Consider the following 56,594-nt stretch of genomic DNA (forward strand, 5'->3'; position numbering starts at 1 on the left):
GACTCCGGCGCCGATCGGCCCGGCCCGGTGGTCGGCTCGGCCTTCTCGGTGTTGCCGAGAGCGGTCTGCGCGGCCTGCGCCTCGCTCGCCGGTTCCTTGTCCGGCGAACCGGACTGGTTGGGGTCGCTCATGCCTCGTCCTCGCTCGCGGGGCGCGCGGCGCTCGCCGGGCCCCCGTCGGTCACCGTGCCGCCGGTAGCCGCGCCGTCGGTCGGCGCGGCATCCGCACCGCGCTCGGGAAGCGCGTCCGGGCTGATGCCGGCCATCAGCAGGCCGATCTCCTCACGCGGGGTGTCCGGGCCGACGATGCCGATGATCCGGCCCCGGTACATCACCGCGATCCGGTCGGCCAGCCCGATGACCTCGTCGAGTTCGCTGGAGACCACCATGACGGCGGTGCCGATGTCCCGCTCGTGGATGATCCGGCTGTGGATGAACTCGATCGACCCGACGTCGACGCCGCGGGTCGGTTGGGCGGCGATGAAGAGCTTCAGCGGCCGGGACAGCTCCCGGGCCACGATCACCTTCTGCTGGTTACCGCCGGAGAGGGTGCCCACCGGCGCGTCGGCCGATGAGGTGCGTACGTCGAACTGCTCGATCCGCTCCTTCGCCGACGACGCGATCGCGTCCGGCTTGAGCGCGAGCCCGGCGCCGAACGGCGGCCGGTCGTAGATGTCCAGCACGAGGTTCTCGGCGACGCTGAACTCCTTGACCAGGCCGTCCACGCTGCGGTCCTCGGGCACGTACCCGACGCCGGCGCGGAGCACCTTCTTGGTCCTCCAGCCGTCGATCCGGTCACCGGCCAGGCTGACCGTGCCGGCGAGTACCGGGCGCAGGCCCATGATCGCCTCGATCAGCTCGGTCTGGCCGTTGCCCTGCACGCCCGCCACGCCGAGCACCTCGCCCGCGCGCACGGTCAGGTCCACGCCGTCGACCGCCCGGATCTGCCGGTCGTCGTCCACGACCAGCCCGGACACCTCCAGCACCGGCTCACCCGGCGTGGCCGGGGACTTCTCGACGGTGAGGCGGACGTTGCGCCCGACCATCAGCGCGGCCAACTCGTCCCGGCTGGCCTCCGGCGAGGCGGTGCCGACGGTCCTGCCGCGCCGGATCACGGTGATCCGGTCGGCGATCGCCTTGACCTCGCCGAGCTTGTGGGTGATGAAGACGATCGACTTGCCGGCCGCCTTGAGCGACCGCATGACCGTCAGCAGCTCCTCGGTCTCCTGCGGGGTGAGCACCGCGGTCGGCTCGTCGAGGATGAGCAGGTCGACGTCACGGGTGAGCGCCTTGACGATCTCGACGCGCTGCTGGATGCCGACCGGCAGGTCCTCGATCACCGCATCCGGGTCGACCCGCAGGTTGTAGCGCTCGGACACCTCGGCGACCTCACGCCGCGCACGCCGCCGGTCCAGGAAGCCGGCGATGCCGCCCCGGACCTGCTCGGCGCCGAGCATGATGTTCTCCGCCACGGTGAAGACCGGCACCAGCATGAAGTGCTGGTGCACCATGCCGATCCCGGCGGCGATCGCGTCGGACGGGCCCTTCAGCTTCAGCGGCTTGCCGTCGACCAGGATCTCGCCCTCGTCGGGCTGGTAGAGCCCGTAGAGGACGTTCATCAGGGTCGACTTGCCCGCGCCGTTCTCGCCGAGCAGGGCGTGAATCTCTCCAGGCTCCACCGTCAGGTCGATGTGGTCGTTGGCGACCAGATCACCGAATCTCTTGGTGATGCCGCGCAGTTCGAGTCTCAGCGCAACCTCCTGGAGTGCGAGCGATGGTGCAGCGTAGCTGCCGTCGACCGGGCCGGCCGGCCCGGTCACCGTGGCGCGCGATCGGCCGCTCCGGCCCCCGCGGGTGGTTAACCCGCGGCGCCGGAGCGGCCGGATCGGTCGTACCTGTCCCCCGCCGACCCTTCCGATGATCTCACCGGAGGGATCGGCCGGTCGTCACTTGGTCGGCTGGGCCTTCGAGGTGACGGTGATCGTGCCAGCGGCGATGTCCGCCTTGATCTTGTCGACCTCGGCCTTCAGCTCGGCCGGAACCTTGCTCTCGAAGTCGTGGTACGGGGCGATCGAGACACCGTTGTTGGCCAGGGTGCCGACGAAGCCCGGGCTCGCCTGCAGCTTCTCGCCACCGGCGGCCTTCAGCACGGCCTCCTTGACGGCCTCCGGGATGTTCTTGACGACCGTGGTCACGATCGCGGAGCAGTCCGGGGTGCTCTCGCAGCCGTCGACGTCCACCCAGATGGTGCTGTACTTGCCGCCCGAGGCCTTGGCCGCGGACGTGGTGCCGAGGCCGGAGCCACCGGCGACCGGCATGATGATGTCGGCGCCCTGGGCGACCAGCGCGTCGGAGACCTTCTTGCCCTCGTCCTGCTTGGCGAAGTCGTTGGTGAAGGAACCCTTCTGGGTCTCCTTGTTCCACCCCAGCGCCTGGACGTTCTTGCCCTTGGTCTTGTTGTAGTGCGCCACGCCGTCGACGAAGCCGTCCATGAAGATGGTCACCGGCGGGATCGGCAGGCCGCCGTAGGTGCCGACCTTGCCGGACTTGCTCATCCCGGCGGCCAGGTAGCCGGCCTGGAACGCGGCCTGCGCGGTGTCGAACTGCATCGGGTAGACGTTGGCGTCACCCGGGTTGGCGTCGACGATGCCGAACGCCTGGTTCGGGTTGGCCTTGGCGATCTTCGAGGTGGCGTTGGCCATCAGGCCACCGACCGCGAGGATGAAGTCGCACTTCTGGTTGACGTACTGCGTCAGGTTCGGCTCGTAGTCGGCCTCCGCCTTCGACGCCACGAACTTGGTGTCGATGTTGCTGTTGGCGGCCTTGGCGTCCTGCAGACCCTTCCAGGCCGAGGTGTTGAACGACTTGTCGTCGATGCCGCCGACGTCGGTCACCATGCAGGCGCTGAACTTCTTGGCGCCACTGCCGGCGTTGTTGTCTTCATCGGGGGCCTCGCCACACGCGGCGGCGCTGAGCACGAGCCCACCCACCGCGAAGATCGAGGCGATCCGCATCCCACGCACCGAGCGCAAGACGTCTCCTTCCCATTGCTCACCGCGCCTAGTGCGGTGGCAGCCCATCAGCCGACCTGCGGTGTGCCGCCGGCTGTCCCACGTTACGGACGGGAGCGTACGCCCGCGCCCACCCACCGGCCGACAATCGTGCACGACTGTTGAGCGCCTGTTACCCGGGTGTAACCCTTGCGTGGGGCAAGTCACTCTTCGTGGTGGTAGGCGAGCGACGAGGCGTCGCGAAAGTCCGTTTTCCGGGGGGCGGCCCCCTCCCCGGACGTTACCGCCAAAAGACCGCGACCGCCGCGTTGACCAGGGTCAGGCCGACGATCGCGAGGAAGTGGCCGCGGTTGACCACGTCCCGCTTCCGGGAGAAGAAGACCATGACGAAGATCAGTAGCGCGAGCACCAACTTCGTCACAAGTTTCGCCGGCGCCGGCTCGTCACCGTCGCGCAGCGGCGCGGCGAGCCCGAGCCCGGTCAGCAGACCGATCACGGACCCCCACAGCATGGCCTGGTTGATCCGCAGCCGGCCGCTGACGTACTGGGCGATGGAGCCGCCGAGCAGCAGGGCGAACCCGATGAGATGGACATAGAGGAGAGTCAGTCGCAGTGCTTCCACGCCGCCCATCCTCCCCCATCAACGACAGTTTGTAGTAGGGGGCCGGGCGCTCGGCGCGTCCGGGCTCCCGGTGGCGGCGTTCAGCACAGCCGCCAGACCTGGAAGGTCGGCCCGTCACCGGGGAGGGTCAGCGCGCCGTCCGGGCCGGGCCGCAGCGCGGGGGCACCGCCGTACACGTTCTCCGCGGCCGGCAGTCCGGCGAGCCGCACCGGCGCCCCGGCCGCCCGCCGGGCCAGCACCAGGACCGCCGCGGTCGGCGCCTCGCGCAGGAAGACGAGCGTGTCGGGGTCGTGGTGCAACCGGCGCAGCCCGCCGTGGCGCAGCGCCGGCTCTCCCCGCCGTAGCGCGATCAACGCCCGGTACGCGGCGAGCGTGCCGGCGTCCCAGCTCCGCGGGCGGTGCCACGGCATCGGGGTGCGCGAGGACTCGCCGTTCGTGCCGGTCAGGCCGAGTTCGTCGCCTGCGAAGATCATCGGGATGCCGGGCATGGTGGCGAGCAGGCCGGCGGCCACCTCCTGCCGGGCCGCGTCGCCGACCACCGTCCGGATCCGGGCCGAGTCGTGCGAGCCGAGCAGTTGCCAGGAGTGCGTGTACGCGCGCCAGGAGATCAGTGACCGGTAGGCGTCCATGGTGGCGAGCACCGCGTCCGCGTCCCGCCGTGGCACCCCGCCGGGGGTGCCGAGGAAGTTCGGCAACGGCTGGTCGCCGTGCCGCAGCCAGGACCACACCGGGTCGGTGAAGCCGACGTAGTTCATGGTGCCGTGCCAGCCGTCGCGATCCAGGTCGCCGGTGTGGTCGTGGCCGTGCTCGGCCATCAGCAGGCCGTCCGGCCGATCCCCGGCGACCACCGAGCGCAGCAGGGCCGCCACCTCGTGGGTGTACGCGTCGGCGCCCCGCCGGCCGGTCATGTTCGCCACGTCCACCCGCCACCCGTCCAGCCCGTACGGCGGTCGCAGCCAGCGGCGCAGCACCGCGTCGTCGGCGGTGGCGAAGCGGCGGCGCAGCTCGGCGCTGCCCCAGTTCAGCTTCGGCAGCGACTTGACCCCGTTCCAGGACTCGTAGTCCCCGGTGATCCCGTCGAAGTAGTACAGCTCCCGTTCCGGCGCGCGCACGTTCGAGGATGCGGCGGTGAACCAGTCGTGCGCGTCGCCGGTGTGGTTGCTGGTGATGTCGCCGAGCAGCCGCCAGCCCCGGGCCCGTACCGCGTCGGCGAGCCGGGCCAGCGCGGCGTCCCCGCCGAGCAGCGGATCGACCCGGTCGAAGCTGGCGGCGTCGTAGCGGTGGTTGGAGCGGGCCGGGAAGATCGGGGTCAGGTAGACGGTGTTCACCCCGAGCCGGTCCAGGTGGTCCAGCCGCTCGGTGATCCCGTCCAGGTCGCCGCCGTAGAACTGGTGCGGCGTCTCCGGGCCGCGCCCGACGACCGGGGTGTCCCAGTCGCAGGGAATCGCCCAGTCCGGCAGTGGCCGGGTGTCGGCCGCCGCGGAGCGGGCGAACCGGTCCGGGAAGATCTGGTAGATCACCGCGTCCCGCGCCCAGGACGGCGGCGCGGCGTGGGTGACGAGCTTGAAGTCACCGTGGTCGGGCACGTCGTGGTCGACCAGCCCGGCGGCCGTCAGCCACCGGGGACCACGCCGCCCGGAGAGCAGGAAACGGTAGTTGCTCACCGGGTTACGGGCCGGCACCTCGGCCCGCCACCAGACGTCCCCGCCCTCGGTGCGGTCCACGGCGGCCTCGCGGAAGCGAGGCTCCCCGTCGCCGGTGGTACGCACGTGCACCTGGCCCACGTCGCCGCCGGCCGGCACCCGGACGAAGACGTCGACGACCTCCCCCAGCGTGGGCTCCTGCTGGGGGACGTGGAGCGGGGATCCGTCGTGGTGCGGCTGCACGGCAGTTCTTCCTCTCGGACGTACTCGTGAGGGTTCGGCCCGTGCCCGGACAGCCGGCCTCCCTCCCCTGTCGCCTTTGCTCTGCTTACGCCCACGCAACGGGCACTGTCCGGATAGCGGACACCGCCTGTTGCGCGGGTTGAAGCAGAGCAAAGGCGTTGAGCAGGGTGTCGCGGGTGCCGCCGAGCCGTGGCCGGACCCGACTGGCTATCCCTTGACCGCGCCGGCGGTCAGCCCGGAGACGATGTAGCGCTGGAGCAGTTGGAAGACCAGCACGGTGGGGATCGCGGTGAGCAGGGTCCCGGCGGCGAAGATCCCGAAGTTGTTGTTGCGCTCGTTGCCCTGCAACAGGCCGTACATGCCCACCGCGAGGGTCTTCGAGTCGCTGCTGGTGAGGAACACGTTGGCCATCAGGAACTCGTTGATGGTGCCGATGAACGCCAGCAACCCGGTCACCGCCAGGATTGGCGCCACCAGCGGCAGCATGATGCGGAAGAAGACCTGGGCGTGCGAGGCGCCGTCCATGGTCGCCGACTCGTCGAGTTCCCGGGGCAGGGTGTCGAAGAAGCCCTTCATCAGCCAGGTGTTCACCCCGAGCGCGCCGCCCATGTAGAGCAGCAGCAGCCCCCAGGGAGTGTTGAAGCCGATCGACGGCCACAGGTCGGTGATCGTGCCGAAGATCAGGTAGATCGCCACGATCGCCAGGAACTGCGGGAACATCTGGATCAACAGCAGCGAGAGCAGCCCCACCCGCCGGCCGCGGAACCGCATCCGGGAGAACGCGTACGCGGCCAGCGCGGACAGGAACACCGACGCGAACGAGGCCACCCCGGCGATCAGCAGCGAGTTGAGGAACCACCGCTCGAACGCGGTCCGTTCGAACAACCCGCTGAAGTTGCCCAGCGACACCCCGCCGGTCGGCACCAACTCGGTGGTGGAGAGCGTGCCGAGCGGGTTGAGCGCGGCGGAGAGCACGAACACGATCGGGAAGAGGCTGAACAGGACGCCGAGCACGGCGACCAGGTGCCGCCAACCGACCTGGGCGAACCAGCGGTTGCGCCGCCGTCCGGTGACGTTGCGGTTGGCCACGGGCGGGCGGCCCGCCGCGTCTCCGGTACGCGCGGCTCCGGTGAGCGTGGTCACGAGTACACCTCCTCCTGCTTACGGGTCCGCCGGAAGCTGACCGTGGAGACCACCGCGACGATGGCGAAGATGAACAGCGAGATGGCGGCGGCGAAGCCGAACTCCGCGCCCTGCCCACCGAAGGCCAGCCGGTAGGTGTACGTGATCAGCAGGTCGGTGGCGCCGTTGGTCGGGTTGTCGGCCGGGAAGGGCGCACCCTCGGTCGTCAGGTAGATCGCGTTGAAGTTGTTGAAGTTGTACGCGAACGACGAGATCAGCAGCGGGGAGAGCGCGACCAGCAGCAGTGGCAGGGTGACCGCGCGGAGGGACTGCCAGGGCGAGGCCCCGTCGACCGAGGTCGCCTCGGTCAGCTCCCGCGGGATGGCCTGCAACGCGCCGGTGGCCACCAGGAACATGTACGGGTAGCCGAGCCAGAGCTGCACCAGGATGACCGCCATGCGTGCCGTCCACGGCTGGCCGAACCAGTCCACGTCCAGCCCGAACATGTTGTTGATCAGGCCGAAGTCGGCGTTGAACATGTCCCGCCAGGCCAGCAGCATCGCGAACGACGGCATGGCGTACGGCAGGACCAGCAGCACCCGGTAGAGGTTGGTGCCGCGCATCCGGGGCGAGTGCAGCACGAGCGCGATCAGCATGCCCAGCAGGAACGTCCCGCCGGTGGACGCGATGGCGAAGGCGAAGTTCCAGATCAGGGTGCCGAGGAACGGGCCGGAGATGTTCTCGTCGGTGAGCACCCGGGTGAAGTTGCTCAGCCCGACGTTGACCTTCCAACCCTGGGCCAGGCGCTCGCCGTCGGCGGCGACGAAGGCGCCCACCTCGTTGTCGGCGGTCCAGGTCTGCCCGGTCCCGGTGTCGCGGACACAGTCGCAGCCGGCGTCGTACGCCCGCACGGCCTTGCCCTCGTAGGCGCGGGACAGGCCGCTGGAGCGCAGCGCGCCGCCGGCGGTCGGCACCACCAGATCGGTGATCTCCTTGCTGCGGGCGCTGGCCTGGCCGAAGTTGAGCACGGTGTAGCCGTCTGCGGCGGTGACCTTGCCACCCGGGGCGACCGTGACGTCGGCGGCGTCGAGCTGGCGCAGCCCGCCGGTGTCCCCTGCGGAGACCGTGCCGGTGGCGGGGTCGGTGACCAGGAAGACCAGGGATCCGGTGGCCGGGTCGCCCTTGGTGGCGATCGACAGCGCGTACTCGGCGGAGCCGGGCACCTGGGTCACCGAGGAGGTCTGGATCGCGACGACCGCCTCGTCCTTGCTGCCCCGGTGCCCGTCACCGAAGTTGGTGAAGGCGGTGCTGGCCGTGTACAGCACCGGGAAGACCTGGAAGGCGATCAGGAAGAGGGTGCCCGGGACCAGGTACTTGGCCGGGATGTGCCGGCGGGTGAGGTAGAGGTAGAACAGCCCGGCGGTGGTCGCCGCCAACAGGGCCAGGCCGGCCCAGTTCCGGCCGTCGATGAGCGGGAAGGCCGCCCAGACCGCGATACCGGCGGTCAGGCCGAGCAGGAGCACCTTGCCGGCGAGGCCGGTCAGGGTGATCGGCGCGTGGTCACGCGCGGCACGGGAGCGTGGGGGCCGGGAGCCGACGGGCCCCCGGCCCGGGGCCTGCGTGGCAGACCCCGGGCCGGACAGCGGCGTACTCATTACTTGATCTGGCCGGAAATCGTCTTGCCGGCGGCGGTGATGGTGCTGCTCGGGTCGGCCCCACCGATGACGGCGGCCTCGGCCTTGCCGAACGGGTCCCAGATGGCGGCCATCGCCGGAATGGCCGGGAGCACCTGGCCGTTCCTGCCGGCCTCCTGGAACTTGGCCAGGTCCGGGTCACTGCCCTTGACCTGGTCGAGGGCGGCGGTCAGCGCCGGCGGCCGGGGCTCGGCGTTGTACAGCGCGACGGCCAGCTCGGGCGTGGTGGTGTAGTTGGCCACGAACTCCTGGGCCAGCGCCTTGTTCTTGCCCTTGGCGGCGACATAGAACGCCTGCACACCCACGAACGGCTGCGCCTCCTTGCCGCCGGCGAAGCCGGGGATGGCGGAGATGTCGTACGCGATGTTGGCCTTCTTGACGTCGGCGACCGCCCACGGGCCGGAGACCAGGTAGGCGCACTTCTTGCCGGTGAAGGTGGCGATCGAGTTGGTGTCCGAGATGGAGCGCTTGAGCACGCCCTCGCCCTTCTCGCCCAACGCGCCGATCTTCTTGAACGCCTCGACCGACGCCGGCTTGCCCACGCCCAGGTCCTTCGGGTCGTAGTCGCCGTTGGCGGCGGTGCCGAAGAGGTAGCCGCCGGCGGAGCTGTACAGCGGGTAGATGTGGTACGCGTCGCCGTTCTGGCCGACCTGGAGGCAGAGCGTCTCGGTGGTCTTCTTCGCCGCCTTGAGCTGCTTGCCCTGGGCGACCAGGTCCTCGATGGTCTTCGGCGCCTCGGGGGCCAGCTCGGTGTTGCGGATCAGCGCCAGGTTCTCCTGCGCGTACGGCACGCCGTAGAGCTGGCCGTTGAAGGTGACGGCCTTGATGGCGGTCTCGTTGAAGGCGCTCTTCTGCTCGGCCGACAGCTGGACCGGGTCGATGGCGCCGTTCTGCACCATGTTGCCGATCCAGTCGTGCGCGCCGACCACCACGTCGGGGCCGCTGCCCTGCTGCGAGGCGGTGACGAAGTTGGTCTGCAGGTCCTTGCTGACGGCCTGGACCTCGACGGTGACGCCGTTCTCCTTGCCGAACTTCTCGGCGAACGGCTTGAGGGCGGCGGTGCGCTTGTCGTCGGCCCAGATGACGAGCTTGCCGCCGGCGGCCTTGGGGGACTGGTTCGCGGTCGGCTCGTCGCTGTCGCCACCACACCCGGAGGCGGCGAGCGCCAGGGCGAAGAGGGCGACCACACCCGCGGTACGGATGCGCATCGGTACTCCTGTCGTCATGGCGGGTCCGCCGGGGGAAGGGCGGCCCGCCAGTGGGAACCTCTGGAAGTTCTTGCCATCCGGCGCAGGGATGCTGCGCCGCTGCTCTCGCATGTTGCCGGGACGTTAGCAAGAGGTTGCAGATAATGGAAGCACTTGCAGAGAGCCCCGCAAGAACTTGCCGGTGGGCTAAAGTGCCGCCATGCGCGCTCGACTGTCCGACATCGCCCAGCAGGCCGAAGTCAGCGAGGCCACGGTGTCGCGGGTGCTCAACGACCGCCCCGGCGTGGCCCCGGAGACCCGGCAGGCCGTCCTCACCGCCCTCGACGTGCTCGGCTACGAGCGACCGGCCCGGCTGCGCAAGCGCAGCGCCGGTCTGGTCGGCCTGGTGGTGCCGGAGCTGGACAACCCGATCTTCCCCGCCTTCGCCCAGGTCATCGAGTCGACCCTGGCGCAGAGCGGGTTCACCCCGGTGCTCTGCACGCAGACCGCCGGTGGCGTCACCGAGGACGAGTACGTGGAGATGCTGCTCGACCGGCAGGTCTCCGGGATCGTCTTCGTCTCCGGCCTGCACGCCGACACCGCCGCCAACCACGACCGTTACCGGGCCCTGATCGCCCGGCCGCTGCCCGTCGTGATGATCAACGGGTACGTCCCCGGCATCGGCGCCCCCTTCGTCTCCTGCGACGACCGGGAGGCCGCCGAGCTGGCCGTGGCCCACCTGGTCGCGCTCGGGCACCGGCGGATCGGCCTGATCACCGGCCCGGACCGCTTCGTGCCGGTGCAGCGCAAGGTGGCCGGCTGGCGCTCTGCCATGACCCGGTTGGCCGGCGTCGCCGAGGCCGACCTGGGCCCGCTGGCCGAGCTGTCACTGTTCGGTGTGGAGGGTGGCGAGGCCGCGGCCGGCCGCCTGCTGGACCGAGGCGTCACCGGCGTGGTGTGCGGGTCCGACCTGATGGCGCTCGGCGCGGTACGGGCGGCCCGCCAGCGCGGCCTGTCCGTCCCCGGTGATCTCTCCGTGGTCGGGTACGACGACTCGCCGCTGATGGCGTTCACCGACCCGCCGCTGACCACCATGCGGCAGCCGGTCATCGCGATGGCGGTGGCCGCGGTCCGGGCGCTGGTGGACGAGATCAACGGCCATGGTGCCCCGCACTCGGAGTACCTGTTCCGCCCGGAGCTGGTGGTGCGTGGCTCCACCGCGGTCGCCCCGGCCGGCGCGCGCCCGGGCGCGGGCGGGTCCAACCGGCACCGGCCGGGCTCGTCGGCGCTGGCCGTTTCCGCCTGAGCGGCGCACGCCGCCGCCTGAGGAGCCAACCACCGCCGCAACGACGGCCCTTCCTTGCGCAAGAACTGCTTGACTCTTGCAGCGCTCGGCCGGCATATTGCTCAGACACCCCGCGCGGGGCCCTCGCCGCCGCGCCGGGTGCCGCCGCCGCACCGTGCCCGAGACAGACGGGGAACGCCACCCATGACCGCCAGCACCACCACCACGCCCCGCACCGCCGACGACGACTGGTGGCGCTCCGCGGTCGTCTACCAGGTCTACGTGCGCAGCTTCGCCGACAGCGACGGCGACGGCACCGGCGACCTCCAGGGCATCCGGCAGCGCCTCCCGTACCTGCGCGATCTCGGGGTGGACGCGCTCTGGCTGACCCCCTTCTACACCTCCCCCATGGTCGACGGCGGGTACGACGTCGCCGACTACCGGGACGTCGACCCGATGTTCGGCACCCTCGGCGACTTCGACGCGATGATCGCCGACGCGCACGCCCTCAACCTGCGGATCATCGTCGACCTGGTCCCCAACCACACCTCCAGCGACCACCGGTGGTTCACCGCCGCCCTCGCCGCCGGCCCCGGCTCCCCGGAGCGTGCCCGCTACCTCTTCGCCGACGGCCGCGGCGCGCACGGCGAGCTGCCGCCGAACGACTGGGAGAGCATCTTCGGCGGCCCCGCCTGGACGCGGGTCGCCGACGGCGAGTGGTACCTGCACCTGTTCGACCCCGCCCAGCCGGACCTGAACTGGCGTCACCCCGAGGTACGCGCCGAGTTCGAGGACGTACTGCGGTTCTGGCTCGACCGGGGCGTGGACGGCTTCCGGATCGACGTGGCCCACGGCATGATCAAGGCCGAGGGGCTGCCGGACGTCGGGTTCAACACGATGACCACCGGCCAGCGCCAGGTCGAGCTGCTCGGCAAGGGCCGGCTGCCCTACTTCGACCAGGACGAGGTGCACGAGATCTACCGCGCCTGGCGGCCCATCCTGGACAGCTACCCCGGCGGCCGGATGGCCGTCGCCGAGGCGTGGGCCGAGACCCCGCAGCGGCTGGCCCGCTACATCGGCCCCGACGAGCTGCACCAGGCGTTCAGCTTCGACTTCCTCGACGCCACCTGGTCGGCCGACTCGTTCCGCAAGGTGATCGACACCGCGCTGGCCGAGTCGACCGTGGTCGGCGCGCCCACCACCTGGGTGCTGTCCAACCACGACAAGCAGCGGCACGTCACCCGCTACGGCGACGGCGCCGAAGGGCTGCGCCGAGCTCGCGCCGCCAGCCTGCTGATGCTCGCCCTGCCCGGGTGCGCCTACCTGTACCAGGGCGAGGAACTGGGCCTGCCCGAGGTGCTCGACCTCCCCGACGAGCTGCGCCAGGACCCGGCGTTCCTGCGCACCGGCGAGAGTCGGGACGGGTGCCGGGTGCCCATCCCGTGGAGCGGCGAGCTGGCCCCGTACGGCTTCGGGCCGGCGGGAAGCGAGCTGAGCTGGCTACCCGCCCCGGCGACCTGGCGTGCCCTGTCGGTCGCCGCGCAGAGCGGCGTACCCGGCTCCACGCTGGAGCTGTACCGGGCCGCGCTGCGGGTCCGGCACGAGCACCCGGCGCTGGCGGCCGACGCCGGCGGGGTGACCTGGCTGGAGAGCGGACCGGGCGTGCTGGCCTTCTCCCGCACCGCTGGCGCGACCGTGCTGACCTGCGTGGTCAACCTCAGCGGCGCGCCGGTCATGATCGACGGGTACGGCGAACCGATCGTCGCCAGCGAGGCGCTCACCGGGCAGGGCTCCGGCCACGTACTGCCCGTCGACGCGGCAGCCTGGTTGGAACGGCGTTGAGCGGGTAACCCGACACCAACCTGGTCGTCCGTCGTGCCCCGCGCCGACGGGCGACTGGGCTACCGGCCCCTTGTGGTGGGGGGTGAGGTGGCACCGGCGCCGCGTGGAGTCCGCTCCGCGTGGCGCCGGTGTCCGTCTGCGCGAGGTGTGCACCGTCGCCGCCGTGGGTACGGCACGGGCAACCGTCGCGTGGAGGTGACGCCATGGTGGTACGGATGGCACAGTGCACGATCGACGTCGAGGACGTGGACCTGATGGTCGCGTTCTGGGCGGCGGCGCTCGGCTACGAGGTCGAGCAGGGCGACGACGGCAGCGCCAAGCTCTGGCCGCCGGGCCAGCCCTCCGCCGCCGCGCCGACCTTCTGGTTGCAGGGCTCCGGCACGGAGAAGCGGGGCAAGAACCGGTTGCACCTCGACCTGGTCGCCGACGGTGACCCGCAGGCCGAGGTGCGGCGGCTGATCGGGCTGGGCGCGCGGCACGTCGACGTCGGTCAGAGCGGGACCGAGCAGTTCACCGTGCTCGCCGACCCGGAGGGCAACGAGTTCTGCGTACTGGACTCGGCGCCGACCCGCTGATCCCGTCACCCGGCAGGCCCCGCACGGAGAGTCACTTCGCGGTGAGCAGCGCCGCGATGCGGGTGAAGCCGGCGCGTACCTCGGCCTCGTCCGGCGGCTCCGCCGGCTCACCGTGCCCCGCCTCGTCGGCGGCGGCGTCCAGCTCCTCGTCGATCACGTCCTCGAAGTCGCCGTACAGGTCGGCCCCCTCGACCTGACGCTCCTCGTCCTCGGCGGCGACCTGCGCGGCGGCGATCTCGCTGCGGATCTCGTCGGCCGACAGCGCCGGCAGCAGCGGCTCCACGACGGCGATCAACTGCTCGTCGGCCACCACCGCCTCGGCCAGCGCCAACGCGTGCGGCCGCTCGTACGGCCCGCAGACCACCGGCTCCCACTCTTCGAGGTCACCGAGCGGGCCGAAGGTGATGATCCACGGCAGGCCGAGCATCGGCGAGTCGGCCGGCAGGTCCAGTGTCATGAGTGCGCCCACGGGCTCATCATGGTCCGCGAACGCGAGCGCCGACGCCGTTCGGCTCAGTTTCCGCCCGTCCGGCACCCGATCAGCTACGGTCAGCCGGGCCGGGCGGCGTCCAGGGCGGCCCGGACCAGGGCGAGCGCGGTCGCGGGCGGCACGCCGAGCCGGGCTGCCTCCGCCGCGTAGGTGGCCGCCGCCCGGTGCAGCCGGTCCACGGCGTCGTCCCGGCCGGGGGCCACGAAGGTGCCGTTGCGCCCCCGGGTCTCCAGCAGCCCGGCCGCCTCCAACTCCCGGTACGCCCGGGCCACCGTGTTCGCCGCCAGCCGCAGGTCGGCCGCGAGCTGCCGGACGGTGGGCAGGCGGCTGCCCACCGGCAACCGGCCGTCACCGATCAGCTCGGCGAGCTGCCCGCGTACCTGCTCGAACGGGGGCACCGACGAGTCCGGGTCGACCGAGATGGTCATCTGCGCACCTTCCGCCATCAGCCCGCACCGCCCGGCGTACCGGGATCGGTGCCCTCGTCGGGCGCCGCCGGCGGGGCGCCCTCCGCCAGATCCAACACCCGCCCACGCGAGCTGGTCGCGAGCAGCGCCGCCCCGAACAGCACCAGCTGGTTGAGCAGGTAGAGGTAGAGCAGCAGGCCGACCGCGCCGGCCACCACGGTGTACGCCGGGTTCCGCTCGGTGCGCACCACGTAGTACCGCCCGACCGTGTTGAGCAGCGTGATGCCGACCGCGACCAGCACCACCACCGGGCGCAGCCGGGACCGGCTCACCCGCAGCCGGGGCACCGCGACCAGCAGCGCGGTCGCGAGCACCGCGTTGATCAGCACGCTGAGCACCGCGCTGATCGTGGTCAGGCCGACCGAGCCGGTGCTGCGCAGCAGGAAACGCAGCAGCGACTCCAGCGCGTCCACCGCTGCCACCGAGACACCCAGCAGGACGAAGACGCCGATCATCACGCCGAGGTCGACCAGCCGCCGGATCACCAGGTTTCCGGGCTGCTGGTTGAGCCGGTACATCAACCGCTGGGAGGAGCGGATCGCCTCCACCCAGCCGATCCCGGTGAAGACCAGGATGACCAGGCCGACCACGCCGACCGTGCCGCTGGAGTTGGCGATCTGCTCCGCGTCCAGGAACGGCAGGTTCTCCTTCAGGAACCCCGCCGCCGCCGCGCTGACCTCGTCGTTGTCCTCCAGGATCGCGCCGAAGATCGAGTACGCGACCAGCGCGAGGGCGAACACCGCGAAGAAGCCGTAGTAGGCGATCGCGGCGGCCAGTCGCCCGGCCAGCACCTCGGCGTAGAGCGCGCCGGCCCGCCACACGTGGTCGAAGAGCCGCGACCGGGAGCGCGCGGCGCCCACCCAGCGGTCGAGGCCCGCCTCGATCGACCCGATCACGTTCACGCCGTCATCCTCGCCGATCTTCCGCCGCTGCTGGGGCAACCCGCTCCCGGTGCTCGCCGCCCGGCGCGTCGCCGACCGGTCAGCCGCCGAGGCGGAAGTCCCGACGCGGCTGCCACCGGGCCTGCCCGCTGTGCGAGAACAGGGTGAACGCGTCGACCTCGAACATCGCGGAGAAGTCGGCCAGGTCCTCGTACACCTTGTCCAGCGCCTCCGGTGCGACGTCCTGCGCCACGGTGACGTGCGGATGGTACGGGAAACGGGCCTCTCGGTGCAGGGCCGGCGCCGCGGCGATGGCGGCGGCCAGCAACTCACACTCGCTGATCCCGGCGGCCACCGCCACGAACACCACCTGGGTCACCGGACGGAACGTGCCGGTGCCCCGCAGGTGCAGCGCGAACGGCAGGTGCGCGGCTGCGACGGACGCCAGGTGCCGCTCGACAGCCGGCAGAGCAGCCGTCGGGATCTCGGTCGGCCCGAGCAGCGTCACGTGCGCGGGCACGGCCAGCGGGTCGCCGGCCTCGACCCGCCGCCGGGTGAGCTGGGCTCCCCACGGCTCCGGGATGTCCACCGCGATGCCGATCTGGATCGTGTCGCCGGCAGGCGGCACTCCGCCACTGCGATCCACGCTCCGCGCCGCCCCTTCGGCCACCGACCCGACCACCTGTCCCGGCGCGCTATTCGCCGCGGACCGGCGGGAAGAAGCCGACCCGCTCGTACGCGGACCGCAGGGTCTCCGCGGCCACCGCCCGGGCCTTCTCCGCGCCGGCGGCGAGCAGCTTGTCCAGCTGCGCCGGATCGTCGAGGTAGGTGCGCGTGCGTTCCTGGATGGGGCGGACGAACTCGCCCACCACCTCGGCCAGCTCCTTCTTCAGGTCGCCGTAGCCGCGGCCGGCGAACGCCGCCACCAGCTCGTCGATGCCGCGCCCGCTGAGCGCCGAGTGGATGGTCAGCAGGTTGGACACCCCCGGCTTGGTCTCGCTGTCGAAGACGATGTCCCGGCCGGTGTCGGTCACCGCCGAACGGATCTTCTTGGCCGACCGGGCCGGGTCCTCGAGAAGGTCGATGATGCCGGCCGGCGAGGACGACGACTTCGACATCTTCGCGGTCGGGTCCTGCAGGTCGGTGATCTTCGCGGTGTCCTTGACGATGTGCGGCGCGGGCACCGTGAACGTCGGGCCGAACAGCGAGTTGAACCGCTGTGCCAGGTCCCGGGAGAGCTCCAGGTGCTGGCGCTGGTCCTCGCCCACCGGCACCGCGTTGGCCTGGTACAGCAGGATGTCGGCGGCCTGCAGGACCGGGTAGGTGAAGAGGCCGACGCTGGCCCGCTCGTTGCCCTGCTTCTGCGACTTGTCCTTGAACTGGGTCATCCGGCTGGCCTCGCCGAAGCCGGTGATGCAGCCGAGCACCCAGGCCAGTTGGGGATGCTCGGGCACCTGCGACTGCACGAACAGGGTGCTGCGCTCCGGGTCCAGACCGACCGCGAAGAGCTGGGCGGCGGCCACCCGGGTCCGCTGGCGCAGCAGCACCGGGTCGTGCCCCGCGGTGATGGCGTGCAGGTCCACCACGCAGTAGAACGCGTCGTGGGTGTCCTGCAGGGCCACCCAGTGCCGCACCGCGCCAAGGTAGTTGCCGAGGTGGAAGGAGTCGGCCGTCGGCTGGATGCCGGAGAAGACGCGGGGGCGGGCGGGAACGTCGGACATGGCGATAATTCTGTCAGCAAGCAACCGGGTCCGTCATGACGGGCCGGCGGGTCGGGCACGGCCCGCCGGTGTCGGGGCGTTGACCTCGCGCGGCTCCCCCGCGCCGACCCGGCGTGTCGGCCCGACCGTGGCACCGCGCGGCTGGCCGGTGCCCGTGTCGCGGCGTTGCTCGGGCATCCGGACGGCGGACACCGCGAGCCGGGCCACACGTCGGCCGTCCAGCGCCAGCACGCGCAACAGCCAGCCGCCCGGCGGGTCGGCCGGGTCGGGTTCGCCGGCGTCGGACGGCTCGGCGGGCACCGGCACCTCGTCGCCGCTCACCGGGAGCCGACCCAGCGCGGCCATCACGAAACCACCGACCGTCTCGTACGGCCCCGGGGGCAGCGCCAGCCCGGTCCGCTCGGCGAAGTCGGCCAGGTTGAGCCGGCCGTCCACCACGGCGGGCAGGCCGTGCACCGGGTCGGGTTCGGTGTCGTACTCGTCGTGGATCTCGCCGATCAGCTCCTCGATCAGGTCCTCCAGGGTGACGATCCCGGCGGTGCCGCCGTACTCGTCGACCACCACCGCCAGGTGCTGGCCCTCCCGGCGCATCTCGGTCAACGCGGGCAGCACCCGCTTGCTGCCGGGCAGCCGCTTCACCTCCCGGGTCAGCTCGCCGACGGTGACGCAGGGGTCGGCGTCCGGGCGCAGCAGCACGTCGCGCAGGTGCACGAAGCCGACCACGTCGTCGTGGGTGCCATCGGTGACCGGGTAGCGGGTGTGCGTCTCGGCGCGGACCAACCGGGCGGCCTCGGCGATGGTCAGGCGCGCGGGCAGGAAGACCACCTCGGTGCGGGGCATCATCACCTCGCGGATCAGCTTGGCACCGGCGACCAGGACCTCGTCGATGATCCGCCGTTCGTCCGGGTCCAGCACCGTGTTGGCCGCCACGAGGTCCCGCAGCTCCGCCTCGGAGATGCGCTCCCGGCCGGCCGCCGGGCCGGCCCCGAGCAGGTCGGTGACGAGGCGGGTGGCACCGTCGGTGGCACGGACGACCACCCGGGCGACGGCTCGGGCGAGCGGGCCGGGGTCGCGGCGGGGCCGCCCCCGCGCGCGTCGCCGGAGCCCGGTACGGGCCGCTTCCCGCATGACAGAGATGGTAGACACCGGCGGCCCACCGCACCGGGTATCTCGTGCAGCCGATCGCTCATGTTCGGCTCTGTTTAATCGTGAGAGATTATGATGGAATGAGGATGGCGGCGGTCGGTCGGGGTACCGCTCACCGCCGTAGGGTGATCACCGAAGGGCCACGTCCGGGGCGGGCCAGGCAGGGAGGCAACGACGTGAAACTGCTCGTCACGGGGGGTGCCGGCTTCATCGGCAGCGTGGTGACCCGGATGCTGCTCGACGCGGGCCACCAGGTGGTCGTCCTGGACGACCTGCGCACCGGTCACCGCGAAGCGCTCGCTCCCGACGCCACCCACGTCGAGGCGTCCATCCACGACGCCGCCCGGATCGTCACCCCCGACGCCGGCTTCGACGGGGTGCTGCACTTCGCCGCGCTGATCGCCGCCGGCGAGTCGATGGTCAAGCCGGAGCTGTACTGGCAGACCAACACCGTCGGCACCCTCGCCCTGATCGACGCCGTACGGGCCGCCGGGGTGCCCCGGATGGTGTTCTCCTCCACCGCCGCCGTCTACGGCAACCCCACCGAGCTGCCCATCCCGGAGACCGCGGTCAAGGCGCCCACCAACACGTACGGCGCCACCAAGCTCGCCGTCGACATGGCGCTCACCTCCGAGGCGATCGCGCACGGGCTGGCCGCCGTGTCGCTGCGCTACTTCAACGTGGCCGGCGCGCACCTCGACGGCGACGTCGCGCTCGGCGAGCGGCACGACCCGGAGACGCACCTGATCCCCATCGCGCTGGAGGTCGCCGCCGGCCGGCGCGAGAAGCTCCAGCTCTTCGGCGACGACTACCCCACCGTGGACGGCACCTGCGTCCGCGACTACATCCACGTCGCCGACCTGGCCCGTGCCCACCTGCTGGCGCTCGACGCGGCCACCGCCGGCCAGCACCGGATCTACAACCTGGGCAACGGCAACGGCTTCACCAACCGGCAGGTTGCCGACGTGGTCCGCGAGGTCACCGGGCACCCGCTGCCGGTCGAGGTCGCGCCGCGACGCGACGGTGACCCGGCCGAGCTGGTCGCCTCCTCCGCGCTGGCCCGCGACGAGCTGGGCTGGGTGCCGCAGAAGCCGACCCTGCACGACATGGTCGGCGACGCCTGGGCCTTCTACCGCACGCACATCCTGGAGCAACGGTGACGAGCCCCGCAGTCGCGAACGGAGGAAGCACCGTGGCCGCTCCCACCGGTGACGTCGCCGAGCGGGCCGCCGCCGGCTTCACGGAGCAGTACGGCGGCCACGCCGCTGGCCGCTGGGCGGCTCCCGGGCGGGTCAACCTGATCGGCGAGCACACCGACTACAACGACGGGTTCGTGCTGCCCTTCGCGTTGCCGCTGCGGACCGTGGTCGCCGCCGACCAGCAGGACGGCGAGCGCTGGACGGTCTGGTCCGAGCTGTCCGGCGAGACGATCACCTTCGGCGCGGACGACGTGGCCGAGCCGGGCCGGGTCACCGGCTGGGGCGCGTACGTGGCCGGGGTGGTCTGGGCGCTGCGCGATGCCGGCCACCAGGTGCCGGGCGCCCGGCTGGCGATCGCCTCCGATGTGCCGCTGGGCTCCGGGCTCTCCTCGTCGGCGGCGCTGGAGTCGGCCGTGCTCGCCGCCCTGCTCGACCTCGGCGGCCTGGCGCTGCCCGCCGAACGGCAGCCCCGGCTGGCACAGCGCGCGGAGAACGTCTACGTCGGCGCGCCGACCGGCATCATGGACCAGTCGGCGGTGATCCGCTGCCGCGCCGGCCACGCCCTCTTCCTGGACTGCCGCGACGAGTCGGTCGAGCACATCCCGTTCGACCTGGACGCCGCCGGGCTGGCCGTGCTGGTCATCGACAGCCGGGCACCGCACCGGCACGCCGACGGCGAGTACGCCGCCCGTCGCCGTTCCTGCGAGGCGGCGGCGCAGGCGCTCGGGGTGCCCGCGCTGCGCGATGTCGCCATCGACGAGCTCGACACCGCGCTGGCCCGCCTCGACGACGAGGAGACCCGTCGGCGGGTCCGGCACGTGGTGACCGAGGACCAGCGGGTGCTGGACACGGTGGCACTGCTGCGCGCCGGACGGGTCCGGGACATCGGGCCGCTGCTCACGGCCTCGCACGTCTCGATGCGCGACGACTTCGAGATCACCGTCCCGGAGATCGACACCGCGGTCGAGGCGGCTCTGGCGGCCGGCGCACTGGGCGCCCGGATGACCGGCGGCGGCTTCGGTGGCTGCGTCCTGGCCCTGGTCCAAGCGGACCGCGCCGACGAGGTGGCCGCCGCCGTAACGTCCGCCTACGCCGCCGAGGGCTTCACCGCACCAGGCACCACCCCGGTCCTCCCCGCCCCCGGCGCGACCCGCCTCGACTGACCCACCCCCACACCCTGTTGATCAAGAGGTTCGCGTCAGGAACCCGCTCATCGCCGACGCGAACCTCTTGATCAACCGCTGGATCCCGGGGGTTAGGCGGCTTCGACGATCATGGCGGCGCCCACGGTGCGGTTGGTGGCCTCGTCGATGATGACGAAGCCGCCGGTGGTGCGGTTGCGCCGGTACTCGTCGGCCAGCAGCGGCACCGTGGTGCGCAGCCGCACCCGGCCGATCTCGTTGAGCCGCAGCTCGTCGGCCGACTCGTCGCGGTGCAGCGAGTTGATGTCCAGGCGGTAGTGCAGACCGCGCACGATCGCCCGCGCGGACCGGGTGGTGTGCTTGATCGCGTACCGGCCGTCGACCCGTAGCGGGCGGGTCTCGTCCATCCAGCAGACCATCGCCTCGATGTCCTGGGCCACCGCCGGGGCGTTGTTCGGCCGGCAGATCATGTCGCCCCGGGAGATGTCGATCTCGTCGGCCAGCCGTACCGTCACCGACATCGGTGGGAACGCCTCCGCGACCGGCCCGTCGGCGGTCTCCACCGCGGCGATCCGGCTGGTGAAGCCGGACGGCAGCACCATCACCTCGTCGCCCGGCTTGAGCACACCCGAGGCGACCTGGCCGGCGTAGCCGCGGTAGTCGGTCACCGTGGTGGACTGCGGGCGGATCACGTACTGCACCGGGAACCGGACGTCGACCAGGTTGCGATCGCTGGCGATGTGCACCCGCTCCAGGTGGTGCAGCAGCGACGGGCCCTCGTACCACGGCATGTTCTCCGACCGGGTGACGATGTTGTCGCCGCGCAGCGCGGAGATCGGCACCACGGTCAGGTCCGGTACGTCGAGCTTCGCGGCGAACGCGGTGAACTCGTCGGCGATCCGCTCGTAGACCTCCTGCGACCAGTCCACCAGGTCCATCTTGTTCACGCAGAGGACCAGGTGCGGCACCCGCAGCAGCGAGCAGAGGAACGCGTGCCGACGGGACTGCTCGACCAGGCCCTTGCGCGCGTCCACCAGGATCAGCGCCAGGTCGGCCGTGGAGGCGCCGGTGACCATGTTGCGCGTGTACTGGATGTGCCCCGGGGTGTCGGCGATGATGAACTTGCGCCGCGGCGTGGCGAAGTACCGGTACGCCACGTCGATGGTGATGCCCTGCTCCCGCTCGGCGCGCAGGCCGTCGGTGAGCAGCGCCAGGTTGGTGTACTCGTCGCCGCGGGCCGCGCTGACGGCCTCCACCGCGGCCAACTGGTCGGTGAAGAGCGACTTGGTGTCGTAGAGCAGCCGGCCGATGAGGGTCGACTTGCCGTCGTCCACGCTGCCCGCGGTGGCGAAGCGCAGCAGGTCCATCGGACGGACCTCCGCCGCGGTGGCGGCCGGGGCCACGATCTCGGTGGTCATCAGAAGTAGCCCTCCCGCTTGCGGTCCTCCATGGCGGCCTCGCTGACCCGGTCGTCACCACGGGTCGCGCCGCGCTCGGTGATCCGGGTGGCCGCCACCTCCTCGATGACCTTCTCCACGGTGTCCGCGTCGGAGCGGACCGCCGCCGTACAGGAGGCGTCGCCCACGGTGCGGTAGCGCACCTGCGCCTTGAACCGCTCCTCGCCCGCCCGGGGGCGGAAGAACTCGTTGACCGCGTAGAACATCCCGTCTCGCTCGATCACCTCGCGCTCGTGGGCGTAGTAGATCGACGGCAGCGGGATGCGTTCCCGGGCGATGTAGTGCCAGACGTCCAGCTCGGTCCAGTTGGACAGCGGGAAGACGCGGATCGACTCGCCCGGGTGGTGCCGGCCGTTGTACAGCGACCACAGCTCCGGCCGCTGGTTCTTCGGGTCCCACTGGCCGAACTCGTCGCGGAAGCTGAACACCCGCTCCTTGGCCCGGGCCTTCTCCTCGTCCCGGCGGGCGCCACCGAACAGCGCGTCGAAGCGGTGCTTCTCGACCGCGTCCAGCAGGACCGGCGTCTGGATCCGGTTGCGCATGCCGTCGCCGGACTCCCGCACCAGCCCGCTGGCCAGGGCCTCCGGCACGCTCGCCACCACGAGCTGCAACCCCAGCTCGGCGACCCGCTGGTCGCGGTATTCCAGCACCTCGGGGAAGTTGTGCCCGGTGTCGACGTGCATGACGGGGAAGGGGATGTTGGCCGGGGCGAACGCCTTCTGCGCCAGTCGCAGCATGACGATCGAGTCCTTGCCGCCGGAGAAGAGCAGCACCGGGCGTTCCATCTCGGCGACCACCTCGCGCATCACGAAGATGCTCTCCGCCTCCAGGGCGTCCAGGTGGGAGACCCGGTACGCCGCCGGGGTGGTCATGACACCGGCTCGATTCGCTCGCTCATCCGATTTCCAGACCTTTCCGGTCGGACATGTCAAGAAGTGCGCTCAGGCTACCCGGAATGTCTCTGCAGCGCTGCAAGCAACCGGGGGGCGAGATCCCTGCGGCAGACCAGCAGGTCCGGCAGGCGCGGATCCGCCTCGTTGTATCTCAGCGCAGAACCGTCGATCCGGGAAGCGTGCAGTCCCGTGGCCGTCGCCACAGCGACCGGCGCCGCCGAATCCCACTCGTACTGCCCACCGGCGTGGATGTACGCGTCCACCTCGCCCGTGACCACCGCGGCGATCTTCGCTCCGGCCGACCCCATCGGCACCAGCTTCGCCCCCACGTCCTCGGCCAGATCCGTGAGGAACACCGGCGGCCGGCTCCGGCTCGCCGCCAACCGGATCACCCGCGCGCCGGCCGTCGCCGCCTCCACCGTCATCGGCGGATACGCCGGCGGGTAGTCCGTGCCCAGCACCCGGTGCTGCGCCGGCAGGCCCACCGCCCCGGCGACCAGCCCGTGCGGGCTCGGCGCGTTCCGCGCCCAGAGCGCCACGTGCACGGCCCAGTCGGAGCGGCCCTCCTCGGCGAACTCCCGCGTACCGTCCAACGGATCGATGATCCACACCCGGTCCGCGGCCAACCGCGACACCGCCTCGGCGTTCACCTCCGCCGCCCAGGCCAGCCGCGACCCCTCATCCTCCTCGGAGAGCACCGCGTCCCCCGGCCGCCACTTCGCGAGCTCCGTGCGGATCAGGTCGTGCGACACCTTGTCCCCGGCCGACTTCAGCGCGCCGGCGTCGGCGAAACCCAACTCCACGCGCAGGTCGAGCAGCGCCTGACCGGCCCGGGCCGCCAACCACCTGGCGAACGCACCGTCGATCATCGGAGGACTGCTCATCTGCCCGCTCCCGTCGCCTCGCCGCGACCCGTGCCCGCACGGGCCGCTCCGCCGCGACCCGCGTCGTCGGTCGCGGCACGCCGAAAGGCGCAGACTACCGGCCCACCAACCCCGACCCGGTACGCCCCGCCCGACAGTCTCAACCGCCGTGGTAGAGGTTCTGAGTCGGCTCCACGCCCTTGACGACCACCGACTCCACCACGTCAGCCGCGCGGTCCACCAGGAAATCCAACTCCTTGCGCTCGGCCGCGCCGAAATCCGACAGCACGTAGTCGGCCGGGTCCTGCCGGCCCGGGGGCCGGCCGATGCCGAACCGCACCCGGACGTACTCCTTGGTGCCCAACGACTTCGACATCGAGCGCAGGCCGTTGTGCCCGCCCTCGCCGCCACCGCACTTGACCCGCACCTGGCCGAACGCGATGTCGAGCTCGTCGTGCACGGCGATCACCTGCGCCGGCGGCACCTTGTAGAACTGCGCCAGCGCCGCCACCGGCGCGCCGGACAGGTTCATGTACGTGAGTGGCTTCAGCAGCACCAGCTTCGGCCCGCCGAAACCCAGCCGGCCCTCGGTAGCCTCGGCCACCGCCCGCTTGTGCCGGCCGAACCGCGCGCCCAACCGTCCGGCCAGCAGGTCGGCCACCATGAACCCGACGTTGTGCCGGTTGCCGGCGTACTCCCGACCCGGGTTGCCCAGGCCGACCACCAGCCACGGCCCCGCCTCGTCCGTCACGACCCGTCCCCTTCGCCGTCCGTCACACCGATACCCGATACGCGGACAGGCGCCCCCGAATGCTCGGGGACGCCTGCCGCACAGTACGAACCGATCAGGCCTCGGCGCGCGCCTCGGTGTTCTCGCCGCCCTCGGCGTCCGCGCCCTCGGAACCCTCGGTGACCTCGCCGACCTCGGCCTCGGCCTCGTCGGTGGCCTCCTCGACCTCGGGCAGCGTCGCCTCGAGCTGCTCGGCGGTCGGCGCGGCGGTCACCGCGGCGACCGGCAGCGTCGGGTCGACGGCCAGCTCGACACCGGCCGGCAGCTGCACGTCGCCGGCGGTCACCGAGGAGCCCGCCTCCAGGCCCTCGATCGACGCCTCGAGGTGGTCCGGCACCTTGGTGGCGTCGGCAGTCACCGACAGGGTGTCGTGGTCGTGCACGATCAGGGTGTCCCGCGCGGCCTCGCCGGTCAGCTGGATCGGGACCTCGACGGTGACCTTCTCGCCGCGGCGGACCAGGATCAGGTCCACGTGCTCGAAGGTGTCCTTGATCGGGTCACGCTGAATCGCCTTCGGCAGCGCCAGCACCTGCGTGCCGTCGGTGATGTCGATCGCGAAGAGCTGGTTGGCGCCACCCTTGCGGATCGCCGCGGCGAACTCCCGGGACGGCAGCGCGATGTGCTTGGGCTTCTCGCCGTGGCCGTACAGCACGGCTGGCACCTTGCCGGCCCGGCGGGTACGGCGGGCACCACCCTTGCCGAACTCGGTGCGGGGCTCGGCGCTGATCTTTACCTCGGACACGGGGAAACTCCTGATGCTTTTCGCTACGGCGGCTTGTCGTCTGGCGGTGCTGGGGCGAGGGGCTCGCTAGGGGCTCATGCGTCATGAACGACTGCCCGGAGCACCGCGTCGATGACGGTGCCTCCGTGCGGCGCTATTCAGCGACCCGCCGGGCACCCTCGCCGTGGCAACCGCACCAGTCTACCCGAGCTGATTCCGAGGTTTCCGGCAGTCCCCGTTCACGGCTCCCGCGCGCGTGCTAGGAAGGGACCCCGCACCCCGCCGAGGGGTCGACAAGGGGCCCTTCCCCGCACTCACCGCGGCGAGAGGATCAGCTCAGGCCACCGAAGAGGGTGGTCACCGAGCCGTCGTCGAAGACCTCGCGGATCGCCCGCGCCAGCAGCGGCGCGATCGACAGCACGGTCAGCTTGTCCAGCTGCTTCTCCGGGGTCAGCGGCAGCGTGTTGGTCACCACGATCTCGCTGATCGGGCTGTTCTTCAGCCGCTCGGTGGCCGGGTCCGACAGCAGTGCGTGGGTGGACGCGACCACGATCTCCGCCGCGCCCGACTCCTTCAGGATGTCCGCCGCACCGGTGATCGTGCCACCGGTGTCGATCATGTCGTCGACGATCAGGCAGACCCGACCCTCCACCTCGCCGACCACGCGGTTCGCCACCACCTGGTTGGGCTTCATCGGGTCGCGGGTCTTGTGGATGAACGCCAGCGGGCAGCCGCCCAGCCGGTCGGTCCAGCGCTCGGCCACCCGCACCCGGCCCGAGTCCGGTGCCACCACGGTCATCGGCCGGCCGGCGTACTTGTGCTCCACGTACTCGGCGAGGATGTCCATCGCGAAGAGGTGGTCGACCGGACCGTCGAAGAAGCCCTGGATCTGCGCGGTGTGCAGGTCGACGGTGAGAATCCGGTTCGCACCGGCCGTCTTCAGCAGGTCCGCCACCAGCCGGGCCGAGATCGGCTCCCGACCGCGGTGCTTCTTGTCCTGGCGCGCGTACGGGTAGAACGGCAGCACCACGGTGATCCGCTTGGCCGACCCCCGCTTCAGCGCGTCCACCATGATCAGGGTCTCCATGACCCAGGTGTTGACCCCGTGCGTCACGGACTGCACCACGAAGGCGTCCGAGCCGCGCACCGAGTCCTTGAACCGTACGAAGATCTCGCCGTTGGCGAACTCGTACGCGTCGGCCGGCGTCGGCGCGACGCCGAGCACCTCACCGATCTCCTTGGCCAGCTCCGGAAAGCCACGTCCGGAAAAGAGCATCAGGCTTTTGCGGTTTTCGGCGACGATGCTGCCCATGGGCCCGTCTGCTCCCGTTTCTCGGTGGTACCCGGCCCGGTGGTGGTGGGTCGGGGACTATTCGGTTGCAGTATCTCCCGTGGCGGACGCACCGCCCACCGTCTCGGCCTGCCCGTGCATTGCCTCACTGTCGCTTGCGGTGGCGGCCACACCCGACGCACCCTCGCCGCCGTGGGCTCGCTGCGCGGCCTCCGCCGCGGCCGTGCCGGCCCGCCGCTTCACCACCCAGCCCTCGATGTTGCGCTGGCGTGCCCGGGCGACGCCCATCGCGCCCGCCGGCACGTCGTCCACGATCACCGAGCCGGCCGCCGTGTACGCGCCGTCGCCCACCTCGACCGGCGCGACGAACATGTTGTCCGCCCCCGTGCGGGCGTGGCTGCCGATGACCGTGCGGTGCTTGTTGACCCCGTCGTAGTTCACGAAGACCGACGCCGCGCCGATGTTGCTCTGCTCGCCGATCGTCGCGTCGCCGACGTACGTCAGGTGCGGCACCTTCGAGCCGGCACCGATCTGTGAGTTCTTCACCTCGACGAACGTGCCGACCTTCGCCTTCTCGGCCAGTTGCGCGGCCGGCCGGAGGTACGCGTACGGCCCGACGCTGGCGCCCGCGCCGACCTCGGCGCCCACCGCGTGGCTGCGCACCACCGATGCGCCGGGGCCGACGATCGTGTCGACCAGCGTGACGTCCGGTCCGATCAGCGCGCCGGAGCCGACCACGGTGGCGCCGCGCAGTTGGGTGTTCTGGTCGACGACGGCGTCGCGGTCGATCGCCACCGTCACGTCGATCCAGGTGGTCGCCGGGTCCAGGAGGCTCACGCCGGTGCGCATCCACGCCTCGTTGACGCGGTCGCGCAGCAGGCGGCGCAGCGTCGCCAGCTCCACGCGGTCGTTGCAGCCCAGCGTCTCCACGTGGTCGACGGCCACGTGCACCGCGACGGGCTCACCGGCCGAGCGGAGCAGCCCGAAGACGTCGGTCAGGTACTCCTCGCCCTGGTCGTTGTCGGTGGAGAGCTTGCCCAGCGCGGCGCGCAGCCGCGCGGCGTCGAAGGCGTAGATGCCGGCGTTGATCTCCCGGATCGCGCGCTGCGTCGCGTCGGCGTCGCGCTCCTCGACGATCTGCTCCAACCGGCCGTCGGCGTCCCGAACGATGCGCCCGAGCCCGGTCGGGTCGGGCACCTCGGCGGCGAGCACGGTGGCCGCCGCGGCGGCTTCCTCGTGCGCGGTCACGAGAGCGCCCACCGTCTCCGGCCGCAGCAGCGGCACGTCCCCGTTGATCACCACGACCGTGCCGGGGCCGTCGGGGACGGCCTCCAGCGCGATCCGGACGGCGTGCCCGGTGCCGAGCTGCTCGGCCTGGAGCACCGGCGTGGCGTCCGGGGCGACCTCGCTCAGGTGCCCCCGGACCTGGTCGGCGCCGTGTCCGACCACCACGACGGTGCGGGTGGCGGCCAGCGGGGCGGCCGCGCTCAGCACGTGGCCGAGCAGGGTCCTGCCGAGCAGGGGGTGCAGCACCTTGGGCAGTGTCGACTTCATCCGCTTGCCCTCACCGGCGGCGAGTACGACGACGGTACGGAGGTGGGGCTGGGGCACGACGTGGCTCCCGTCGGAACGTGGACACTCTCGCGGCCATGCTAACCGCGGTGCCCGGACCGTTCCCGACTTACCCCCACTGGAACCTAAAACGGACTAAGGGGGGCAGCTCGGCCGCCAGGGTTCGAACCTGAAACACGGGTACCAAAGACCCGGGTGTTGCCAATTACACCACGGCCGATCAGCGACGCCAGGGCGTCACATCAGGGATCGAGATCCCGCCGCTACACCTTAGCGTCCCGCCCGCCGGACGCCATCGCTCATTCCGCCGCGCCCGGACGGCCCACGTCGGTCCGGGCGGGGCCGTCCGGGCGCCGGACAGGTCACCTACAGGTTGTACCCGCCGGCGACCTCGATGTTCTGGGCGGTGATCCAGCGGCCCTCCTCGCTGAGCAGCGTGGCGATCACCATGCCGATGTCGTCGGGCTCGCCCACCCGGCCGAGAGCGGTCTTCGCGGCGAGGAGCGGAATCACCTCGGGGAACCGCTCGAAGGCGTTGTCGGCGAGCCGGGTCCGGGTGGAGCCCGGGGCGACCGAGTTGACCCGGATGCCGCGGCTGCTGAACTCCTTGGCCATGTACCGCGTCAGCACGTCCAGGCCGCCCTTCATCGAGGCGTACGCGGAGTAGCCGGGCTCGAGCCCGGAGGGCAGTGCCGAGTTGCTGCTGGTGTTGACGATCGCGCCGCCGTCGGCCAGCAGCGGCAGCAGGGTCTGGGTGAGGAAGAACGGCCCCTTGAGCAGCACCCGCATGAACCCGTCGAAGAGCTCCTCCGAGGTGTCCTCGAACATCGCCATCCGCGCGAACCCGGCGTTGTTCACCAGCGAGTCGAAGGTGTCCCGGTGCCAGGTGTCGCCCAGGGCGGCGACGACCGACGCGCGGAAGGCCGGGAAGGTCTCGCTCCGGCCGACGTCCAGCGGCAGCGCGACGGCCGTGCCACCCACCTTCTCGATGCTCTCCACGGTCTCCAGCGCTCCGGAGTGGTTGTTGCCGTAGGTCAGGATCACGCCGGACCCGCGCTTGGCGAGCTGGATGGCTGCGCTCTGCCCGATGCCCGAGCTGGCGCCCGTGACGATAGCGACCCGCATGGTTCACCCACCTGTTCATTCGTGGAGCAATGACGTGCCCCTGGGGAATTGATTGACCCCAGATAATCAGCTTGAGCAGGCAGGACGATAGATCGATGCTCTCTGTCTCTTGCCTGATCCTCTCTTTGCTGCGAATCGGCTCGGGTGTTTCAATGAAGAGATGCAGCTCGACGAACTGCGGTCGTTGCTCAGCCGCCACGCTCGACCGGACGGCACCACCGCCATCGACGGTGTGCTGATCTCGCAGGTCGAGCGGCCGGACGTGCCGTCGGCGTCGATGTCCGGCACGGTGCTGGCGCTCATCGCGCAGGGCGCGAAGAGGCTCGCGTTGGGCGACCGCGTGTTCGAGTACCGCGCCGGGCAGTACCTCGTCGCATCGGTCGACCTGCCGGTCACCGGCCATTTCACCGAGGCCAGCCCCGACCGGCCGGCGCTCGGGTTCGGGCTCACGCTGCAGCCGGCCGCCATCGCCGAGCTGCTGCTACAGGCCGGCGCCGACATTCCCCGGAGCGGCGGCGGGCTGCCCGGCATCGCCGTCAGCGATGCCTCGGCCGAGCTGCTCGACGCCGTGATCCGGCTGGTGCGCCTCCTCGACCGGCCACGCGACCTCGCGGTGCTCGCACCCCTCACGATCCGGGAGATCCTCTGGCGACTGATCACCGGCGAGCAGGGCGCCATCGTCCGCCAGCTGGGTCTCGCCGACAGCAGCCTCTCCCACATCGCCCATGCGGTCCGCTGGATCCGCGGCCATTACCGGCAGTCCTTCCGGGTGGAGGACGTGGCCCGACTCTCCGGGATGAGCGTCTCCGCCTTCTACCGTCACTTCCAGGCCGTCACGGCGATGAGTCCGATCCAGTTCCAGAAGCAGATCCGGCTCCAGGAGGCGCGACTGCTGCTCGCCACCCATCCGACCGACGTCACCGGGGTCGCCCAGCGGGTCGGCTACGACAGCCCGTCACAGTTCAGCCGGGAGTACCGCCGCCAGTTCGGCGCACCGCCGAGCCTCGACGCCGCCCGTCTGAGCGGCGCCCCGTCCCTGCCGTGAGGCATCGACCCGCGCGCGGGCGATCAGGGCTCTGACCTGCATCTCAGCAGGAGTGTGCGAGGTTTTCGGAAACTTCACCGTGCGATCTACGATGCCGTAAGTTACGGTGACGTAGGCGTAGCTTCGTGATCGCTTCCGTCCCCTCTGCGAGGTGCCATGTCCACCGCTCTGCTCGAACCCAACACCGCCGGCCCCGGCCCGAAACCCCTCACCGACGGCAGTCAGTCCTCCGGGATCCTGGCCGCCCTCTGGGCCTTCGTGGTGATCCCCTTCGTCGCCCTGCTGGTCGCCGTACCGGTCGCCTGGGGCGGCTGGCTGGGCTGGACCGACGTGGTCATCGGCCTCGTCTGGTACGTGGTCTCCGGCCTCGGCATCACCGTCGGCTTCCACCGCTACTTCACGCACGGCTCGTTCAAGGCCAAGCGGTGGCTGCGGGTGACGTTGGCGGTCGCGGGTTCGCTGGCGGTGCAGGGCGAGATCATCCAGTGGGTGGCCGACCACCGGCGGCACCACGCCTTCTCCGACCTGGAGGGCGACCCGCACTCGCCGTGGCGCTTCGGCACCAGTTTCTGGGCGCTGACCCGGGGCCTCTTCCACGCACACGTTGGTTGGCTGTTCCGCCGTGAGCTGTCCAACCGGGAGCGGTTCGCCCCCGACCTGATCGCCGACCGCGACATCAGCCGGGTGGACAAGCTCTTCCCGATGCTGGTGGCCATCTCACTGCTCGGCCCGGCGCTGATCGGCGGCCTGGTGACCTGGTCCTGGCAGGGCGCGCTGACCGCGTTCTTCTGGGCCGGGCTGGTGCGGATCGGCCTGCTGCACCACGTCACCTGGGCGATCAACTCGGTCTGCCACGTCTACGGCGAGCGCCCGTTCGCCATGCGTCAGGGCGACCGCGCGTCGAACTTCTGGCCGCTGGCGATCCTGTCGTTCGGCGAGAGCTGGCACAACCTGCACCACGCCGACCCCACCAGCGCCCGGCACGGCGTGCTGCGTGGTCAGGTCGACATCTCCGCCCGGGTGATCTGGCTGTTCGAGAAGATCGGCGCGGCGTCGCAGGTGCGCTGGCCGAAGCCGGAACGCCTCGCCGCCAAGCTGGTGAAGCCGGTCGCACCCCGCTAAAAGCGGGCGGTGCTCCCGGAGACAGCCTGGCAGGATGGCCGGGTGACCGAGCGACGCGGGGGGACCGGACGGCTCGGCGCACGGGGAGCCGGGCCCGATCCGGGTACGGTCGGACGGCGCGGCGGGACGATCAGACCGCCCGCGAGTGAGGCGACGACGTGAACGGGCACAGCGGAGGCACCATCCCACGGCAGGGCGTCACCGAGCGCCAGCGAGGCGGCGACATGCCCGAGGGCACTGACGGAGACGGCGGTCGGCGTGCGGTTCCGGCTCCGGCCACCAAACCCAAGTCCACCTCCCGGGTCCGCATGTCCGCCGCCCAGCGCCGGGAGCAGTTGATCGCGATCGGCCGGCAACTCTTCGCCGAGCGCGGTTTCGACGCCACCTCCATCGAGGAGGTGGCGTCCCGTGCCAAGGTCTCCAAGCCGGTGGTCTACGAGCACTTCGGCGGCAAGGAGGGGCTCTACGCGGTGGTGGTGGACCGGGAGGTCCGGGCCCTGCTGGACCGGATCACCACGGCATTGACCGCCGGGCACCCACGGGAGCTGCTGGAGCAGGCGGCGATGGCCCTGCTGGGCTACATCGAGGAGGAGGCCAGCGGGTTCCGGGTGCTGGTCCGCGAGTCGCCGGTGCTGTCGGCGACGGGCAACTTCAGCAGCGTGATGAACGACGTGGCGCACCAGGTCGAGCACATCCTCGGCGCCGAGTTCAAGAGCCGCGGGTACGACCCGAAGCTGGCCGAGCTGTACTCCCAGGCGCTGGTGGGCATGGTGGCGTTGACCGGCACCTGGTGGCTGGAGGTGCGCAAGCCGCGCAAGGAGACGGTGGCGGCACACCTGGTCAACCTCGCCTGGAACGGGTTGTCGCACCTGGAGGCGAAGCCGACCTTGATCACCGCCCGCCGCCGCTGACCCCGGTCAGCGGCGGTGCACCTCGGCCACGGGGTGGGCGCGGTTGCGCCGTTCCTCCTCGGCGTGCTCCTCGGGGCCGACCTTGTCGTACAGGCCGGTGCCGAGCAGGATCAGGCCGAACAGCATCGACACGACCACGGTCGACATCGAGAAGTTCAGGAAGTTCGCCTCGGTCTGCAGCACGGACATCATCAGGATGCTGGTCACCAGGAACACCACACCAGCGGTGAGGTTCATGTAGTGGCCGAGGTTGCTGCGCCGGGACGCCCCGATGATCAGGACGACCCCGAAGACCACCGAGGCGAGCGAGAACGCCAGGTTGGTGCGCAGCCCGAGTGCCCAGTGGCTGCCCCGGTCGAAGAGCGGGTCGCCGATCGTCTCGGCGACGCCCCAGACGCCGAAGACCAGGATGTAGACGCCGATCAGGCCGGAGAGAACCCGGTAGAGCGGCCGTGCCGGATGGTTCACCGGAAAGTGCGGCATACCCCTGCTCCCCATCCACCTGAGTCAACCGATTCAGGAGGATTGTCACCCGAGGCAGAGGGGACTGTCCGGAGAACCCCAAAGGCGGCAGGGTCCGCCGAAGGCCGGACCACGTCAGGTTTTCGCCGGAGCCCGAGCTGCGCAGGGATCAAGCCTGACCGCCCGGAGCAGCTCGGGCTCCGGCGAGAACCCACCAAGCCCGAGCAGGATCAGAGCACCAGGCGGGCCTTCTGCCAGGCCTCCGACTCCTCGTCCGTGCCGACCTTGCCGTACATGCCGACCATGAGCAGCACCAGGGCGGCCAGCATCACCACGATCACCGTGGCGATGCTGAAGTTGAAGATGTTGGCGTCGGTCTGGATGAACGCCAGGCCGGCGAGGCTGACCACCATCAGGGCGTACGCCAGCCACTGGTTGATCGCCACGTCGATGTTGCGGCCGAGGGCGGTGCCAGCCACCACGAGGAGCCCGAGCAGCACGCAGAGCAGCGAGAAGCCGAGGTTGGTGCCCTGGCCGAGGACCCGGGTGTCGTCCTGCGCGAGGACCTCGTTGCCGGCGCTCTCGATGATGCCGAGCACACCGAAGACCACCAGGTACAGACCGGTCAGCCCGCCGATCGCCCGGTAGACCGGCCGCGCGGGGTGGTTGACGGGGGTGTGGGCCATGTCAGAGTCTCCAACGCCGTGGGGTGAGGTGTCGTCGACGATTGTCCCGCATGTGGTGGTGTGACGCCGCACACGGTCCCTGACCCGGCGAGCCGGGCCCGGTCAGCTGTCGGGCAGGTCCTCGGCGAGCGTCATCCAGGTCTCCTCGATCCGCTCCCGCTCGGCGCGCAGATCCTTGAGCTGGGTGTCCAGCTCGGCGACCCGGGCGTAGTCGGTGGCATCGGCGGCGAGCTGGTCGAGCAGCGTGGTCTCGCGCTGGTCGAGCTTGCCGAGCTGGCGTTCCAGCCGGGTCAGCTCCTTGCGGGCCTGGCGGACCTCGGCGGCGGACATGCCGCCTCCGGAGGGACCGGCGGGCGCGGAGGCCGAGGTGACCTCGGGCCGGGGCGCGCCGGCCCGCTCGGCGGTCCGGGCGAGGTACTCGTCGACGCCGCCGGGCAGGTGCACCAGCCGGCCGTCGCCGAACATCCCGTACGCCGACTCGGTGACCCGTTCGATCAGGTAACGGTCGTGGCTGGCCACGATGATCGTGCCGGGCCAGGAGTCGAGCAGGTCCTCCAGGGAGGCCAGGGTGTCGGTGTCCAGGTCGTTGGTGGGCTCGTCGAAGAGCAGCACGTTGGGCTCGCCGGCGAGCAGCCGCAGCATCTGGAGTCGGCGGCGTTCCCCACCGGAGAGGTCACTGACCGGCGTCCAGAGCCGCCGGTCGTCGAAGCCGAAGACCTCGGCGAGCTGGGCGGCGGAGACCTCCCGGTCGCCGAGCTGGACCCGGCGGGCGACCTCCTCCACGGCTTCGAGCACCCGCAGGTGGCCCGGCAGCTCGGCAAGCTCCTGGGACAGGAACGCCGGTCGCACGGTGGAACCGGTGTTGAGGCGGCCGCCGTCGGGGCGGGTGATGCCCGCGAGCATCCGCAGCAGGGTGGTCTTGCCGGCGCCGTTGGCGCCGAGGATGGCGATCCGGTCGCCGGGGCCGACCTGCCAGGTGACCCCGCGCAGGATCTCCTTGGGGCCGGCGTGCAGCTCGACGTTCTCCAGGTCGTACACCTGCTTGCCGAGCCGGGAGGTGGCCATCCGCTGCAACGACATGGTGTCGCGCGCCGGCGGCACGTCGGCGATCAACGCGTTGGCGGCGTCGATGCGGAACTGGGGCTTGGAGGTGCGGGCCGGCGGACCACGACGCAGCCACGCGATCTCCTTGCGGAGCAGGTTCTGCCGGCGGGCCTCGGTGGCGGCGGCGACGCGCTCGCGCTCGGCGCGGGCGAGGGTCCAGGCGGCGAAGCCTCCCTCGTACGCGCGGACCGTCTGGTCGGCGACCTCCCAGGTGGTGGTGCAGACCGCGTCCAGGAACCACCGGTCGTGGGTGACCACGACCAGGGCGCCCTTGCGGCCGACCAGGTGCCGGGCCAGCCAGTCGACGCCGCCGACGTCGAGGTGGTTGGTGGGCTCGTCGAGGATGAGCAGGTCGGAGTCGCGGACGAGCAGCGCGGCGAGCGCGACGCGGCGTCGTTCGCCACCGGACATCGGGCCGACCGGCTGGTCGAGGCCGAGGTGCGGCATGCCGAGGCCGTCGAGGATGTCCCGCACCCCGGCGTCGCCGGCCCACTCGTGCTCGGCGCCCATGCCCTCGCCGAGCCAGGCGGTGCCGAGCACCACGTCCCGGACGGTGGCCTCGGGAGCGAGGGCGAGCTGCTGCGGCAGCCAGAGCACCCGCAGGTCACGGCGGTGGGTGACCCGGCCGTCGTCGGGCTCCTCCTGCTTGGTCAGCAGCCGCAGCAGGGTGGACTTGCCGGCACCGTTGAGGCCGACCACGCCGATCCGGTCGGCGTCGTCCAGGCCGAGCGAGACGTCCGTGAGTAGCCGCCCGGCGGCGCCGTACCCCTTGGACACCCGGTCCAGATTGACGATGTTGGCCACGTTCCACCCTTCAAGATCAAGGCGTCCGGGTGCCGGCGGGCACCTCGGGACGCCTGACCCAAGGGTACGCGGACGCCCCGGCCACCCGCGCCGCGCGCCCGGTCGGCCGGTGGGCCGCGACGTCAGACGACGCGCGCGCCCGCGACCGGGCCGTGCGCGACCCGCGCCTCGCGGCAGACGCCCGCGGTGGTCAACTCGGCGGCGATCCGCTCGGCGGCGGCCGCGTCGGCGGCGAGGAAGACGCAGGTCGGGCCGGAGCCGGAGACGATGCCGGCGAGCGCACCGGCCGCCTCGCCGGCCTTGAGGGTGTCGGCCAGCGCCGGGCGCATGGCCAGTGCGGCGTCCTGGAGGTCGTTGCCGAGCGTCCGGGCGAGCACCCGGGGGTCGCGCTGGCGCAGCGCGCCCAGCAGCGCGTCCGTGCTGCCCAGCGGGGTGCCCGCCGCACCGGAGTCGCGCAGCCGGTCCAGCTCGCGGTACGCGGCCGGGGTCGACAGGCCGCTGTCGGCGATGGCCACCACCCAGTGCCAGGAGGTGGGGCGGGCCAGCACGGGGCTGACCGCCTCGCCCCGGCCGGTGCCCAGCGCGGTGCCGCCGTAGATCAGAAACGGCACGTCGGAGCCGAGGTCGGCGGCGATCCCGGCCAGTTCGTCACGGGACAGCCCGGTGCCCCAGAGCGCGTCGCAGGCCACCAGCGCGGCGGCCGCGTCGGCGCTGCCACCGGCCAGCCCGCCGGCGAGCGGGATCTGCTTGCGCAGGTGCAGCCGGGCGTGCGGCAGCACCCCGGCGTACCCGGCCAGGGCGTGCGCGGCGCGGATCACCAGGTTGGTGTCGTCCAACGCCAGCTCGCCGGTGCCCTCGCCCTCCATGGTCAGGGTGAGGGTGTCGCCCCGCCGGGCCGTCAACTCGTCGTGGATCGAGATGGCGTGGTAGACGGTGTTCAGCTCGTGGTAGCCGTCGCGGCGCAGCGGGCCCACCCCGAGGTGCAGGTTGACCTTCGCGGGCACCCGGACCTTCACCGGTCCGCTGGCTCCGCGCCGCTCGTCTTCGCCATCCGGTCGCCACGCCTCGGTCACGGCGCCAGCCTACTGGGCGGCCGGCACGGCGGTCGGAGCCGACGCGGCTATGGCGGCGAACTGCTCGACGGTGAGCGACTCCCCCCGGGCACCGGGGTCGACGCCGGCGGCGGTGAGGGCGGCGGCGGCGCGGTCCGCGCCCCCGGCCCAGCCGGCCAACGCGGCGCGCAGGGTCTTGCGACGCTGCGCGAACGCCGCGTCCACCACGGCGAAGACCCGTTCCCGGGGTACGTCGGAGCGGGGTGGCTGGCGGCAGGTGAAGGCGACCAGACCGGAGTCGACGTTGGGCACCGGCCAGAACACGTTCGGTGGCACCCGGCCGGCGCCCCGGGCCTGCGCGTACCAGGCGAGCTTGACCGACGGGATGCCGTACACCTTGGAGCCGGGACCGGCGACGAGCCGGTCGGCGACCTCCTTCTGCACCATCACCAGGCCGTGCCGCAGGCTGGGCAGCGCGGCGAGCAGGTGCAGCACCACCGGCACGGCCACGTTGTAGGGCAGGTTCGCCACCAGCGCGGTCGGCGCCGGATCGGCCAGCTCGGCGGCGTCGATGCGTAGCGCGTCCGCGCGGTGCACGGTGAGCCGCCCGGCGTCCGCCCCGGCGTGCCGGGCGACGGTCTCCGGCAGCGCGCCGGCGAGCACCGGATCGATCTCCACGGCGTGCACGTGCCCGGCGACCGGCAGCAGCCCCAGGGTGAGCGAGCCGAGCCCGGGGCCGACCTCCAGGGCCACGTCGTCCGGAGTCAGGCCGGCGGCCGTGACGATCCGGCGCACGGTGTTCGGGTCGTGCACGAAGTTCTGGCCCAGCTTCTTGGTGGGCGCGACGCCCAGCCGGGCGGCGAGTTCCCGGATCTCCGCCGGGCCGAGGAGACCGGTCATGCCTGGGAGCGTAACGGCGTCGTCGGGGCAGACCGTCGGGCCGGGCTCACCACGGGCCGAAGACCCGGTCGCCGGTGGCGGAGATGGCGGCGCACAGCTCGTCCAGATCGGTGCCGGTGGTCGCGGCGAGCGAGCGGACGGTGAGCGGGATCAGGTACGACGCGTTCGGTCGGCCCCGGTGCGGGGTCGGGGTGAGGTACGGGGCGTCGGTCTCCACCAGGATCTGGTCCACGGGTGTGAGCGCGGCGGCCTCGCGCAGCGCGGTGGCGCTGGCGAAGGTGACCGTGCCCGCGAAGCTGAGCAGGTAGCCGCGACGGACGCACTCGCGGGCGAAGTCGGCGTCACCGGAGAAGCAGTGCAGCACCACGGTGTCCGGAGAGCCCTCGTCGTCGAGGATCCGCAGCACGTCGGCGTGGGCGTCCCGGTCGTGGATGACCAGTGCCCGGCCGTACCGCTTGGCGATGGCGATGTGCGCCCGGAAGCTCTCCTCCTGCGCGACGCGCCCCTCGTCCCCGGTGCGGAAGAAGTCCATCCCGGTCTCGCCGATCCCCCGGACCCGGTCCCGCGCGGCGAGCGCCTCGATCTCCCGCAGCGCCTCGTCGAGGTCGGCCAGCCGGGGCGCCTCGTTGGGGTGCAGCGCCACCGTGGCCAGCACGGCGGGGTGCCGGTCGGCGGTGTCCGCGCCCCACCGTGAGGAGGCGACGTCCACGCCCACCTGGACCAACCGGTCCACGCCGACACCGGTGGCCAGCGCGATCGCCGCGGCGACCGGGTCGTCGGCGGACCCGCCGCCGGGTACGCCGGCCTCGCTGACGGTTATGTCCAGGTGGGTGTGGCTGTCCAGCACCGGCCGGGGCAGCGGTTCGGGGGCGGGCGGGAACTCTCCGGCCCGCCGGGCGGCCCGCTCTCGGCGGGTTTCAGTGGGCTCGCTCATCAGCGACAGCATCACACACCGGGGCTGTCCATCCGCCCGCCACCCGACGTTCACCTCGACTACGCCGCGCGACTCTACCGTCGCTCGCGTGAGCGAGCGCAGCGAGCGAACCGTGAGGCACAGCAGCGTGGCGCCTCGCGCCGCTGCCGGGCGCAGCGAGGCGGCGACGTGAGCGTTGCCCCCCAGGCCAGTGGTGCCGCCAGCGAACGTACCGGGCTGCGCGTGGCGTTCGGCGGCGGCGTCTACCCGGCCGAGGAGATCGCCCGGGGTGCCGCGTACGAGCTGTTCAGCGCCGACGAGGTGCAGGGCTTCGAGTGGGCGCCGCGAGCGGGCAGCGCCCTGCCGTGGCGCCGGTTCGTGCACGTCACCGAGGTGACCGCGGTGCACGGGGCACCGGAGCCGGCCGAGGAGCCGGAGACGCCGCTGATGATGCCGGCGCACCGGGAGCGGGGTTGGGCGCAGCTGCACCAGCTCAGCCAGCAGCCGGCCGCGGCGGCTGACCCGATGCTGGTCGCCGCGCGCGGGTCGGCGGTGGTCCGCAGGGGCACCCGGATGGTGAAGGTGCTCTCCCCCCGGCAGCTCGCCGGGTACGTGCGGGGGTGGCTGCCGCACGGCTTCTGCTACCGCGAACACGACGTGGCGCACCTGCGTACCCCGGGGGCGACCACGGTGCTGAGGACCGACGGCGAGGTGGGCCGGGACGGCCTGGAGGTGGCGTACGCCCTGCGCTGGCGGGCCGCCGACCCGGGTGACTACGACGTGCCGGTGGGCGAGGCGCACCGTGGCCTGACCGAGCTGGCTCCCCGCGACCGGCTGGGTCCGCCGGTGCTGGGAACGGGGTTCGTGCCGAGCAACGGTCAGCTCATCCCGGAGTTCATCACCCGGGACTTCGCCGACCTGCCGATGCCGGCGAACGCGGCCCTGCTCGCCTACCCGGCGGAGGGGGTGGAGGTGGTGCTCTACACCTACCAGGCCGAGCAGCGCGGCTGGCTGCGGATGGTGGGCCCGCAGTGGCGGCATCTGCTGTCGGCGGTGCCGGGTCTCTCCCCGGACCAGGAGTACGTGCCGACCGGGGACTCCCCGCGCTCCACCCAACTGGTCGGTGTGCACGGCGACAGCGAGTACGAGGCGGTGGCCGACCTGCCGGGCGGGTTCCGGGTCCTGGCGATGACCCGTGCGGCCCGCTACCCGGTGGAGGCGGTCGCCCGGCGACTCCGGTTCGCCCGGTGGCGGGGTGTGCCCTGCCTGGTGCTGCGGGAGGAGGGCGGCTGGCTGCGGTTGCGGCTGCGCTTCCCGGACCCGGAGACGGTGCTCACCACCGGCGCGCAGTGCCACGATCGCGGCATCTACGAGACCTGGGCACCGGGCACCGAGGTGACCGACGATCAGGTGATGGACACCCGGTACGCGATGTGACGCCGCGCGGCGGTGGACTGCTGCCCTCCGCCGCGCGGCCTTCGTACGCTCAGCCGGCCAGGCGGGCCAGCTCCTCGTCGACGATCGACGGGTCGAGCTTGCGGAACACCGGCTTCGGCGTGGACAGCGGTCGCCCCGCCTCCAGCGGCACCGACTCCCAGCGCGCCCCGACCGTGTAGTCCCCGGTCAGCACCGGGTACGCCGGCCCGCCGTCCAGGTCGTCGACCTGCTCGATGACCGGCATCGGCGCGTGCACGCCGGTGCCGCCGAGCAGCTCGTGCACCTGCTGCGCGGAGTGCGGCAGGAACGGGGTGAGCAGCGTGTTGGCGTCGCTGACCACCTGGAGGGCGACGTGCAGGATGGTGCCCTGCCGGGGCTTGTCCGCCTCGTCCTTGAGCTTCCACGGCGCCTGCTCGGAGAGGTACCGGTTGGCCTCGGCGACCACCTTCATGGCCTCACCGATGGCCTGCTTCTGGCGGTGGCGGCCGATGAGGTCGCCGACCGTGGCGAAGCCCGCCCGGGCCACGGCGAGCAGCGCCTCGTCGGCCTCGGTGAGCCCGGCCGGGTCGATCGGCGGGACCGCGCCGAAGTTCTTCGCCGCCATCGACACCGACCGGTTGACCAGGTTGCCCCAGCCGGCGACCAGTTCGTCGTTGTTGCGGCGGAGGAACTCGGCCCAGGTGAAGTCGGTGTCGTTGCTCTCCGGGCCGGCCGCGGCGATGAAGTAGCGCAGCGCGTCGGCGTCGTAGCGCTCCAGGAAGTCCCGGACGTAGATGACGACCTTGCGGGACGAGGAGAACTTGCGCCCCTCCATGGTCAGGTACTCGCTGGAGACCACCTCGGTGGGCAGGTTGAGCTGGCCCAGCTCGCCCGGCTCACCGTCGCGGGAGCCCGCACCGGAGTATCCGGAGAGCAGCGCCGGCCAGATCACCGAGTGGAAGACGATGTTGTCCTTGCCCATGAAGTAGTACGACCGGGCGTCCTTGCCCTCGCCGTCGGCCGACCACCACCGGCGCCACGCCTCCGGGTCGCCGGAGCGGCGGGCCCACTCGATGGAGGCGGACAGGTAGCCGATCACCGCGTCGAACCAGACGTAGATGCGCTTGTCCGGCCGGTCCCGCCAGTCGTCCAGCGGGATCGGTACGCCCCACTCCAGGTCCCGGGTGATCGCCCGGGGCTGGAGGTCGTCGAGCAGGTTGCGGGAGAACCGCAGCACGTTGGGCCGCCACCCCTCCCGGGTGTCCAGCCACTGGCGCAGCACGTCGGCGAGGGCGGGCAGGTCCAGGAAGAAGTGCTCGGTCTCGACGAACTTCGGGGTCTCCCCGTTGATCCGCGACTTCGGGTTGATCAGGTCGATCGGGTCGAGCTGGTTGCCGCAGTTGTCGCACTGGTCGCCACGGGCGCTGTCGTACCCGCAGATCGGGCAGGTGCCCTCGATGTACCGGTCGGGCAGGGTGCGCCCGGTCGACGGGGAGATGGCGCCCATGGTGGTCTTCGGCACGATGTAGCCGTTGCGGTACATCCCCTCGAACAGCTCCTGCACCACCGCGTAGTGGTTGCGGGTGGTGGTGCGGGTGAAGAGGTCGTAGGTGAGGCCGAGCCCGTGCAGGTCCTCGACGATCACCCGGTTGTACCGGTCGGCCAGCTCACGGGGGGTCACCCCGTCGGCGTCGGCCTGCACCTGGATCGGGGTGCCGTGCTCGTCGGTGCCCGAGACCATGAGCACGTCGTGGCCGGCCATCCGCATGTACCGGGCGAAGACGTCGGAGGGAACGCCGAAACCGGAAACGTGGCCGATGTGGCGGGGGCCGTTGGCGTACGGCCAGGCCACTGCCGCGAGAACGTGACTCATGAGCAGCAAGCCTAGTGACCCGTCCGGTGCGCCCGCGAACCAATAGGGGGTGCGGGGCCGACGGACCGGCCCGAGCACCCCGCCCATTGGTCCGATTTGTCGCCGACACGCGGCTGAGCTGCCCGATCCGCCCCGCCGACCGGTGTGCAATGAACGTCGTGACTGGCAGACGAGCGCCCCAACCCCGGCCGGTGCCCGGTGACGACGCGAATCCTGCCCCGGACGACGTGACGCCCCGACCGGCCGTCGGCGCCCGAACGGGCTCCACCCCCCGACCGGGGACCGCGCCGGCACCGGGCTCCGTCCCCGCCGACCGGCCCGGGCGGCAGCGACCCACGCCGGCGGGGCGGACTGCCGTGCCGAAGCGCGACGACGCGGCGGAGTTGGCCGCCACCCCGGCCCGGCCGGCGCCGGCCGCGCCGGCACCCACCCCGGCTCGGCCCACTCCGGCGGCACCGGCACCCAGCCCGACCCGTCCCACGGGCGCGACGGACGGCTCCGGTGGGGAGCCCGCCGCCGGGGTCGTCGAGGTGGAGCCGACCACCGGGGCGCCGGTGGACGCGGTGCCCCGCCGGGTGCCGGTCCGTCAGCAGAGCCGCTGGCACCGGGGCGCCCGCCGGGCCGACGGCGACACGATGCCGGACGATGCCGAGGCCGTCTGGGCGCCGATCGAGCAGGTGCACTGGGACGGCACCCCCGTCCGGGAGGAACCCGCGCCGGAGCGGGACCGCGCCTCCGGCCCGGCGGGGCGGCGGGCGTCGGCCCGTACCGCCCCACCGCCGGACCCGCTGCCCGGCCTCGCCGCGCTGGTGCTGCTGAGCCTGGTCACGGCCTTCTTCGCCTGGGTCAGCGCCGGCCCGTTCTGGCTCGCGGTGGGTCACGCCCGCGTCGGCACGGTCGTGATCGACGACTGCTCCGGCGGCGGGCTCACCCAGCGGTGCCGGGGAACCTTCGCGGCGGACGACGGGCCGTTCGTGGCCCACGGGGTACGGGTCACCGGGGTACCCGCCGGAAAGGACGCCCCGGGGACGGCGCTGCCAGCGCGGATGGCCGGCCCGGACGGCGGCACCGCGTACGCCGACACCGGCGCGGGCCGTCACCTGCGCTGGGTGCCCGGCCTGCTGGTGATGATCGCCTGTACCGCCGGCATCGCCCGGTTCACCGGGTCGACCCGGCTGGCCGGGCGACGGAACCGGCGTTGGGCGGTGACCGTCGCGGTCGCCGGCCCGGTCCTCATCGCCCTCGGGTTCCTGGCCGCCGCCTGGTGACCCGGCCCGAGCCCGACGGGCCGGGAGCGCGGATCAGCTGTGCACGATCGTGTAGACGTCGCGGCGGCGCAGCGCGTACTCGGTGGCCACGTCGGTGATGGCGTCGCGGCGGGACCGGCCGGCCGCCTCCCGCTCGGCGACCGCCGCGCGCAGGGTGTCGTCGTCGGGCCGTTCCGGGGCGCTCACCGGCGCGCCGGCCACCACGAGGGTGATCTCCCCACGCGGATCCCCCTCGGCGGCCCACCGGGCCAACTCGCCGAGCGGACGACGGAGCACCTCCTCGTAGGTCTTGGTCAACTCGCGGCAGACCGCGGCCGGCCGGTCCGCGCCGAACGTCTCGGCGAGGTCGGCGAGCGCCGCGCCGATCCGGTGCGGCGCCTCGAAGAAGACCAGGGTGCGTTCCTCGGCGGCGAGGGCGCGCAGCCGCGCCCGGCGGGCTCCGGGGGTGCGGGGCAGGAAGCCCTCGAAGCAGAACCGGTCGACGGGCAGCCCGGAGACCGCCAACGCCGTGGTCACCGCGCTCGGCCCGGGGGCGACGCTGACCGGGGCGCCGACGTCCAGCGTGGCCCGGACCAGCCGGTAGCCGGGGTCGGAGACGCTGGGCATCCCGCCGTCGGTCACCAGCGCCACCACGTACCCGCCGAGGATGACCTCGACCAGCTCGGGGGTCCGCCGCTCCTCGTTGCCCTCGAAGTAGGAGACGATCCGGCCGCCGACGGTGATGTCCAGGTCGCGGGCCAGCCGGGTGAGCCGCCGGGTGTCCTCGGCGGCCACCACGTCGGCGCTGGTCAGCACCTCACGGAACCGGGCCGAGGCGTCGGCGGGGTTGCCGAGCGGGGCACCGAGCAGGATCAGGCGCCCAGCTTCGGACATTTCACCCACGAGATCGTCTCCTTCATCGACAGCAGATACCGGTATCGGGGACGACAGGCGCCACAGGACACGTTGGCAGCCTACGATCGCCGGGTGACGAGTGCGTCGACAGCGCAGAGCCCGAGCGCCGACCCGGCAAAGACGGTCGAAGTGACCGCAGGCGAGCACCGCCCCGACGAGGAGGCCGCGGTGCCCAGCACCGGCCGAGGCGGGGTGCCCGGCGTGCTCCGCCGCCGGTTCGCCACCGTCGATTCCCGGCTGGACCGGTCCTCGTGGCTGGCGACCGCCGTGGTGGTGGCCATCGCGGCGATCCTGCGCTTCGTCGGCCTGTCGAGCCCGAAGGGCAAGATCTTCGACGAGACGTACTACGCCAAGGACGCGTACGGGCTGATCAGTCGCGGCGTCGAGTGGAACTACAAGGACAACGTCCCGTCGTACGTGGTGCACCCGCCGCTGGGCAAGTGGCTGATCGGCCTCGGCGAGTGGGCCTTCGGCTACCAGGACGCCGATTCGAGGGTCTCCGTCCCCGGGCATCTGTTCACCACCGCGCCCGAGTTCGGCTGGCGGTTCTCGGCGGCCGTGGTCGGCACCCTCTCGGTGCTGCTGCTGGTCCGCATCGGGCGGCGGATGTTCCGTTCGACGGTGCTGGGGTGCGCGGCCGGCCTGCTGCTCGCCCTGGACGGCTTCCACCTGGTGCTGTCCCGTGCGGCGCTGCTCGACATCTTCCTGCTCTTCTTCGTGCTGGCCGCGTTCGGCGCGCTGGTGCTCGACCGGGACTCCCGGCGTCGGCGCTGGGCGAAGGCGCTGGAGGGCGGGCTCGACCCGACCCGACCGGGCCGTGCCGGCCGACCCCCGACCGGTTGGCGCACCTGGCCGTGGTGGCGACTGGCAGCCGGGGTGCTGATCGGCTGCGCCTGCGCGGTGAAGTGGAGCGCGCTCTACTTCGTGCCGGCCTTCGCGCTGCTGGTGCTCCTCTGGGAGGTCGGTGTCCGCCGTTCGGCGGGCGTCCGTCGGCCCTGGCGGGACACCCTGCTCGACGAGCTGCCCTGGCTGGTGCTGGCCGGCGTGCTGATGATCGGCACCTACCTCGCCACCTGGTCGGGCTGGCTGCTCAGCGACGACGGCTACTACCGGCTCGCGTCGTCCTACCCGAGCGCCCCGCTCAGTGACGCCCCGGTGATCGGCCCGCTGATCAACCTCTTCGAGTACCACCGCGCGGCGTACGGCTTCCACACCGGCCTGGACGACCCGCACAAGTACCAGTCGTGGCCGTGGCAGTGGCTGCTGCTCGGCCGCCCGGTGGCGTTCCACTGGTCCGGCGAGGGCGCCTGCGGTGCGCCGAGCTGTGCCTCGGAGATCCTGCTGCTCGGCACGCCGCTGCTCTGGTGGTCGTTCCTGCCCGCCCTGGTGGCGCTGGTCTGGCTGGGTGTGGCACGCCGGGACTGGCGGGCCGGCGCGATCCTGCTCACCGTGGCGGCGGGCCTGCTGCCCTGGTTCGTGTTCGCCCTCGAGGGCCGCACGATGTTCTCGTTCTACGCCGCTCCGGCGCTGCCCTTCATGGTCCTTGCCGTGGTGTACGTCCTGGGCGCGCTGATCGCCCCGGCCGGGGGTGACGTCGGTGCGGTGGCCCCGTTGGTCCCCGGCGATCCCGGTTACGAACGCCGGCTGGTGGGCAGCGTCGCGGCCGGGGCGTACGTGCTCCTGGTGGCGCTCTGCTTCGCGTACTTCTATCCGATCTTCGTGGGCACGTTGATGCCGTACTCGGACTGGCTGTCCCGGATGTGGCTGGACGGTCGCTGGATATAGGCATCGACAGGCGACGCGCCGCACAGCGCGACGAAAACGGGCCCGCACGCTTCGGCGTGTGGGCCCGTTGCACAAAGACGCGCGCCCCGATCGCCTGCCACGGGGGAAGCGGGCGATTGGGGCGCGCATGAAGAGCTTAACCACCGCGCACCACCGGCACAACGGGTCGACTTAGGTCAGATTTCCGACCGATGTCGGCCGGACCGGCAGCCTCCCTCCAGCAGTTGACCGAGGGTGACCCGGCGTGGACCCAGAGCCCGGAACGGGCCGGTCGGAGGCCCTCGTCGACCCGTCCGGAGACCGCCGTCGAGTGGCCACGGACGCCAGGCTCGCCGGGGGAACCGGACGTCGCGGTCCCACCGAAGCGGCTGGTCGCAAATCCTCGACGCGCCGGCCTGACCGCACCCCGCCGCACCCTGCTGGTGGCGCGTGCCGCCGACCGGGGACAGGGCTGACCCAAATGATCATCCAAAGTGGATCTCACTACACTGCGGGCCGTGATCAACTTCAGACGATCGACGGCCGTCCTTCTCGGACTGCTGGCGACCACCGCGCTGGCCGGGCCGCTCCCGGCGGCGGCCGACGACGAGGAGCCGGTGGCCGAGCCGCCCCGGGTCGAGCTGGTGCTCGACGTCAGCGGCTCGATGCGGGCCGCGGACATCGGCGGGCGCAGCCGGATCTCGGTCGCCCAGCAGGCGTTCAACGAGGTGGTGGACGCGCTGCCGGCGGAGACCCAGCTCGGCATCCGGGTGCTCGGCGCGACCTACCGGGGCAAGGACAAGAAGGTCGGCTGCCAGGACACCCAGCAGATCGTGCCGGTCGGGCCGGTCGACCGGGCCCGGGCCAAGGCGGCGGTGGCGACGCTGCGCCCGACCGGGTTCACGCCGGTCGGCCTCGCACTGCGCTCCGCCGCGCAGGACCTCGGCACCGGGGCCACCACCCGCAGGATCGTGCTGATCACCGACGGGGAGGACACCTGCGCCCCGCCGGACCCGTGTGAGGTGGCGCGGGAGCTGGCCGCGCAGGGCACCAGCCTGGTGGTCGACACGCTCGGGCTGGCCCCCGACGAGAAGGTACGCCGGCAGCTGCTCTGCATCGCCGGTGCGACCGGCGGCACCTACACGGCGGCGCAGAGCGCCGAGGAGCTGACCGACCGGATCAAGCAGCTCGTCGAGCGGGCCGGCGACACGCACACGCTGGCACCGACCGTGGTCGGTGGCGCGAACGCCTGCGACTCCGCTCCGCTGCTGGCCCCCGGCGTGTACGCCGACCGGGAGGCCTTCTCCGAGCACCGGTACTACCGGGTGCCGGTACGCCCCGGGCAGGAGCTGCGCGCGTCGGTGAGCATGGCGCTGGACCGGCCGGTGAACCGGGACTACGGGGTGCTGCTACGGGCCACCGCGGCGGACGGCCGGGAGCTGGTCCGTGGCGCGGACGCGGGCAGTGGACGGGCCGACGTCCTCTCCGCCGGGCTGCGCTGGTCGGCCAGCGCCGACGACGAGGACGCCACCGAGGCCGAGGCGACCCCGACCGCCGCCGAACCCACCACCGTCTGCCTGGTGGTGAGCAACTCGTTCGCCCCGCGCCCCGGCACCGCGGCGACCCCCGGCATGCCGGTGGAGCTGACCATCGACGTGGTGGCGGCCGCACCGGCACCGGACGGGCCGGACCTCGGCCGGGGTTGGGTGCTGCTCGCCCTGCTCACCGTGGCCGGCCTGCTCACCGGCCTGCTCGCCGGGCTGCTCACCCGCTGGTGGGTCGCCACCTGGAGGGAGAACTGATGCGTACCGCACTGTTCCGGTCGCTGGCGGCGCTACTCGCCGCCGGCGGGTCCGCCCTGCTGCCCGCGGCGGCCGTCGCCGCCCCCACCCCCTCACCAGGTGCCACCCCGGTCACCCGGGCCGGCACCTCGTTCCTCACCGCCACCCCGATCACCGCCGGGCAACCCGTGCGGGTGGACGCTTCGGTCGGCGACCACCTCTACTGGTCGTTCGCGGCCACCGCCGGGCAGGTGCACGAGATCAGTGCGACCGTCTCGTTCCCGAAGGCCCGCAGCGGCGCCTCCACCTGGACCGTCGACGTCTTCGACGGGTTGCGCCGGCGGCAGGCGTGCACCGCCGGAGCGCAGACCCCGACGGTGGACGCGCAGGCGTCGAGCGTGATGCTGGGCTGCACCCTGCGTGAGGTGCGGCCCTGGGCGGAGCCGTGGTCGGCCGACCCGCTGCCCGGCACGTACGTCGTCCGGCTCTCCGTGGTGGACCTGCCCGAACCGGACCTGGGCGCCCCGATCGACGTCGACCTGCTGGTCGGCACCGTCGCCGACCACGGCGCCTCGGGCGACGACGGCGAACTGGCCGCGCCGCTTCAGCCGAACACCAAGGCGGGCACGGTGCTCAACGCCGTACCCCCGGTGGACCCGGAGGCCGACGACGAGGGTGACTCACCGGCGGACTGGCTGCCGGACCTCGGCTCACGCTGGGTCTGGACCGGCATCGGCGGCGTGCTCGCCGCCGTGGCCGGCGTGGTCGGCTTCGCCCTGACCCGGCGGCCGCGACGTCGCTGAGGCACGGCCCCGGTGGCCGCCGTGTGAGCGGCGGCCACCGGTGGCCTCAGCCGCGCCGGGAACCGCGCGGAAGCCAGCCGATGAACCGGTCCTGGAGCGACATCACCGGGGCGGCACGCAGGTCCTCCGTGGCGGCGGCGAGACAGGACCCCAGGTAGACGCTCAGCATCGCCCGGTCACCCCCGTACTCCGCCAGCAGCCTGCTGCGCTTCGTCGCGCACGGCCACTCGTCACCGCACGAGCCACAGCTCCAACCGGGGGTCGTCGGGGCGTGGTCGTCGGCCCGTACCCCCGGCCGTTCCGCACCATGGGTCATCGCAGTCCTCTCCAGATGTCCGCGGGACTGGCTGTCGCCGTGCCCCGGCCAGCGGTTGATGGCCCTCCCCCGGTGCCGTCAGGGGAGCGCAGCGCGTACCCCCGGTGTTACATCTTTGCGGTACGTTCTCCCCTCGTGACAGTCGGAAAGTTGACGGTTGACCGAATGTCCCCGCACCAGGTCCATTCCTACCGACGGGTAGGCGGCCGTGCGTGACCTGCTGCCGGCGACGGTCGCGGTGGCGGTCGCCAGCCCGGACGACTGGGCCGGTGAGCTGCTCGCCGCCGAGCAGGCGTGCCTCGGTGACCGGGCCGTGCAGACCCGTCGGCGGGACTTCACCGCCGGGCGGGTGTGCGCCCGGCGGGCGATGGCCGGCCTCGGCCTGCCGCCAGCGGCCGTGCCGGCCGCAGCCGACCGTGCGCCGGTCTGGCCGGCCGGAATCGTCGGGACCATCACCCACACCACCGGCTACTGCGCCGCCGCCGCGGCGCGCAGCACGGACGTCCGGTCCGTCGGGATGGACGCCGAGCAGCATCGCGAGGTCAATGAGGGAGTACGCCGACTCGTGCTGCTGCCCGAGGAGGAGGAGATCTGCGCCCGGCTTCCCGGCGGCATCTCCTGGCCGGTGGTGCTGTTCAGCGCCAAGGAGACCGTCTACAAGGTCTGGTACCCGGTCGTCGGGAGTTGGCTGGACTTCCACGACGCACGGCTGGAGCTGGACCCGGACGCCGGGACGTTCACGGCCCGGATCGCACCCGCCCGCCTGGACGCGGCGGCCGTCGCCGACCCGCCCGCCACCGTCACCGGCCGGTTCGTGGTCGCCGACGGGCTGGTCCGCACCGCCGCCGTCCTCCCACTCCGCTGACACCGGGCGTGTGACGTCCATCCATCGAGTTTTCGGCCGCACAGTCCACCCTGGCCCGTCCGCGGCATCGACACGTGCCCCGGTCCGGCCGTGGGACAACGTCCGGCGCGGCGACCGGACGCTCCGCGACGCACGGTAGCGTCGGCGGGTTCCCGAACCGCACGTACGAGGCGTCAAGGAGTACGGTGACCCACCCCCAGCCCCCCGTCGGGCAGCAGGACCCCCAGCAGCCGCACCCGGAGCGGCCGACGCAGCCGTTCCCGGCGACATCGCAGCCGCAGTCCGCCGCCGACCCGACGGTCCCGCAGGCACCCGTGCCGCCCAACCCGTGGTCGGCAGCGGCGAACGCTCCGCAGCCGCCGGTTTCCGGGCCGCCGGTGTCCGGGGTGTCGCAGCCGGGCGTACCGGCTCAGTGGGCCCCGCCGACCGCGCCGCAGCCGCCGTACGCCAGCTCGCCGCAGCCGCCGTACGCCAGCACGCCCTACCCGGCCTCGCCCGATCAGCCCTGGCCGCAGCCGCCGTTCTCGGGCGGCGCGTACCCCGCGGCTGGCGGGCCGGGTTATCCGCTGACCATGCCGCCGCCTGTAGCGACGAAGAGTTCCAAGAAGACGGTGGTGGTCGTCGCGGTCACGGCGGCCGTACTCACCCTGCTGTGCTGCGCCGGCGGCATCGTGGCGGTGGTCATCGGCGCCAACCGGGCCGCCACCGAGGTGACCGAGGCCCTGCCCACCCCCGGCGTGACCCGGGGCGCCGGGCAGCCTCCGAACGCCGTCCCCTCGCCGACCCCTCGCTCGGCCAACGGCGACACCCGCAACATGTCGCCCGGGGACACCCTGGTCGTCGACGGTGACGACGGCACCGTCGAGATCACCGTGACGAAGTTCAGCACCGCCACCAAGCCCTGCGCGTCCTACGGCCTCCAGCCCGACGAGGGCATGTACGTGATCGCCGACGTGACGGTGACGGTCACCAAGGGCACCGGTTCGGCGAACCCGTTCTACTTCCAGTGGGTCGCCGCCGACGGCACCGAGACCAACGCGATCGGCGGGGCCTTCTCCGGCTGCGGCAAGCCCATGCCGGCGGGCAACGACCTGACCGCCGGCACCAGGCGCACCGGCAGCGTCGTGTTCGACGTGCACGACACCAGGGGCGCGCTGGAGTACCAGCACGAGTTCGAGACCGCCGGTTCCTGGAAGCCGTGACGCGCCGCGGCGGGACCGCCCCCACCCGGGTCGGTCCCGCCGCGCGCGGTCGAACCGATCTCCCTAGCGGTGTCCGTACCCGCTTCGCTGCTCGACCCGGAGATCATCCTGATCAGGGGCCACCAGCACGTCGCGCACGACCGGTCGAAAGAGCGCCACGGTCTCGCCGATGAACCGCAGCCGGCCGACGCCGAGCACACGCAGTGCCGAGCCGTGGCCGTACCCGACCACACATGCCGCCCCGAGCAGCAACACCCACCAACCAACTGCCACCGCTGCCCGCGCCAGCCCTCCGACGGAGGCGAATCCGGCGCGCAGCCGCTGGGTGTGGAACGGGACGTGTGACTCCTCGTCCGCCAGGATCCGCCCGCCCACATCCGTCAGCAACGGATCGGCCGTGCCGTCGCGAACCGCTCGGTAGTAGCGCAACGCCACCACCTCGGCGACCATCAGCGTCATCAACTCCAACCGCAGCCCCAGTGCGCGCCGCAGCGCCACGAACACGCGGTCACTCCAGTGACCGTCGATCGTGGACGCTCCCGCGTTGATCAGCAAAAGCTTGAGGAGCCGGGCGTGATTCTGTTCCTCGGCGACGAACATCCGGACCGCCGCCAGGTAGTCCGCGTCACCGGCACGTTCACTCTTGCCGATGAGGTTCGCGCCGTCGCCGTCCTCGCCGGCCTGGAACCTCTGCAGACTTCGAATGAGGGCTCGGTCCAATGGGCGTCCCGCTCCCCACTGCGGGTCCGGTTCCACCCGGCGGCGCTCCGCGTTGTCCTCGAACTCGCGTACCCATTCCTGGAAACCCATGTCGCCCATCCCCGTTTTCCGTGAACCGTTCCGCAACGCTATGCATCCGGTTTCGGTATCGACAACGATGAGCAACCAACCTCCATGGCATCTCCACGCCGCGAACACATCGTCGTGTTGTGCGGGCGAGCACCGCTGAGCGGTGCTCGCCCGCGAGCCCTCGGGCGGGCCCGTTGTCGCCGGTCGGGTGTCAGCAGCCCGTCCAGCGCACCGGGGTGACCCGGTCGTCGTTGCGGAACCCGACGATGGTGCCCGTGTCGGAGATCGACCGCGCGCCGACGGTCACCCGCTCGCCGCCACCCGGCAGAAGCCGGGAGTTGTGCCCCCGCACGACCCGGTCGCCGCCCACGACGACGCCCTTGGCGTTGACGTCGTCGGCCCAGGCCAGTCGCTCGTCGAGCGCCGTGTACGAACCGTCCCGCAGATCCCACCGCACGTTCAGGGTGCTGGTGCCGCCCAGGTCGACCTTGCCGATCGCCCAGTGACCCTGCGCCCCGTCGACCATCGTCATCCGGGCGCCCGGCGCGGTTAGGGCGTCGACCCGGCCGTCCGGCCGACGGACCCAGCCGGTCCAGCTACCGAAGTCCCCGGCGGAACCCACGATGGTGCCGTCCGCGGTGATCCCCGTGGGAGTGGCGTTGGCCGGGGTGTCGAGCACCTCGACCGTGCCCGGCCGGGCGGCGGGCCAGCGCAGCGCGAAGAACTCGCCGGTTGCGGTGTCGGTGCCGTGGCCGACGATGTCGCCGGCCTTGTTGATGGCCGTGACGCTGATGCCGGCAGACGGCACCACGGGCAGCAGCTCGACCCGACCGTCGCGGTACCGCCAGGGTTGGCTGATGCCGTTCGTCCAGCCGTTACCGATCACGACACCGTGGGCGTTGACGTCGACGGGGTCTCCGCCGAGCGGCGCGTCGAGGGTGGTGAGCCGCTGCCGGTCCCAGACGAGCAGCAGGGGCTGGTTGCCGCTGTCGCTGACCCGCAGGGCTGCGCCGACGACGTACCGGCCGGTCGGGTCGACGGCGTTCGCCTCGGCACGGTACGTGTCGGCCGGGAACGGCAGCGTGCTGATCGTGCAGGCGCGGAAGTCCTGGCCCTTCGGCGCGGCGGTCGCCGCTCCGGAGACGGCGAGGCCGAGCGAGGTGCTCAGCAGTCCGGCGGTGACGCCTGCCAGCATCCTTCGTCGAGCGATGTGATTCATGACCACTCCCCGTGTTCGCCCGGGTGCTCCGGGCTTCGACTGATGCCCGTTGCACATCTGGGGAGGGCTCATGGTTGCCGTGTGTCCGATGAGAGACACGACCGTTGTTCGGCCTCTCTCCGTTCGCCATGGAGCACAACGGCGGGGCCGTTCGGTCGATGTGGCCGCCCGGGAAGAGGGCCAGGATCGATGATGTCGAACATTGTCAATACCCCACGGGGGTCCGGATGAGCAATGACCAGGACAACACCGTTGACCGCCGTCGGCTGCTGCGGCGCGCCGGCACCGTCGCCGCGGGGCTGGCCGGCACCGGCGTGGTCGGCGCGGCCGCCGCCACGTCCGCGAAGGCCGCCCCCGGCGATCCCAGCAGCACCTCCAACCACATCGTGCCGGTCATACCGCAACGGGTCGTCGACACCCGCATTCCCCAGGGACGAACCAACATCGTCAACCTCGATGGTGAGTGGGACACCAGCAACCTCGACAGCGCTGGACGGGTGCTGGGTGGCCGGACCATCGATGTCATCCTGGCGCGCTACGCCTTCATGAGCGAGGCCATCTTCGGCACCGTGACGGTCACCGGGCCGGTCGCGGCCAGCTTCCTGCAGATCTTTCCCACCGGCATAGCCCGTCCGACGAACTTCTCGACGATCAACTTCGAGGCCAACCAGACGCTGTCGAACGGTCTCGTGTCCGCGGTCAACTGGGACAACGATCGCTTCTCCATCTACGCCGGGCGGACCACGCACGTGATCATCGACGTGGTGGCGTTCCTGATCGGAAGCGGCCAGGTCTACCCGCAGATCCTCCTGACGCATGACGGGTGGCCCACGGGGGCGCCGGATCAGGCGGAGGCGGCGCGGCAGCGCCGGCCGATCTGGGAACAGGACGAGTAGCAGGACGGGGCTACCGCGCCCACGACTCCTCGGCGGTGACGACCGGCTGGCCGGTACGTACCGACTCCTCGACGGCGAGGCTGATCAGGTGGTCCTGACACGCCTCGGCCAGGGGATACGGCGCCGGGCCCTCCTCCCGCGCCCAGGCGCCGGCGCGGGCCATGATGTCGGCCACCGCGATGTCGTCGTCGGACATTCCGCTGCCCACGAACGGATTCCGGTAGACGACGCGGCCGTCGAAGCTGATGTGCTTCAGGTCGAGCCCTTCGAGGTTCAGGTCGATGCCGGTCTGCCGCCGCACCAGGGCCGACTCCACCGGCGTGGTCGGATCGACCAGGCGGACGACCCGGTCGTCCACCAACTCGCCGAGCGAACCCCGCACCACCAACCGGCGGGTGCGCAGCGGATTCCACCACTGGTTGTCGGTGAAGTCGTACAGCCCCATCCGTCCGCCGAAGTCGATGGTCGCGAGGGTGGTGGTGAGCTGCTGCGGGGTGGCGTCGCCACTCCAGCCGGCAGGCGACAGCGGGTTGGCCAGCGGGGCGACGAACGCCCGCGCGTTGACCTCCGCGGCGTCGTACCCGACGCCGAGCAGGCCACGGATCAGCGAGACGGCGTGGTACAGGTGCGTCGAGGAGATCTGCACCGAGGTCGGCTCGCCGAGCACCCCGGCGCGGATCACCTCCAGGCGGGCGGCGTGCCCGGGCATCAGCAGGTACTGCTCGGCCACCTGCACCAGGCCGCTGCCGCCAACGTCGGACCAGAGCGACCGCAGCCCCGCCACGTCGGGCGCGGGCGGCGTCTCGGCGAGCACCGGCACGCCGGCGACGACCAGGTCACGGGTCACGTCGGGCGTCACCGACCAGGGCACCGACACGATGACGAAGTCCGGCCGTTCGTGGGCGAGCAGCTCGGCCGTCGTGCGAAAGGTTCGCACGCCCCACTCGGCCGTCACGGCGTCACCACGCGATCCGGTACGCGTGACGACCCCGGTGGCGCGGAACCGCTCCGGCAGGAGCCGAGCCAGCCGCAGGAAGAACTCACCCCGCCAGCCGCTGCCGACCATGCCGAACCGCGTCTGGGCCGTGGATGTCATGTGGGCTCCTCACGTCGAATCCGGATGCTAGCCGGCCCACCGGCGCCTCCCCCGCTACGGTTGCCCGGGATCTCCGATATGCGGAAGACGGAGGATGTCGCTGATGGCTATCGTGCCGGCTCACAGAGAACACGGGGCGACGGTCGTCGGCACGACCGAGCCGCGGCCCTCGCTCGACTACTACCTGGTCACCGGCCACCGCCCGACCGCCGACGTGGAGGGCATCGTCGTCGAGGAGTTCACCCGCCACCGCGACTTCTCGACCGCTGGTCTCGACAGCGCTGGTTGGACGGCTGGCGGCGCCGGCTGGTGGAGTTCCGCTTCCCTCAGCCGCAGCATGCGCACCGACCCGGAGGTGCTGACGAGGGTGGTTCCCACCTCACGCAGCGAAGCCGAGACGGTCTACCGCAGGCTCGGCGGCGGTCAGCTACCCCTCGAAGAGGTGCTGCGTACGTACTTCTGCGACCACCAACCGTTCGCCACCGTGCCGCCGCTGCGGCTCGGCCCCACCCAGCCACCCTCCGGCTTCCGGGAACGGCGCGTCTACCGGGTGCTCTTCGCCAAGGATCTCCGGGAAGAAGAGGTGGCGAGCCTCCGGGCGCTGTGGGGGACGCCGGACGGCGGTACACCTGGACCTGTCGCCTCCGGTTCCCTGGACAAGGGCGGCGACCGGTACTCCTGGGACCTTCGCAGGGTCGGCCGAGGGCTCGCCTGGGGCCTCGACGTGACCGTCCTCTTGAGAGCCGACGCCTCCCCAACGCTGCGCTCAACCCTGCAGGACCTGACGAACGTCCTGCGACAGCACGGCCTGATACCCGTGACGACCGAACGGTTCTCCTGACTGCCCAGCACCGTTGACCGGCGTAGGGAGACTATGGACATGGATGTCTGGGTAACCCTGGTCGCTGCCGTCGCTGGCGCCGCCATCGCGATCCTTGGTCAGTACCTGACCAGACGAGGCGAGGCCAACGTCCGACTAACCGAACTCCTGCTTGAACAGTGTTCTCGACTTGTGGCACTGGCGGAGGATTTTCGGCACCGGGTATGGGAAGAGCGGGAGCTTGGGCTCGTAGGGCGCGTGGACGGGTGGGACCTTGGGGAGTCCCGGCTCGCCCAGGCGAAGGTGCGCATCCTCTGCAGGGATCAGCGGGTGCTCGCCGCCCTTGAGGAGTTGAACTCCTCGGGCAAGTCCCTCGGTGCGTATTGGAGACGCGGACAGGTAGAGCCGGCCGAGCTTGAGGCGCGGTACGAGAGAGTAAAGAAGGCCATCGAATCGTTTACCGCCGCCAGCGCCACACTCGTCCGTAGGCGCCTCGCCAGAGCCGCTGACTAGAAACTCCCGGCGGCGGCAATCCACGGGTGCCCGGGCACCGGCATGCCGTCCAGACTGCTGGGGTCGACGCTCCATCGCCCGGCCAGCGCCATCACCGTCTCCTCGTCCGGCCGCTACTCGATCGCTACGGGTCGCCTCGACAACATCCACGCCACATAGGGGTGGTCAAGCCGACGGAAGTGGTCGATGCCGTTGAGCGGATCCGGCGGGCGGGCGTCGAAGGACGCAACCAGCTCATCCACCCGCCCATCGGTGAGGGCCTCGTCAAGGTGCGTGTAGTGCGCAAGCAAGGCATCGAAGGTCGGGATCACACGTTCCGACAACTCCCCGGCGACTGCGGCTCCGCATACGTCGGCCTCCTCGACCGACCGGATCGCCCAGCGGTCGAAACCATCAGAGTGCCTGGAGGCTGCCCTGAGCCGCGTCCACCATTGGGCCACCGACGCGCTGGGCCGATCCCGCTGGTTCCCGCCAAACCGCTCCTGGGACCAGTCAAGCCAGGAGGGGGTGGCGACACCGAGGTTGACGTAGAAGAGCGAGGTATCGCCCCAGCTACCAGTGGATCCCTGAAACTCGATGATCGCGCCATGGCCCGCATCGGAGATCCGGCGGAAGGTGCCATGCGACCGTTTGAAACCGTGCCCTCGCAGCACCGGCCCGACCTGCTTGGCGATCATGTTGAGGTATGCCTGCCGTACCGGACGCTCCATGCACAAGATCGTATTGGCGGGTACGACAACCCCGGCGGTCGAAACCGTCAGAGTGACCTGCGGTCGCCGTGAGTCGAGTCCGTCACTGGGTCACGGGCGCGGGCCGCGGTAGGGCAGGGTCGCGCTGTAGACGACGTTGGTGGTGGTGCTGCCGAACACGGCGAGCTCGTTGATGATCTGTTCGAGGTGTGCCATGGACGTCGCGGCGACCTTCAGCACGTAACAGTCGTCTCCGGTGGTGCGCAGGCACTCCAGGATCTCCGACCGTCGCTCCAGCAGCCGACGCAGCGGTTCGTGCCGGCTGCCGGGATACTTCAGCCGGACCACCGCGAGTACGGCGAAGCCCGCCTTGGCCAGGTCGACCTCGGCGCGGTAGCCGGTGATCACAC

The 56,594-nt window shown here is 71.8% G+C and carries 55 protein-coding genes and 1 tRNA gene (2 of these 56 running past the window's edge); 19 read left to right on the plus strand and 37 right to left on the minus strand.

Going from position 1 to position 56,594, the window contains the following annotated elements:
- The 8 genes from M8C17_RS08510 to M8C17_RS08545 all read right to left on the minus strand — a co-directional run.
- A protein-coding gene (locus M8C17_RS08510; protein WP_252415863.1) for an ABC transporter permease crosses the window boundary here: on the minus strand, positions 1–131 show its start. It extends 1,222 nt beyond the left edge of the window; only the first 131 of its 1,353 coding nucleotides appear in the window; it begins with the start codon at positions 129–131; its stop codon lies off the left edge, out of view.
- On the minus strand, positions 128–1,819 hold the full coding sequence (locus tag M8C17_RS08515; RefSeq protein ID WP_308209388.1) for an ABC transporter ATP-binding protein: 1,692 nt from the start codon (positions 1,817–1,819) through the stop codon (positions 128–130). Before M8C17_RS08515 ends, M8C17_RS08510 begins: the two co-directional genes overlap by 4 nt.
- A gap of 126 nt (positions 1,820–1,945) precedes the next feature.
- Positions 1,946–3,013: a BMP family protein gene (locus M8C17_RS08520; RefSeq protein ID WP_252416323.1), complete on the minus strand. Its 1,068-nt coding sequence runs from the start codon at positions 3,011–3,013 to the stop codon at positions 1,946–1,948.
- A gap of 277 nt (positions 3,014–3,290) precedes the next feature.
- Positions 3,291–3,632 (minus strand): hypothetical protein, encoded by a 342-nt coding sequence (locus M8C17_RS08525; protein ID WP_252415864.1) that lies wholly within the window; start codon positions 3,630–3,632, stop codon positions 3,291–3,293.
- A gap of 80 nt (positions 3,633–3,712) precedes the next feature.
- Positions 3,713–5,518 carry a glycoside hydrolase family 13 protein gene (locus M8C17_RS08530; protein WP_252415865.1) on the minus strand — a complete coding sequence of 602 codons (1,806 nt, stop codon included), beginning with the start codon at positions 5,516–5,518 and terminating at the stop codon, positions 3,713–3,715.
- A gap of 207 nt (positions 5,519–5,725) precedes the next feature.
- A complete protein-coding gene (locus tag M8C17_RS08535; protein ID WP_252416324.1) occupies positions 5,726–6,607 on the minus strand; it encodes a sugar ABC transporter permease in 882 nt (293 codons plus the stop codon).
- Positions 6,608–6,657: 50 nt separating this feature from the next.
- Positions 6,658–8,295 carry an ABC transporter permease subunit gene (locus tag M8C17_RS08540; RefSeq protein WP_252415866.1) on the minus strand — a complete coding sequence of 546 codons (1,638 nt, stop codon included), beginning with the start codon at positions 8,293–8,295 and terminating at the stop codon, positions 6,658–6,660.
- Complete coding sequence (locus M8C17_RS08545) at positions 8,295–9,542, minus strand: maltose ABC transporter substrate-binding protein (RefSeq protein ID WP_252415867.1); 1,248 nt, start codon at positions 9,540–9,542, stop codon at positions 8,295–8,297. The genes M8C17_RS08540 and M8C17_RS08545 overlap by 1 nt, the downstream gene beginning before the upstream one ends.
- Positions 9,543–9,741: 199 nt before the next feature.
- Here M8C17_RS08545 and M8C17_RS08550 point away from each other — a divergent pair, with 199 nt between their 5' ends.
- The 3 genes from M8C17_RS08550 (at position 9,742) to M8C17_RS08560 (ending at position 13,223) form a co-directional block, all read left to right on the plus strand.
- Positions 9,742–10,827 carry a LacI family DNA-binding transcriptional regulator gene (locus M8C17_RS08550; protein ID WP_252415868.1) on the plus strand — a complete coding sequence of 362 codons (1,086 nt, stop codon included), beginning with the start codon at positions 9,742–9,744 and terminating at the stop codon, positions 10,825–10,827.
- A 183-nt stretch (positions 10,828–11,010) separates the two neighbouring features.
- Positions 11,011–12,648 carry a glycoside hydrolase family 13 protein gene (locus M8C17_RS08555; RefSeq protein WP_252415869.1) on the plus strand — a complete coding sequence of 546 codons (1,638 nt, stop codon included), beginning with the start codon at positions 11,011–11,013 and terminating at the stop codon, positions 12,646–12,648.
- A gap of 215 nt (positions 12,649–12,863) precedes the next feature.
- The gene (locus M8C17_RS08560; RefSeq protein WP_252415870.1) at positions 12,864–13,223 is read left to right on the plus strand and encodes a VOC family protein; all 360 of its coding nucleotides are present in this window, start codon (positions 12,864–12,866) and stop codon (positions 13,221–13,223) included.
- Between the two features lie 31 nt (positions 13,224–13,254).
- Here M8C17_RS08560 and M8C17_RS08565 read toward each other — a convergent pair whose 3' ends face one another.
- The 6 genes from M8C17_RS08565 to M8C17_RS08590 form a co-directional block, all read right to left on the minus strand.
- On the minus strand, positions 13,255–13,692 hold the full coding sequence (locus M8C17_RS08565) for a hypothetical protein (protein WP_252415871.1): 438 nt from the start codon (positions 13,690–13,692) through the stop codon (positions 13,255–13,257).
- Between the two features lie 80 nt (positions 13,693–13,772).
- Positions 13,773–14,141 carry a GntR family transcriptional regulator gene (locus tag M8C17_RS08570; protein ID WP_252415872.1) on the minus strand — a complete coding sequence of 123 codons (369 nt, stop codon included), beginning with the start codon at positions 14,139–14,141 and terminating at the stop codon, positions 13,773–13,775.
- A 17-nt stretch (positions 14,142–14,158) separates the two neighbouring features.
- Complete coding sequence (locus M8C17_RS08575; protein WP_252415873.1) at positions 14,159–15,082, minus strand: YhjD/YihY/BrkB family envelope integrity protein; 924 nt, start codon at positions 15,080–15,082, stop codon at positions 14,159–14,161.
- Positions 15,083–15,161: 79 nt separating this feature from the next.
- On the minus strand, positions 15,162–15,743 hold the full coding sequence (locus M8C17_RS08580) for a 2'-5' RNA ligase family protein (protein ID WP_374557703.1): 582 nt from the start codon (positions 15,741–15,743) through the stop codon (positions 15,162–15,164).
- 13 nt (positions 15,744–15,756) lie between these two features.
- Positions 15,757–16,782, minus strand: a complete 1,026-nt coding sequence (gene trpS, locus M8C17_RS08585; RefSeq protein ID WP_252415875.1) for a tryptophan--tRNA ligase — start codon at positions 16,780–16,782, stop codon at positions 15,757–15,759.
- Positions 16,783–16,815: 33 nt separating this feature from the next.
- A complete protein-coding gene (locus M8C17_RS08590) occupies positions 16,816–17,910 on the minus strand; it encodes a hemolysin family protein (protein WP_252415876.1) in 1,095 nt (364 codons plus the stop codon).
- 194 nt (positions 17,911–18,104) lie between these two features.
- Between M8C17_RS08590 and galE the strand changes: the two genes are divergently transcribed.
- Positions 18,105–19,088: a UDP-glucose 4-epimerase GalE gene (gene galE, locus M8C17_RS08595; protein ID WP_308209389.1), complete on the plus strand. Its 984-nt coding sequence runs from the start codon at positions 18,105–18,107 to the stop codon at positions 19,086–19,088.
- A gap of 32 nt (positions 19,089–19,120) precedes the next feature.
- Positions 19,121–20,290, plus strand: coding sequence for a galactokinase (gene galK / locus M8C17_RS08600; RefSeq protein ID WP_252415877.1), 1,170 nt, complete (start codon positions 19,121–19,123; stop codon positions 20,288–20,290).
- Between the two features lie 92 nt (positions 20,291–20,382).
- Here the strand turns inward: galK and M8C17_RS08605 are convergent, their stop codons facing one another.
- From M8C17_RS08605 to M8C17_RS08645, 9 genes are all read right to left on the minus strand, one after another.
- Positions 20,383–21,687 (minus strand): sulfate adenylyltransferase subunit 1, encoded by a 1,305-nt coding sequence (locus tag M8C17_RS08605; RefSeq protein ID WP_252415878.1) that lies wholly within the window; start codon positions 21,685–21,687, stop codon positions 20,383–20,385.
- Positions 21,687–22,598, minus strand: a complete 912-nt coding sequence (cysD, locus tag M8C17_RS08610; protein WP_252415879.1) for a sulfate adenylyltransferase subunit CysD — start codon at positions 22,596–22,598, stop codon at positions 21,687–21,689. Before cysD ends, M8C17_RS08605 begins: the two co-directional genes overlap by 1 nt.
- Positions 22,599–22,672: 74 nt before the next feature.
- Positions 22,673–23,503 carry an inositol monophosphatase family protein gene (locus M8C17_RS08615; RefSeq protein WP_252415880.1) on the minus strand — a complete coding sequence of 277 codons (831 nt, stop codon included), beginning with the start codon at positions 23,501–23,503 and terminating at the stop codon, positions 22,673–22,675.
- A gap of 139 nt (positions 23,504–23,642) precedes the next feature.
- The gene (pth, locus tag M8C17_RS08620) at positions 23,643–24,233 is read right to left on the minus strand and encodes an aminoacyl-tRNA hydrolase (protein ID WP_252415881.1); all 591 of its coding nucleotides are present in this window, start codon (positions 24,231–24,233) and stop codon (positions 23,643–23,645) included.
- A gap of 94 nt (positions 24,234–24,327) precedes the next feature.
- Positions 24,328–25,014, minus strand: coding sequence for a 50S ribosomal protein L25/general stress protein Ctc (locus tag M8C17_RS08625; RefSeq protein ID WP_252415882.1), 687 nt, complete (start codon positions 25,012–25,014; stop codon positions 24,328–24,330).
- Between the two features lie 310 nt (positions 25,015–25,324).
- Positions 25,325–26,305, minus strand: coding sequence for a ribose-phosphate diphosphokinase (locus M8C17_RS08630; protein ID WP_252415883.1), 981 nt, complete (start codon positions 26,303–26,305; stop codon positions 25,325–25,327).
- A 57-nt stretch (positions 26,306–26,362) separates the two neighbouring features.
- Complete coding sequence (glmU, locus tag M8C17_RS08635) at positions 26,363–27,895, minus strand: bifunctional UDP-N-acetylglucosamine diphosphorylase/glucosamine-1-phosphate N-acetyltransferase GlmU (protein ID WP_308209390.1); 1,533 nt, start codon at positions 27,893–27,895, stop codon at positions 26,363–26,365.
- Between the two features lie 109 nt (positions 27,896–28,004).
- A tRNA-Gln gene (locus M8C17_RS08640) sits at positions 28,005–28,076 on the minus strand.
- Between the two features lie 146 nt (positions 28,077–28,222).
- Positions 28,223–28,981, minus strand: a complete 759-nt coding sequence (locus M8C17_RS08645) for an SDR family NAD(P)-dependent oxidoreductase (RefSeq protein ID WP_252415884.1) — start codon at positions 28,979–28,981, stop codon at positions 28,223–28,225.
- Positions 28,982–29,141: 160 nt separating this feature from the next.
- Between M8C17_RS08645 and M8C17_RS08650 the strand changes: the two genes are divergently transcribed.
- The 3 genes from M8C17_RS08650 (at position 29,142) to M8C17_RS08660 (ending at position 32,059) form a co-directional block, all read left to right on the plus strand.
- Positions 29,142–30,026: an AraC family transcriptional regulator gene (locus M8C17_RS08650; RefSeq protein ID WP_252415885.1), complete on the plus strand. Its 885-nt coding sequence runs from the start codon at positions 29,142–29,144 to the stop codon at positions 30,024–30,026.
- A 156-nt stretch (positions 30,027–30,182) separates the two neighbouring features.
- Complete coding sequence (locus M8C17_RS08655) at positions 30,183–31,148, plus strand: acyl-CoA desaturase (RefSeq protein WP_252415886.1); 966 nt, start codon at positions 30,183–30,185, stop codon at positions 31,146–31,148.
- Between the two features lie 224 nt (positions 31,149–31,372).
- Positions 31,373–32,059, plus strand: a complete 687-nt coding sequence (locus M8C17_RS08660; RefSeq protein WP_252415887.1) for a TetR/AcrR family transcriptional regulator — start codon at positions 31,373–31,375, stop codon at positions 32,057–32,059.
- A 6-nt stretch (positions 32,060–32,065) separates the two neighbouring features.
- On the opposite strand, the gene M8C17_RS08665 is transcribed toward M8C17_RS08660, so the two are convergent.
- From M8C17_RS08665 to M8C17_RS08690, 6 genes are all read right to left on the minus strand, one after another.
- Positions 32,066–32,542 carry a DUF4383 domain-containing protein gene (locus tag M8C17_RS08665; protein WP_252415888.1) on the minus strand — a complete coding sequence of 159 codons (477 nt, stop codon included), beginning with the start codon at positions 32,540–32,542 and terminating at the stop codon, positions 32,066–32,068.
- Between the two features lie 209 nt (positions 32,543–32,751).
- Positions 32,752–33,207: a DUF4383 domain-containing protein gene (locus M8C17_RS08670; RefSeq protein ID WP_252415889.1), complete on the minus strand. Its 456-nt coding sequence runs from the start codon at positions 33,205–33,207 to the stop codon at positions 32,752–32,754.
- 102 nt (positions 33,208–33,309) lie between these two features.
- Entirely contained in the window at positions 33,310–35,115 is a 1,806-nt protein-coding gene (locus tag M8C17_RS08675; RefSeq protein WP_252415890.1) for an ABC-F family ATP-binding cassette domain-containing protein, read from the minus strand.
- A 122-nt stretch (positions 35,116–35,237) separates the two neighbouring features.
- On the minus strand, positions 35,238–36,188 hold the full coding sequence (locus M8C17_RS08680; protein ID WP_252415891.1) for a 4-(cytidine 5'-diphospho)-2-C-methyl-D-erythritol kinase: 951 nt from the start codon (positions 36,186–36,188) through the stop codon (positions 35,238–35,240).
- A 9-nt stretch (positions 36,189–36,197) separates the two neighbouring features.
- Positions 36,198–37,067 (minus strand): 16S rRNA (adenine(1518)-N(6)/adenine(1519)-N(6))-dimethyltransferase RsmA, encoded by an 870-nt coding sequence (gene rsmA, locus M8C17_RS08685; RefSeq protein ID WP_252415892.1) that lies wholly within the window; start codon positions 37,065–37,067, stop codon positions 36,198–36,200.
- A gap of 46 nt (positions 37,068–37,113) precedes the next feature.
- A complete protein-coding gene (locus M8C17_RS08690; RefSeq protein ID WP_252415893.1) occupies positions 37,114–38,013 on the minus strand; it encodes a TatD family hydrolase in 900 nt (299 codons plus the stop codon).
- A 156-nt stretch (positions 38,014–38,169) separates the two neighbouring features.
- On the opposite strand from M8C17_RS08690, the gene M8C17_RS08695 reads away from it, so the two are divergent.
- Positions 38,170–39,417 carry a hypothetical protein gene (locus M8C17_RS08695; RefSeq protein WP_252415894.1) on the plus strand — a complete coding sequence of 416 codons (1,248 nt, stop codon included), beginning with the start codon at positions 38,170–38,172 and terminating at the stop codon, positions 39,415–39,417.
- Between the two features lie 49 nt (positions 39,418–39,466).
- Here M8C17_RS08695 and metG read toward each other — a convergent pair whose 3' ends face one another.
- Complete coding sequence (metG, locus tag M8C17_RS08700; RefSeq protein ID WP_252415895.1) at positions 39,467–41,269, minus strand: methionine--tRNA ligase; 1,803 nt, start codon at positions 41,267–41,269, stop codon at positions 39,467–39,469.
- Between the two features lie 356 nt (positions 41,270–41,625).
- On the opposite strand from metG, the gene M8C17_RS08705 reads away from it, so the two are divergent.
- The gene (locus M8C17_RS08705; RefSeq protein WP_252415896.1) at positions 41,626–42,537 is read left to right on the plus strand and encodes a hypothetical protein; all 912 of its coding nucleotides are present in this window, start codon (positions 41,626–41,628) and stop codon (positions 42,535–42,537) included.
- Positions 42,538–42,570: 33 nt separating this feature from the next.
- Here M8C17_RS08705 and rsmI read toward each other — a convergent pair whose 3' ends face one another.
- Positions 42,571–43,410 carry a 16S rRNA (cytidine(1402)-2'-O)-methyltransferase gene (gene rsmI / locus M8C17_RS08710; protein ID WP_256482352.1) on the minus strand — a complete coding sequence of 280 codons (840 nt, stop codon included), beginning with the start codon at positions 43,408–43,410 and terminating at the stop codon, positions 42,571–42,573.
- Between the two features lie 93 nt (positions 43,411–43,503).
- On the opposite strand from rsmI, the gene M8C17_RS08715 reads away from it, so the two are divergent.
- From M8C17_RS08715 to M8C17_RS08730, 4 genes are all read left to right on the plus strand, one after another.
- Positions 43,504–45,216 (plus strand): dolichyl-phosphate-mannose--protein mannosyltransferase, encoded by a 1,713-nt coding sequence (locus tag M8C17_RS08715; protein ID WP_374557719.1) that lies wholly within the window; start codon positions 43,504–43,506, stop codon positions 45,214–45,216.
- A 191-nt stretch (positions 45,217–45,407) separates the two neighbouring features.
- Positions 45,408–45,671 (plus strand): hypothetical protein, encoded by a 264-nt coding sequence (locus M8C17_RS08720; RefSeq protein WP_252415898.1) that lies wholly within the window; start codon positions 45,408–45,410, stop codon positions 45,669–45,671.
- 42 nt (positions 45,672–45,713) lie between these two features.
- Positions 45,714–46,997 (plus strand): VWA domain-containing protein, encoded by a 1,284-nt coding sequence (locus M8C17_RS08725; RefSeq protein WP_252415899.1) that lies wholly within the window; start codon positions 45,714–45,716, stop codon positions 46,995–46,997.
- On the plus strand, positions 46,997–47,779 hold the full coding sequence (locus M8C17_RS08730; protein WP_252415900.1) for a peptidase: 783 nt from the start codon (positions 46,997–46,999) through the stop codon (positions 47,777–47,779). Before M8C17_RS08725 ends, M8C17_RS08730 begins: the two co-directional genes overlap by 1 nt.
- A 46-nt stretch (positions 47,780–47,825) precedes the next feature.
- Here M8C17_RS08730 and M8C17_RS08735 read toward each other — a convergent pair whose 3' ends face one another.
- Positions 47,826–48,095 (minus strand): hypothetical protein, encoded by a 270-nt coding sequence (locus tag M8C17_RS08735; protein ID WP_252415901.1) that lies wholly within the window; start codon positions 48,093–48,095, stop codon positions 47,826–47,828.
- 208 nt (positions 48,096–48,303) lie between these two features.
- Between M8C17_RS08735 and M8C17_RS08740 the strand changes: the two genes are divergently transcribed.
- Positions 48,304–48,960: a 4'-phosphopantetheinyl transferase superfamily protein gene (locus tag M8C17_RS08740; RefSeq protein WP_252415902.1), complete on the plus strand. Its 657-nt coding sequence runs from the start codon at positions 48,304–48,306 to the stop codon at positions 48,958–48,960.
- A 185-nt stretch (positions 48,961–49,145) separates the two neighbouring features.
- Positions 49,146–50,162, plus strand: coding sequence for a hypothetical protein (locus tag M8C17_RS08745; protein WP_252415903.1), 1,017 nt, complete (start codon positions 49,146–49,148; stop codon positions 50,160–50,162).
- Between the two features lie 63 nt (positions 50,163–50,225).
- Here M8C17_RS08745 and M8C17_RS08750 read toward each other — a convergent pair whose 3' ends face one another.
- Together M8C17_RS08750 and M8C17_RS08755 are read right to left on the minus strand one after the other, a co-directional pair.
- Entirely contained in the window at positions 50,226–50,972 is a 747-nt protein-coding gene (locus M8C17_RS08750; protein ID WP_252415904.1) for a ferritin-like domain-containing protein, read from the minus strand.
- Positions 50,973–51,162: 190 nt separating this feature from the next.
- The gene (locus M8C17_RS08755) at positions 51,163–52,170 is read right to left on the minus strand and encodes a hypothetical protein (protein WP_252415905.1); all 1,008 of its coding nucleotides are present in this window, start codon (positions 52,168–52,170) and stop codon (positions 51,163–51,165) included.
- 128 nt (positions 52,171–52,298) lie between these two features.
- Between M8C17_RS08755 and M8C17_RS08760 the strand changes: the two genes are divergently transcribed.
- On the plus strand, positions 52,299–53,066 hold the full coding sequence (locus tag M8C17_RS08760; RefSeq protein WP_252415906.1) for a hypothetical protein: 768 nt from the start codon (positions 52,299–52,301) through the stop codon (positions 53,064–53,066).
- Positions 53,067–53,076: 10 nt separating this feature from the next.
- On the opposite strand, the gene M8C17_RS08765 is transcribed toward M8C17_RS08760, so the two are convergent.
- Positions 53,077–54,162: a Gfo/Idh/MocA family protein gene (locus tag M8C17_RS08765; protein WP_252415907.1), complete on the minus strand. Its 1,086-nt coding sequence runs from the start codon at positions 54,160–54,162 to the stop codon at positions 53,077–53,079.
- Positions 54,163–54,265: 103 nt separating this feature from the next.
- Here M8C17_RS08765 and M8C17_RS08770 point away from each other — a divergent pair, with 103 nt between their 5' ends.
- Together M8C17_RS08770 and M8C17_RS08775 are read left to right on the plus strand one after the other, a co-directional pair.
- The gene (locus M8C17_RS08770; protein ID WP_252415908.1) at positions 54,266–55,003 is read left to right on the plus strand and encodes a hypothetical protein; all 738 of its coding nucleotides are present in this window, start codon (positions 54,266–54,268) and stop codon (positions 55,001–55,003) included.
- Between the two features lie 39 nt (positions 55,004–55,042).
- Positions 55,043–55,495 carry a hypothetical protein gene (locus M8C17_RS08775; protein WP_252415909.1) on the plus strand — a complete coding sequence of 151 codons (453 nt, stop codon included), beginning with the start codon at positions 55,043–55,045 and terminating at the stop codon, positions 55,493–55,495.
- Positions 55,496–55,608: 113 nt separating this feature from the next.
- Here the strand turns inward: M8C17_RS08775 and M8C17_RS08780 are convergent, their stop codons facing one another.
- Positions 55,609–56,205 (minus strand): DUF4304 domain-containing protein, encoded by a 597-nt coding sequence (locus M8C17_RS08780; protein ID WP_252415910.1) that lies wholly within the window; start codon positions 56,203–56,205, stop codon positions 55,609–55,611.
- A 90-nt stretch (positions 56,206–56,295) separates the two neighbouring features.
- On the minus strand, positions 56,296–56,594 hold the 3' portion of the coding sequence (locus tag M8C17_RS08785) for an Lrp/AsnC family transcriptional regulator (RefSeq protein ID WP_252415911.1). Its footprint extends 145 nt past the window's final position; only the last 299 of its 444 coding nucleotides appear in the window; the start codon falls outside the window, past its right edge; the stop codon is at positions 56,296–56,298.

Origin of the sequence: Micromonospora sp. RHAY321, from assembly GCF_023896955.1 — a bacterium.
In the GTDB taxonomy this organism is placed as follows: Bacteria; Actinomycetota; Actinomycetes; order Mycobacteriales; family Micromonosporaceae; genus Micromonospora.

Coding starts and splice junctions, on each gene's coding strand:
- M8C17_RS08605 (WP_252415878.1), bottom strand. CDS start 21,687: ATGACCACCGAGATCGTGGCCCCGGCCGCCACCGCGGCGGAGGTCCGT.
- M8C17_RS08570 (WP_252415872.1), bottom strand. CDS start 14,141: ATGACCATCTCGGTCGACCCGGACTCGTCGGTGCCCCCGTTCGAGCAG.
- cysD (WP_252415879.1), bottom strand. CDS start 22,598: ATGACCACCCCGGCGGCGTACCGGGTCTCCCACCTGGACGCCCTGGAG.
- M8C17_RS08765 (WP_252415907.1), bottom strand. CDS start 54,162: ATGACATCCACGGCCCAGACGCGGTTCGGCATGGTCGGCAGCGGCTGG.
- trpS (WP_252415875.1), bottom strand. CDS start 16,782: ATGTCCGACGTTCCCGCCCGCCCCCGCGTCTTCTCCGGCATCCAGCCG.
- M8C17_RS08735 (WP_252415901.1), bottom strand. CDS start 48,095: ATGACCCATGGTGCGGAACGGCCGGGGGTACGGGCCGACGACCACGCC.
- M8C17_RS08520 (WP_252416323.1), bottom strand. CDS start 3,013: ATGCGGATCGCCTCGATCTTCGCGGTGGGTGGGCTCGTGCTCAGCGCC.
- M8C17_RS08750 (WP_252415904.1), bottom strand. CDS start 50,972: ATGGGTTTCCAGGAATGGGTACGCGAGTTCGAGGACAACGCGGAGCGC.
- M8C17_RS08645 (WP_252415884.1), bottom strand. CDS start 28,981: ATGCGGGTCGCTATCGTCACGGGCGCCAGCTCGGGCATCGGGCAGAGC.
- M8C17_RS08560 (WP_252415870.1), top strand. CDS start 12,864: ATGGCACAGTGCACGATCGACGTCGAGGACGTGGACCTGATGGTCGCG.
- M8C17_RS08775 (WP_252415909.1), top strand. CDS start 55,043: ATGGATGTCTGGGTAACCCTGGTCGCTGCCGTCGCTGGCGCCGCCATC.
- M8C17_RS08650 (WP_252415885.1), top strand. CDS start 29,142: ATGCAGCTCGACGAACTGCGGTCGTTGCTCAGCCGCCACGCTCGACCG.
- M8C17_RS08630 (WP_252415883.1), bottom strand. CDS start 26,305: ATGGGCAGCATCGTCGCCGAAAACCGCAAAAGCCTGATGCTCTTTTCC.
- M8C17_RS08755 (WP_252415905.1), bottom strand. CDS start 52,170: ATGAATCACATCGCTCGACGAAGGATGCTGGCAGGCGTCACCGCCGGA.
- M8C17_RS08655 (WP_252415886.1), top strand. CDS start 30,183: ATGTCCACCGCTCTGCTCGAACCCAACACCGCCGGCCCCGGCCCGAAA.
- rsmI (WP_256482352.1), bottom strand. CDS start 43,410: ATGTCCGAAGCTGGGCGCCTGATCCTGCTCGGTGCCCCGCTCGGCAAC.
- M8C17_RS08670 (WP_252415889.1), bottom strand. CDS start 33,207: ATGGCCCACACCCCCGTCAACCACCCCGCGCGGCCGGTCTACCGGGCG.
- M8C17_RS08545 (WP_252415867.1), bottom strand. CDS start 9,542: ATGCGCATCCGTACCGCGGGTGTGGTCGCCCTCTTCGCCCTGGCGCTC.
- M8C17_RS08540 (WP_252415866.1), bottom strand. CDS start 8,295: ATGAGTACGCCGCTGTCCGGCCCGGGGTCTGCCACGCAGGCCCCGGGC.
- M8C17_RS08660 (WP_252415887.1), top strand. CDS start 31,373: ATGCCCGAGGGCACTGACGGAGACGGCGGTCGGCGTGCGGTTCCGGCT.
- M8C17_RS08760 (WP_252415906.1), top strand. CDS start 52,299: ATGGAGCACAACGGCGGGGCCGTTCGGTCGATGTGGCCGCCCGGGAAG.
- rsmA (WP_252415892.1), bottom strand. CDS start 37,067: ATGACCGGTCTCCTCGGCCCGGCGGAGATCCGGGAACTCGCCGCCCGG.
- M8C17_RS08720 (WP_252415898.1), top strand. CDS start 45,408: ATGTCGGCCGGACCGGCAGCCTCCCTCCAGCAGTTGACCGAGGGTGAC.
- M8C17_RS08615 (WP_252415880.1), bottom strand. CDS start 23,503: ATGAGCAGTCCTCCGATGATCGACGGTGCGTTCGCCAGGTGGTTGGCG.
- M8C17_RS08780 (WP_252415910.1), bottom strand. CDS start 56,205: ATGGAGCGTCCGGTACGGCAGGCATACCTCAACATGATCGCCAAGCAG.
- metG (WP_252415895.1), bottom strand. CDS start 41,269: ATGAGTCACGTTCTCGCGGCAGTGGCCTGGCCGTACGCCAACGGCCCC.
- M8C17_RS08590 (WP_252415876.1), bottom strand. CDS start 17,910: ATGCGGGAAGCGGCCCGTACCGGGCTCCGGCGACGCGCGCGGGGGCGG.
- M8C17_RS08665 (WP_252415888.1), bottom strand. CDS start 32,542: ATGCCGCACTTTCCGGTGAACCATCCGGCACGGCCGCTCTACCGGGTT.
- M8C17_RS08770 (WP_252415908.1), top strand. CDS start 54,266: ATGGCTATCGTGCCGGCTCACAGAGAACACGGGGCGACGGTCGTCGGC.
- M8C17_RS08730 (WP_252415900.1), top strand. CDS start 46,997: ATGCGTACCGCACTGTTCCGGTCGCTGGCGGCGCTACTCGCCGCCGGC.
- M8C17_RS08555 (WP_252415869.1), top strand. CDS start 11,011: ATGACCGCCAGCACCACCACCACGCCCCGCACCGCCGACGACGACTGG.
- M8C17_RS08550 (WP_252415868.1), top strand. CDS start 9,742: ATGCGCGCTCGACTGTCCGACATCGCCCAGCAGGCCGAAGTCAGCGAG.
- M8C17_RS08690 (WP_252415893.1), bottom strand. CDS start 38,013: ATGCTGTCGCTGATGAGCGAGCCCACTGAAACCCGCCGAGAGCGGGCC.